A 56630-nucleotide genomic window follows, 5' to 3' on the forward strand; every position below is an offset into this window, starting at 1 on the left:
GGTCAGGCAAGCCGATGTCGAGCACGATAAGATCGGGCTGGAGGGCCTCGGCTTTAGAGAGTGCGCCCTGGCCGTCGGCGGCTTCAAGGATATTGTAGCCAGCCCGCGACAGGATCTGGGCAAGGACTTCGCGGTTTTCGGGCAGGTCTTCTACGAGCAGGAGCGTTTTAGCCATAAGGGACGAGGACGATAAGGCGGTGAGATTTGCTTCGCAAAAGCCCGGCCATTTCCTCTAAAATGGCAAAAAAATGGCTGAAGGCCAAAGGATATATTATCGAGGGTAGAGTAGATAGCGCGCCCGGATGCGGCGGAAGGCATCGACGGCGGGTGTCCAGCCGAGTACAATACGGAAGGGTTTTTCGCCTGCAATGACCTGGCGTTTAAGCTGCGAGGTGCCCGCAAGACGATCGAAGAAAGGCAGGAAAAAACTGCTGCCGCTGCCCTCTTCCTTGTACAGGAAATAGAGGAGATCTACAGCGGAGAGCCAAAGAGCCTCAGAACTGGCGGTGGAGTCGCGAATGATGGCGAGGCCGTAAAGTGGCTTGTCGCGATAGGGCGGGTTGTCGGCCTTGCCAGGCATGGCCACAGGTGTGAAGGTAATGCCGATGCCCGTAAAACCCTCGCCGAACGAGAGGTAGAAAGTGGAGTCCATGGCAGGGAGCACCCGGCCTCCAGGTATGCCTATAATGGTGAACGGGGTTGGGGTACCTCGGCCAACACTGACGGGTGTGCCTTCGTACCAGCAGAGGTAGGGGTAGAGGCGTGCGCTTTCGGGTGTTGGCAGGTTTGGACTTGGGGGAATCCAGGGCAGGCGGGTCTGCTCCCAGGAGGTGCTGTGTGTCCAGTGGGTCATACGCACGACGGTGAGTCGCGCCTGTTTGCCACCAGCCAGCCAACGCTCGCCGTTGAGCAGCTGCGCATACTCGCCGAGCGTCATGCCGTGGAGCACGGGAATGGGATGCAGGCCGACAAAGCTGCGGTGCTGTACAGTGTCGAGAACGGGGCCGCTGACGGCGTTTCCGTTGGGATTGGGGCGGTCGAGCACCCAGAACTCGGGGCCCTGTTCAGCGCAGGCCTCCTGTACATAGGCCAGCGTGCTGAGGTAGGTATAGAAGCGCGTACCGACATCCTGTATATCGAAAAGGACGATGTCGACATCGGCGAGCTGGGCAGCGGTAGGCTTTTTGTTGGCACCGTACAATGAGACGACGGATAAGCCCGTCTGGGTGTCAACGCCATCGCGGATGGTAGCACCTGCTTCTACGCCGCCACGGAAGCCATGTTCGGGGGCGAAGACGCGCTGGATGCGGAAGCCCTTCTGGAGGAGGAGGTCGGCGAGGTGGCGGCCATTGACCTGCGCGGTGTGGTTGGCGACGAGTGCCAGGCGTTTGCCCTTGAGGCGGGCCAACAGACCGGGTTGGGCCAGCAGCACTTCGGCTCCGGTCTGCACGCGCGGCGGCAAACTGTCGGCGGCGGCAACCGTAGTGGTAGGCGCTTGTGCTACCAGCATGAGGGGGGCCACGCAGGCCACCCACAGGGAAAAGATTAGGCTAACTTTGGCCGCTGAACTGACGTAACGCTTCATGATACTCTCCCCCAATATCCGGAATATACTGTTTGACCTGGGCGGTGTTCACTACGCGGTGAACTATCACCTGACGACATCGGCCCTGGAAACACTCGCTGCCAAACATGGTGCCAAGCCGCTGGCTTACACGCAAGCGAAGCAGGACCCGATTTTCGACGAGTATGAGGCGGGCAGAATGGGAACGGCAGATTTCCTGGATGGGGTGCGCCGCCTGATGGGCGTGCCTGCTACAGACGCCGAGATCACCGAAGCATGGAACGCAATGCTGCTGGGCCTGATGCCAGGCCGGCCTGAGTTGCTCGACCGCGTGAAGAACCGGGGCTATCGCATTGCCCTGCTGAGCAACACCAACGCCCTGCACTGGGAGGTAGTGTATCCACAGATCGGGCCGCTGGTGCCGAAGTTCGAGCGGGTGTGGGCCAGTTTTGAGATGGGAGTGCGGAAGCCTGAACGGGCGTCGTTCTTAATGGCTGTTGAGGGTCTGAACTGGAAGCCGGAAGAGACGCTGTTCATCGACGACTCGATTCAGCACGTGGTGGGGGCACGGTCGGCGGGGCTGGATGCGTACCATCTGACAGACGCGGGGCACCTGGAGCGTGCGCTGCTGGGCTGATTCGCAATTCGCGAATTGCGAATTGGGTGAGATAGATTTCTTCGCTACGCTCGTGACGTATGTGGCAGGAAGAGAAAAGGCACTACTGGCTCAGTAGTGCCTTTTGACTTTGTAGCTGCCTGAGGCCACCTACTCAGAGGCGGTCGCGGTGGGGCCAGTCGACGCTGGGCCAGGTGCCCTGGAAGATGATGTCGCGGACGTTGTCGGTGTGGAGGAACTGGTGAGGGAAGCCAAGTTCGATGGCGCTGGCGGCGTCGAGCAGGCGCATGTGGTGGTCGGTGAGGGTGACGTCCAGACTGCCGAGGTTGGCCTTGAGCTGGGCCACGTTGCGGGCACCGAGGATGGGCACAAAGTAGGGCTCCTGCTGGCGCAGCCAGGCGAGGGCCACCTGTGCGGGCTGTGCACCCACCTCCTTGGCAACGGCCTCTACTGCTTCGACGATGGCAAAGTTGCGGTCGGAGAAGCGGAGGCTGCCTTCCTTAAGACGGGCGCCTTCCGCTGGCTTGCCGGGCTTGTGCTTGCCAGTGAGGATGCCGCCGCCTAGGGGGCTCCACGGGGTGACGCCCAGCCCAAAAGCACGCGCCATAGGCAGGAGGTCGCGTTCGGGGGTACGCTGGATGAGGGAGTACTCAACCTGAATGGCGCAGAAGGTGTGCCAGCCGTGGTGTGCGGCCAGGGTGTTGGCCTGGGCGACGATCCAGGCGGGGGTATCGGAGGCGGCGATGTGCAGCACCTTGCCAGAGGCACAGAGGTCGTTAAGGGCGCGCATGACCTCGACGACGGGCGTGGTGAAGTCCCAGGCGTGTACCCATAGGAGGTCGATGTAGTCGGTGCCGAGGCGCTTGAGGCTGGCTTCTACAGCCTGCACGAGGTTTTTGCGGTGGTTGCCGCCGGCGTTGGGGTCGTTGCGGCGCATGCCAAGCGTGTACTTGGTGGCGACGATGAGTTCTTCGCGGGCTGGCGCAATGATGTCGGCGAGGATGCGCTCAGAGTTGCCGGCCTGATAGTAGTTGGCGGTGTCAATGAAGTTACCGCCGGCGGTGCGGTAGGCATCGTAGATGGCGCGGCTTTCGGAGGGTGACGCACCCCAGCCCCAGTCTTCGCCGAAGGTCATGGTGCCGAGTGAGAGTTCGGAGACGCGGAGGCCGCTGGTGCCGAAGAGCTTGTAACGCATGGGTCGGGTGGTCATGGGAGTTGGGGCGTGAAGTCTAGTGTGAAGGTAACACGCAGCGGAATGGAATGGTGCGGGTCAGTGTGGGTGGGAGGCCTGTTGCCGGATGGCCTCGGTTGGCTGCAGGGAAAGGTCATAGAGTGCCTGCCAGGGGTTTCCTGGCAGGTGGAAGTGTGTGGCGAAGGCGGGCTCGGTTTTGAGGCGCTGCTGGCGCAGGCGGCGAATGGCCCGAAAGGTGGCGAGTGGATCGGGGCTGTGGGTCAGCAGGGCCGCTTCAACCCAGAGATGGCGCCAGGCGGCCTGCTGGTCGAGCGGCTGGGGAGCGGCGTATATCTCCACGGGCAGGGCGCCCAGCCTGAAACGGGCGGTGAGCACACCCTCATTGATGCGTGTGCGTGCGTGATAGGCCCGACGAAGAAACCAGGCGAGGACAGAAAGCCGTGTGGCTGGCGTATGCAGGAGCACATCGAGGTCGCTGGTGGGGGTGTGTAGGTTGAGAGGAAAGGTGCCAGTGAGCAGGGGCGGCTCCAGCGCAAAGGGGGCTAGGGCTGCTGTGAGGCCCGATCGCTGCCATGCCTGTAGCACCTGCATCTGTGCTGGGGAAAGCAGATGGGGGTGACGTAACAGGATTTGCGTGAGTGTGGGCTGGTGGGGCCGGGACAGCTGCACCACCTGCTGCGCCCAGAAGGAAAAGTGAACCATAAGACAGGTGGCAACTTCGGGTGAAAGGATGAATGATTCAAGACTGGCACAGGTTATGCAGAGAGAACTGTAGCTTTCGTAACCACTCCATAACCCGCTTGAGATATGACCCGCCGAGAATTCATCGCCGCAAGTGCCGCCACGGGGGCTTTTCTGACGCTGAAGAGTCAGCCGCTGACCGCTGCCCTGCTGCCAGATACGGCCGGATATCCATTTTCGCAGGCCGCGCTTCCCTACGCCTACAATTCGCTGGAGCCGTATGTCGATGCTCTGACGATGCAGATACACTATGAGAAGCACCACGCAGCATATGTAACCAACCTGAACAACGCGCTGAAAGACCATGCGCCCCTTCATGTCAGGACACTGGAGACGCTGCTGGCCGAGCTGAACACGACCGTGCCGGAAGGCATACGCACGGCTGTGCGCAACCACGGTGGGGGCCACTGGAACCACACGTTCTTCTGGGAGAGCCTGACGCCCAAGCCTGCCCGTCCGACGGAGACGCTGATTGGGCAGATCAATCGACACTTCGGTACATGGGGCAGCTTTCGTGAGAAGTTTGAGAAAGCTGCGAAGGACGTGTTTGGCTCGGGCTGGGCATGGCTGGTACAGCAGCCCGATGGTAAATGGGTCATTGCCACCACCCCAAACCAGGACAATCCGCTGATGCCAGTGGCTGCTATGCAAGGGAAGCCGCTGCTGGGCCTGGATGTGTGGGAGCACGCCTATTACCTGAAATACCAGAACAAGCGCGCCGACTACATCACGGCCTTCTGGTCAGTGGCCGACTGGACCAAAGTGGCGGCACGCGCCCGCTGATACCTCCCATTCATCTACACATGCGGCTACTCCTGATACTTACATTGGGGCTGCTGGTGGTGAGCTGCCAGAAGCTGCCTCAGCAACTGAAGAATGAAGTGAATGTACTGGCGCCTCAGTACGGGGTGCTGGGTGAGACGGTTGCCCGGCTGGAGCGTATGAGTCAGCAGGCTACCGAGGTATGCCGAGAGGGCCTTCACCAGCAGGAACTGGACCTGACCGCCCTTCAGGACTCGGCGAAACGGACCGAAGCTCGTGCCGGACTGGACACCCTGAAGCAGGTGTGTCGGGAGGCCGAGCGCCTGGCCGCCCAGGTGAACAGTCTGAAGGAGAACTACGTGCGGCGCCATACACTGTACAATACCTTTCAGACGAAGGTGGCCGATAGCGACCTTGACGAAGCCGCCACCCGCGCTGAGCTGGCGGACCATGCCGCGCTGCACCACCAGCTGACCGAGCGTGCCACTGAACTGGAGCGCCTACTGACCGACATGGGCACCCGCCACGACCGCACAGCCTACCGCATCAGCGAGCTGACGGGGCGTTACAATGCCCTGTTGATGAAGCTGAACCTGCGAAAGTGATGGCGGTAAATGACAGATTCAGAATAAATTACGCAGAAGACCGCCAGTCCTGTCATGTAAACCGCTAACTTGTGGGGTTCTTCCCCTTCCCTGCTTTGGCGAGTTACACTCATGCAAGTTCTGGCACAACCCGCGTGCTGGTAGATCCGGACCGGCCGTGTTCGGTGGTATATGCCATTCAGCTGCACGACCTGTTTGGTGCGGCAGCGGCCGTGACGAGTATCAGTGCGCACGTGGTGCAGCACACCGATGCTGGCAGCCTGAGTCTGGCCCATCAACGCCTGTTGCCTGCAAACGCGGCGCAGTTTGCCCACCTGCTGGACGAGGTGGACCACAAGCTGGTGCAGCTGCTGGGCGACATCACCACCACGGCGTTGGTGCAGAAGTATGCCAAGGGCCTGAGCAAAGCCCAGACCGACAAGATATTCGCTGACGGCGCCAAACGCGACATGGCCATTGCCTTTGTTCGGAAGCAGGTGCTGGCGGCCTTTGAGCTGCTGTCGGGCAAGCGGGTGTTCCGGATGGGGAAAGACAACTACCCGGCCGGGCGCGAGCTGACATTCAGCCGTGACAAGGCATCACTGTCGTTTCTGTTCAAGAAAACCGAAGCGGGCACCGATTACAGCCTTACCGTTACCCACGCAGGCAAAGAGCTGCCGCTGCACAAAACCCCTGGGCAGGTGGTGGTAGACGAACCCGCCTGGCTGCAGAGCGGCGATCTGCTGTTTACCTTCGATGAGCCCGTAGACGGCAAACGGCTGCGGCCCTTCTTTGCCAAGCCAGCCATTCATATAGATACCGCACGCGAGGCCGACTTCTACGAGAAGTTTCTGGCGCGGCTGCTTGAACAACACTCGGTAACGGTAGACGGCATCCCGATGCGGGAGGTAGACGCCGAGCCGACCTTCCGGCTGATAGTGGAGCGGCCAGCCGAAACGCGCTACGACTTCCGGTTGGTGGCGGTGTACGACAGCTTGGAGCTGGCACCCGACCCCACGCGGCAGGCCTATGTACAGACCTTCTCGGACGGCACGAACTTTGGCTTCCGGCGGGTGAAGCGTAACCCGGCGCGGGAGCGGCAGGTGGTGGAGTCGTTGCAGAAGCTGCAATCGGAAGCCAACCTGCTGGGCTTCAGCATGAGCCAGGACAAGGCGGTGGCCTGGGTGGGCCGCAACTATCCGGCGCTGCGCGCTGCGGGCATAGACGTGAAGCAGGCCTTTGTAGGCGCCAAGCTGCCGCTGTATATGCCTGAGCTGACGTTTGATATAGAAGCGATACAGGAAGGCTACCGCGTGGTGCCCTCGCTGCGGCTGGGGCCCGAGGTGCTGGACTTTGCGCTGCTGCGCAAAGCGCTGGTGAACGGCGACAGCTTGATGCGCCTGCCCGACGACACCCACCTGCCCCTGCCCGACGGCTGGGGCGAGCAGCTGCGCCACTTTGCCGAAGTAGCCCAGCCAACCCCCGCCGGGGCCTGGTTGCTTGCGCCTCACCACGCGCTGCTGCTGCCCGCCATTCTGGGCGAGAAAGCAGCCGAACACCCGGTGGCAGGCACGCTGACGCAATTTGACGCCATTGAGAGCCAGCCAGCGCCCACAGGCTTGCAGGCCACCCTACGCGACTATCAGCAGGCCGGCTTCGACTGGCTGTGCTTCCTGAGCGACTATGCCTTTGGCGGCATTCTGGCCGACGACATGGGGCTGGGCAAAACGCTGCAAACACTGGCCCTGCTGCAACGCGAGAAAGAGCGCGCCGAAGCTGCCGGGCAGGAGCGCCCCCGCTCGCTGATCGTGGTGCCCAACTCGCTGGTGTACAACTGGCTGTATGAAGCCGAGAAGTTTACGCCCGGGCTGGTGATACAGGTGTATGCCGGCGACAAGCGCACCCGCAGCGAAACCTCGCTCTTTGGGTACGACGCCCTCATTACCACCTATGGCATGGTGCGGCAAGACCGCGAGACCTTTGCACAACACCGCTGGCACTACATCATTCTGGACGAAAGCCAGTACATCAAGAACCGCGACGCCAAGACAACGCAGGCCGTGCTGACGCTGATCTCGAGCCGCCGGCTGTCGCTGACGGGTACGCCGATCGAGAACTCGACGATGGACCTGTGGACGCAGATGCACTTCCTGAACCGGGGTCTGCTGGGGTCGGAGCGGTTTTTCGAACGGTTCTACGCCGAGCCGATAGAGCGCGACGCCAACGAAAGCCGTGCCGAGCAGCTGCGGAAAATCGTGCGGCCGTTTGTGCTGCGGCGCACCAAGCAGCAGGTGGCTTCGGAACTGCCACCGCTGATTGAGCAGATCATCGGCTGCGACATGCAGGCCGACCAGCACGCCCTGTACGAGGCCAACCGCCTGCATTACCGCAACACCTTTCTGGCGCAGAGTGCCGCTGACTTCGAGGGCAACCGCATGCAGATTCTGAGCTCGCTGCAACGCCTGCGGCAGATTGCCATAGACCCGCGCATGGTGGAAGCTAAAGCCGGACGCGGTGGCAAGTACGACGTGCTGATGGAACAACTGGAAGACCTGTTGGCTCAGGGTAAAAAGGTGCTGGTGTTCTCGCAGTTTGTGAAGCTGCTGCAACTGATCCGCGCCGACCTGAACAAGAAGAAGATAGCCTATGCATATCTGGACGGCTCGATGCCGGACCTGGAGCGGGCGAAGCAGGTGGCGAAGTTTCAGGAAGACGCCGACGTGCCGCTGTTCCTGATGTCCATCCGCGCGGGTGGGGTGGGGCTTAACCTGACCGCCGCCGAATACGTGCTGTTGATGGACCCCTGGTGGAACCCAGCGGTGGAGAAGCAGGCCGTGGCCCGCGCCCACCGTATCGGCCAGACGAACACCGTGGTGGTGCACAAGTTCATCACCGAGGGCACGATAGAGGAGAAGATCCTGCGCCTGCAGGAGCGCAAGGCCCACATCGCCGGCGAGATCATCCGCACGGAAGAACAGTTCTTCAAGGAGCTGAGCCGCGAGGAGCTGCTGTCACTGTTCGACTGATGACGGCCCGCGAAGGCTGATGGAAATCAGGAAACAGACTGAGCGGAAGGGGTTGGAAATCAGGGAGTGTGGGTGCTAACTTGAGGCAACACGTAATCCTCCAACTTCCATGTTAACGCGCAACGTAGGCAAAACAGACCGCACCATCCGCATTGTGGTGGGTGTGGCAATTCTCGCAGTAGGCGGGTATTACCAGAGTTGGTGGGCGCTGGTGGGGCTGCTGCCCCTTGCAACCGGTCTGGCTAGCACCTGTGGCCTTTACTCACTGATGGGCATCAACACCTGCGAGGTAGAACCCGGCGCCAAGCCGTAAGACTTCTGACTGACTGAACGACGAAGGGCAGCCCATGCGGACTGCCCTTTGTGCTTGGATGCTGTGAGGTGCGTTATGCGCGCTCGAGAACGAGAGCGCTGGCACCGCCACCGCCGTTGCAGATGCCCACGCAGCCGTACTTCTTGCCATCCTGTTGGAGCGCATAAGCGAGGGTAACGGCCAGGCGCGAACCGCTGCTGCCGATGGGGTGGCCGATGGATACGGCGCTGCCACGTACGTTCAGCTTGTCCATGCCGATTTCGAGAATCTTGGCGTTGGCCTGGGCTACGACGGAGAAGGCTTCGTTGATCTCAAAGTAGTCCATGTCCTGTACGCCGAGACCTGCGCGCTTGAGGGCCACGGGGATAGCTTGAGCAGGAGCTACGGTGAACCAATCAGGCTCCAGAGAGGCGTCGCCATAGGAGACGATGCGGGCGATGGGCTTCAGGTTGTGCTCCTTCACGGCCTTTTCCGAGGCGAGGATGACGAACGAAGCGCCGTCGTTGAGCTTGGAGGCGTTGGCGGCCGTGATGGCGCCGTCGGTCTTGAAGGCAGGCTTCAGGGTGGCCATCTTGTCGAACTGGGCGCGGAAGGGCTCTTCGTCCTTGTCGATAACGGTGTTGCCTTTCTTGCTGGCGATGGTAACAGGGGCAATTTCGCTGGCGAACTTACCGGCGTTCCAGGCTGCCTGAGCGCGCTCATAGCTCATTTTGGCGTAGGCATCCTGGCTTTCGCGGCCAAAGCCGTACTTCTCGGCGGCGAACTCGCCGGCCATGCCCATCATGTGCTTCTTGAAGGGGTCCTGGAGGCCGTCGCGTACGAGGGCATCGAGCATCTCGATGTTGCCGTACTTGTTGCCGGAGCGGAAGGAGGGCATGAGGCCGGGGGCCATGCTCATGTTTTCCATGCCACCGCAGGCAACGATTTCGTTTTCGCCGAGGCGGATGCTGCTGGCGCCGAGCATGATGGCTTTGGTGCCGGAGGCGCAGGCCTTGTTGAGCATGGTGGCCACGGTGGTGGCGGGGAGGCCAGCGGCAAGGGCTACCTGTGTAGCAGGGGCCTGACCAAGGTTGGCGCTGACGACGTTGCCGACGTAGAGTTCGGTGATGAGCTTGGCATCGATGCCAGCCTGTTCAATGGCAGCCTTGAGGGCGGTGGCGCCGAGGGTAACGGCGGGGACCTCGCTGAGCGAGCCGAGGAAAGCGCCCACAGGAGTACGCTTGGCGGCTACGATATAGACGGTATTGCTCATTTGAAAGGGGAGTGGTTAAATCAGGGCTCTGCGGCTCCATGCCACAGGGCACCCAAATATAACGCATTCACTGCTCGCTAGATTCCGTTCGGTATTTTTAATTGGGGAGGGCTGGTTGTTGCGGAAATGGCAGCGACAGGGTGGCAAGTGGACAGTATGCGGGTGAGACGTGCGGGAATCGTACTTTCGTGACAGTGCCATCGTTTGTAACAGGAGACAGGAGCCCCCGTGAGCAGTCCCGAATTTGAAAATGACCAGCCTACCGTCTGGTACCAGCAGTTTGCCGCTTACTTTGACCGGAACCGGCAGGCCGTACGCTGGGTGCTGATGATAGGATTTGTAGTGGGGGCAGTGTTGCTGCTTCCACAGGCCCAGCCGCGGTTTTTCCGCTATGAGGTGGGGCGTGTGTGGCAGGAGCCCGACGTGTACGCCCCGTTTGAGTTCCCGATCCTGAAAGTGACGGAGGTATACCAGGCCGAACGGCAGCAGGCGCAGACGCGTGTGCCCGAGCCGTTTCTGTTGTCGCCGGAGCCGGTGCTGCGCAGCCAGATGGGGCTACAGGCCTATTATGACACGCTGGGTAGAATAGGCGAGGAGTGGCGGCGAATCAGGCGGAGCAGCGCCCCCGGCGCGCAGGCGTTTCTGACGGAAGCGCTGGTGAAGCTGTCGCCGACACTGGAAGCCCGCGAGGCCGAATTGCTGCTGGCGCCACCCCTGACAGTGCCCGCCTTGCGCAACCGCAGCCTCGACCTGCTCCGCGAGATTCAGCAGGCCGGTTATCTGGACCGTGAGCGGGCAGCTCTGAAACAGCCGATTGTATCGTTGCGGAACACGCCGCAGCACGAGGTAATAACCGACCGCAGCACGGTGTACGACGCGCCACGCGTGGAGGCACGCGCCCGTGAGGTTTCCAAGGTGTTTGAGGCGCCAGCCCGCGAAGTATTCGTGAGGGTGCTGCTGGCGCACACACGCCCCACCCACCTATACAATTCCGAACTGTATGAGCAGGATGTGCAGCAGGCGCTGAACCGCGTGAGCCGCTACTACGGCAAAGTGCGGGCGGGCCAGTTGATAGTGGCGTCGGGGCAGCGGATAACGCCGGAGATAGCAGGCATGCTGGAGTCGCTGAACTCGGAAAAAGAGAAGGCGCGCGGCAACCGCGAGATGTGGGTGGTGCTGCTGGGGCAGGTGCTGATTGTGAGCCTGCTGACGCTGATGACGATGAACTTTCTGCGCCTGAGCCGGCGGGAGGTGTTTGGCCGCAACCGGAAGATTGCGCTGCTGTTCTTCATCATGCTGTTCATCACCACGCTGATAGTGCTGATGCTGCGGCTGACGCCCCACCTGGTGTCGGATGTGGCGGTGAGCTACTTCCTGCTGGTGCCAGTAACGATGGCGCCCATCATGGTAACGGTGTTCTTTGACGACCGTATCGGCTTCTTCAGCAACATCATCATTGCGGTGCTGGCGGGGTTCGTGATCCACAACAACTTCGAATTCTTCTTCATCCAGCTGTGTGCGGGCACGGTGGCGGTGTCGAACCTGCGGGTGCTGCGGCGGCGGGGACAGTTCTTCAGTACGGCGGGCTGGCTGCTGCTGAGCTACTGGGTGTCGTATCTGGCGTACAACCTGTACCTGCGTGGCGACCTGACGGAGATCAACTACGCCAACCTGATTCTGCTGGCGGTGAACGTGCTGCTGACGCTGGCTACTTACCCGCTGATCTACTTCGTGGAGCGGCTGTTCGGCATTACTTCTGACCTGACGTACATCGAGCTGCTGGACACCGACCACCCGCTGCTGAAGGAACTGAGCCTGAAAGCGCCCGGTACCTACCAGCACAGTCTGCAGGTGGCGAACATCGCCGAGAGCGTAGCGACGAAGATTGGCGCCAACGCCCTACAGGTGAAGGTGGCCGCGTTGTTTCACGACATCGGCAAGATCTATCAGCCGGAATACTTCATCGAGAACCAGCACGGGTACAATCCGCACGAGCGGCTGGAGGCCCAGCTGTCGGCCGAAATCATCCTGTCGCACGTGGACTATGGCGTGGAGCTGGCCAAGCAGCACAACCTGCCGCGGGAAATCATCGAGTTCATCAAGACGCACCACGGCACTTCGCGGGTAGAGCACTTCTACCGCACCTACCGGCGCATGCACCCCGACGAAGTGTGTAACGAGACGGACTTCCGGTACAAGGGGCCGCTACCCACGAGCAAGGAAATGGCGATTCTGATGCTGTCTGACAGCGCAGAAGCTGCCTCGCGGAGCATGAAGAACCCGACGGAGGAGGACATCCGCGCACTGATTGACGCCGTTATCGACCACAAGATTACCGACAACCAGCTGTCTGCGGCGCGCATCTCATTCCGCGACGTACACACCCTGAAGAAGGAAATCCTGTATATCCTGACGAACATCCACCACACCCGTAGTGCCTATGCAAAGCCCGTGGAGCCTGATACCGTCCCGGAGGATATGGACTACGTGGAGAACTAGTGATGACACAGGTGGTGACAACACTTACCTTTGATTGCAATCAACAGACATCGAACAGCTCTCCCTCCCGATGCGCAAATGGCTCTTGACCGGAAGTCTGCTGCTGGCGCTGCTGCCGGCACGGGCGCAGTTTCTGGCACACAACCGTACGGTATTTGACCTGGGCGAAGTGGAGACGGGCCGAGTGGTACGTCAGAACCTGACCTTCCGGAACGGAGGGCTGCTGCCGATGCACATTGTGGACGTACTGGCCGATTGCGGTCTGGCAGTAGTGAGTTACCCAAAAGGGCTTATTCAGCCTGCCGAGCGTTTTGTGGTAACCGTAGAGGTGCTGACCGATGGCCGGAGTGGCAAGCTGGTGCGGCAACTGCGTTTGCTTGGCAGCGATGGCCGTAACGGTACCCCCAGCACGGTGGTGGTGGCGCTGGTGCCTCCCAAGCAGAAGCCTGTTGCCTATGCCGATACAATGGGGGCGCTGGCCGCCGAGTGGGTCCGTGAGGTGGCGGGCCCGGTGTCGGAGACAAAGAGCAAAGACCTGACGGTGCGGGTGCAGAACCTATCGAACAAGCCGCTGACGCTGTTGACGCGTGACCTGGCCCAGCAGCCATTCCTGATAGAGCCCGCCAAGTGGATCCTGACCCCAGGTGAACAGACAACATTGACCTTCCGTTACCGCAAGGGAGGCTTAGCCGCACTGCAAACCTATGCTGGCCTTGCCGAGGCGCCATTCGAAGTTCCGCTCTATCTGTACACCGACGAGATGGGTGCCGCTGGCCGCAAACGCTTTGTACTCACTGGTACGTATGTAGCCGCAGCACAGGAAGCTCCCTCGGCCGAACTGTTCATGCAGGACGATGTGTCGCAGAAGGTGGTGGCTGCTGGCCCTGATCTTGTGTATCAGTTTACGCTGCGCAACCGTGGCAAGGAACCCATTCGCGTAAACGAGGTGCTGGCAACCCGTGGCGTGAAAGTGGTGCGTACAATACAGGAAGTGGGCCCGGGCAAGCAGGGCAGCATCACGCTGGCGGTGGCTACGAAAGGCCGAAAGGGCCGCCTGCACCGCACCGTCACTGTGCGGACCTCGGCTGGCGAACAGGTGTTGCACATGCGGGCCCAGATTGGCAGCTGACCCATGCCCATCAGCTATGACGGCCGGGTGTTTGCCGGCGTGGAGAACACCGCCAACGGGCAGGTGAGTGGCGAAACTCGGTTTCATTACCACCAGCAAGGCAATGTGGTATGGGCCGAGTACACTGGCGGCGAAGTGCTGCGGGGCCACCTGATATGCACGGCTGATGCAGAGGGCCGCTTGGACATGCGCTACCACCACGTGACCATAACAGGTGAACTGCGCACAGGCATTTGCCAGAGCGTTCCGGAAGTGTTGCCCGACGGACGCCTGCGGCTGCACGAGCAATGGCGCTGGACCAGCGGAGATGGCAGCGAGGGGTCGTCGGTGGTGGAAGAGCTGCCTCTGTCGTAAAGAACCTCAGGCTCTGAGGGGCCAGGACAGTCGCCAGTCGTTGATGAGGAACTTGTGGGAGTGGTCGAAGGAGACAGGCCCCATTTGCCGGAAGTAGTCCTGATATCGGGCATACAGTGCTGGTTGGGCACTGGCAAAGGCTTCGGCATTCACTTTCTTCAGGAGGAGCCAAGCCTCGAAGGTGTCGGGAAGGGTAGCCATGTGAGGTTTCAGCGGAGGGTGAAGGTGGACTTGGGGTCCAGCGGCTCGGCCGAGATGAAATCGAGTGGGCGGGGCGTGAAACTGAGCAGGAAGATAAGTATGGCCAGCCAGCCGAGCACTTTCTGACGGGAGGTAAGGGGCCGTTCATCGGCAGTGACAGGATGCGCCAGGCCAATGACGCGTACGGCGAGAAAGGCGTAGAAGAGCCACAGCGGATAGGGTTCCTGCGTGCCTGACAGCAGGCTCAACAGCACTTGCAGGCCCATGATACCCAGTCCGGTAAGAAGTATGGGAAGCAGGCGGTAGGTTTGCAGTACGCGGGTAAGAATCCAGAAGAGGAAAGCTGCGTACAGACCTGAAGACATGAGGGCGTAGATGTTGGAGACATTGACCATGCCCAGTCCGCCATAGAAGAGGAGTATCAGCACCGTGAAGCGCGATACCCACCAGGCGCGTTTGGCTCCAAAGAGGCCGTATATAACGTGTCCACCGTCAAGCTGCCCGATGGGCAGGAGGTTCATGGCGGTGAAGAAGAGGGTTAGAAAGCCAGCGAAGAGCCAGGGGTAATGAATGAGCTCAAGGTGGCCGGGCACACGCTCGGGATCGGCTACCCAGTGTTCAAAAGCCCAGAAGAGGGCGTTGTTGCCCACAGTTAGAAAGGCGGTATTGGGTTGGCCAACGCTGTCGCGGCCATAGGTGTCGAGGATTTCCTGCTCGGTGGGGACGTGGCCGAAGTCGGTTTGGTAGCGGGGGTTCATCTGGTAGAGATACTCCCGCGGGGGCAGATGGGTAAAGCCCCAGGTGAGCAGCAGCAGGGAGATGACAAACCCAGCCAGCGGGCCTGCCACGCCAATGTCGAAGAAGATGCGGCGCGAGGGCGGTGTCTGGCGAACCCGGATGACGGCCCCCATGCTGCCAATGTTGAACAGCCCCAGTGATAAACCAGGTATGAGATTGGGGAAAAAGAATGGGATGGCGTAGGGCAGGCTGGCTTTCACTCGGTGAAAGCGTGCAGTGAAATAGTGGCCAAACTCATGTGTGAGTAGAAAGGCCATAAAGGCGCAGGCATACGGGAGGCCCAGGACGATGTCGGCCCATTCGAGCGGCGGCATTCCGTCGGCCGTTGGCTGAAACCAGGAGCGGTTGGTGACGTGCTCTGTGCCAGCAAGACTGGTGGTGAGGAAGGCCAGCAGTGCCAGGAGAATGTGCAGCCAGTAGCGGTCGCGGGCGGGTGGTGTGGAGGCCGCACCGGCAGGCTCTTGATGTGGGTGTGGGTGGGGTTGCAACGGGCTGGGCGTAGGCTCCATCGGGGCAAAATTACTAGCTTTGCAGGTATGCCAAGCCGGGTGCAAAGTACGTGTTGCTGGCTGAGGCACAAGCGATCTTCCTCTCTCTACTTCGATTCTTTTCTATGAACACTGACAGCCGCGACCAGGCGTTGGCCCTGCCCGCCGTGTGGGATGCGCTGTTTCGCCGCCGCGGACCCGAGGCCATTGTGCAATGGGCCAGTGCAGGCGCCGAAGCCCAGACGTTTCGGGAAGTGAATGCCCAAAGCCACTGCTTGGCCGCATATATGCGAAGCAAGGGTCTGCAACTGGGTGATCGCGTGCTGCTGCTGAGTACCAATGGCGGCCTGTACCTGAGTATGGACCTTGCAGTCCAGTTCTGTGGCGCCATTAATGTGACGGTATCTCCCGACTACAGTGCGGCACATCTGGTAGAGATTCTGCGGCAGACGAATCCCCGTTTTGTACTCATTTCGTCTTATGGCCTGTACGAGCAGCACCGCGGCATTTTGGATGCCCATGTAGCCGACTATGGCGTTGAGATGATCTGTCATATCAAACGGGGCGAGGAACTTACCGAGATAGACCGCGTGACCATGCTGCAGAACGCGGTAGACTTTGGCAAAGTGTACTGGCGCGAACAGGCTCAGGACATCAAAGAATCTAAAGAAGCAGTGACACTGGACATTCCCAGCACCATCGTATATGACCGCGATGCTTCGCTGGAGGGCCTGAAAGGTGTTGTGCTAACGCATGGAAATTTTGCTGCGGCCATTGAGGGTATTCGGCAGCGTCTGCCTGAGATTACCGAGAAGGATATTCTGATGAACCCGCTGTCGCCAGCAACGGTGTTGGGGCGGCTGGGGGGCTATTACTTTCCGCTGACTCGCGGCCTTCAGGCGGTACAGGTGCACAACCTGATGGCACTGATGCCGGCCATCAAGCAGTACAAGCCTACATGGGTGGTGGCCGTGCCCAGCATTCTGCGATTCGTAGCCCGACGCGTACAGCAGCGGTTTGTCCAGGGCGGCTTTCTGCGCAGGGGACAGTTTCGCCGTGCATGGGAGCTGGCGCAGCAGGTGGAAGGCACGGGCGCTGTCCCCACCGATTGGCAGAAATTCCGTCGGGGACTCGGTAACCGCTGGGTGTTCAGCCGCATGAAAGCCCAAACGCTGCCTACCCTGAAGGCATTCTTCGCTGACCTGAATGGCTTGGATGCTGACACCGAACTGCTCTTCGATCTGATGGGGGTGCCAGTGATTGCAGGCTTGGGTGCCGCGGAAAGTGCGGGCCCTGCCGCCCTGAATGGCTACGCCGACCGGCAGCGCGGATCGGCCGGCAGCCCCCTCCGTGCAGCAAGAGTACGCATCGCAGCGGTGGAGCATGGGCCTGGGGCTAGCAGCAGCTACGATACCGTAGAGGTGGGTGGCGGCGTAGCCGCCGTGGGGTATTGGGATGCCAATGGCCTGAACGCACGTAAGGGCGACTGGATTCCCACTCCTGTAAAGGCCCGTATGGACAAAGGCATAGTATACCCTGTGCGATAAAGTGAGGAAGACGCCCGCTGGCGCAACTTTCGAGCTTGAGAGGCCGTTTCTGGATACAAGATGAACATTACACGCGAACAGGTAATAGACGCCCTGCGGCAGGTGGAAGAGCCAGATCTGAAGAAGGATCTGGTAACGCTGGGCATGGTGCGCGACCTGGAAATACAGGGCCGACAGGTGAAGTTTACCGTGGTGCTGACTACCCCTGCCTGTCCGCTGAAAGACGCCATCCGCAACGCCTGCATCGTAGCCATTAAGACGCTGGTGAGCCCTGAGGCTGAGGTGGAAGTGAACATGACCGCCAACGTTACGGCCAGCACGGCACCACAGGGCGGTGCACTGCCCGGCGTACGCAACATTGTGGCCGTAGCAAGTGGAAAGGGCGGTGTGGGCAAAAGTACCGTTGCGGCGAACCTGGCAGTAGCATTGGCCCTGAGCGGCAGCCGTGTAGGCCTGCTGGATGCCGACATCTATGGCCCCAGCGTTCCGACCCTCTTTGGCCTGGTGGACGAACAGCCTTACGTGCATGAAGTGAACGGCAAACAGCTGATGGAACCGCTGGTGCGTCATGGCATCAAACTGATGAGCATCGGCTTCATGATAGAGGCTGATAAAAGCATTGTGTGGCGCGGACCTATGGCCAGCAACGCCTTCCGACAACTGGCCGCCGATACCGACTGGGGCGAACTGGACTACCTGATCGTGGACCTGCCACCCGGCACGGGCGACATACACATTACCCTGGCCCAGCAGTTTCCGCTGACGGGCGCTGTGGTGGTGACCACGCCTCAGCAGGTGGCCGTTGCCGATGCCCGCAAAGCCGTAGGCATGTTCCTGGCACCCAATATCAACGTGCCGGTGCTGGGCGTAGTAGAGAACATGGCGTATTTCACGCCGCCCGACCTGCCCGAGCGCAAGTATTACCTGTTTGGACAGGGCGGTGGTCAGCGCATGGCCGAGGAGTTTGGCCTGCCCTTTCTGGGCCAGCTGCCCATAGTGGAAGCCCTGCGCGAAGGCAGCGACTTGGGCGAGCCCGCTGCTATGGACCAGAAAGCCATTCAGGGACAGGCATTTGCAGCGCTGGCGGGTGCAGTCGCACAGCAGGTAAGCATTCTCAACGCTACGCCTAGGCCAGCGCCCCAGGCTTGATTGTACGAAACAGGGAACCCCTGCGTTCTGCAATTGTTTATATTTAGACTATGGATATCACGGTAACCGAAACTACCCGTCTGCACCCGCTTTACCCCCGCGTAGAGGCTGCCTTGGAAACCATCCGAGAGTATCTGCGGACCGACGGTGGCGATGTGCGTGTGCATGGCATCAGCGACAGCAACGTAGTAGAATTGGAGCTGCTGGGCGCCTGCTCCAGTTGTTCCATGAGCGTGATGACCATGAAGGCGGGCATTGAGCAGGCCATACTGAAGTCGGTGCCGGAAGTACAGGAAGTGCGCACGGTGAAGTAACTCTTGCCGCGTTTGATATAACAGCACAGGTAGCCTGAATGAGGCTGCCTGTTTTCGTTTACGGGAAACTGACCATCAGGAGGCGACCCAGGGCGCGAGGGCGTCGGCGGTGGAGCGGTCGTTCTTGAGGCGGGGGAACTTGTTCTGGCCGCCAAGCTTGCCAATGCTCTCCATGTAGGCCCGTGATGCACCTGGCTTCAGCACGGTGATGCAGGCAGGCAGGAGCATGCCGCCGGCACGGAGGTCGTCGTAGTAGGCGTTTTTGAGGCACATCTCGGCGTCGAGGTAGTGGGCGAAACCAGGCAGGTCGGTGGGTGGGGTGTCAAACTCGATGAACCACTCGTGGTAACCAGCCTGTCCGGGCTCGGTGGGAATGAAAGGAGCCACAGTGCACTCGGCCGCCTGAGCGTCGTAGGCCGCGCAGGTGCGGTTGAGCACGGCGTTGACCTCTTCTTCAATCACGTGTTCGCCAAAGGCAGAAAGAAAGTGCTTGGCGCGGCCAGTGACCTTGAGGCGGTGGGGGTTGGTGGAGACGAAACGGACGGTGTCGCCTATGTCGTAGGCCCAGAGGCCGGCATTGCTGCTGAGCACGAGCACATACTGCTGGTTCAGCTGTACCTCCCACAGGGGCAGGCGGCGGGCATTGGGCCGGCCGTATTCTTCCAGCGGGATGAACTCGAAGAAGATGCCATAGTCCAGGCCCACGAGCAGGCCCTCTCCAAATGCGCCATCCTGTACTGCGATAAAGCCCTCGCTGGCGGGGAAGACCTCCACTATCTCAGGCTTGCGGCCCATTGCCTGTTCCATAGCGGTGCGGTAAGGGCCATAGTCTACGCCGCCTTCGACGTATACCTTGAGGTTGGGCCAGAGCTGGGCCGGGGTTTTGCCAGTGGCGGCGGTAGCGGCCTCGAAGAACATGCGCACCCACGGCGGTATGCCGGAGATGAGGCGGAGATCCTGGGTGGCGGTTTCCTGTACGATTGCCTGCACCTTCTGCTCCCAGTCTTCGATGCAGTTGGTGGCATAGGTAGGCACGCGGTTGCGCTGGAGGTAGGCTGGGACGAAGTGCTGCGAGATGCCCGAGAGGCGCCCGACGGCCATGCCAGCCTCGTTGGTTTCGAGGGCGGGGCTGCCGGAAAGGAACATCATCTTGCCGTCAAGGAAGGAGGCATCGCCGGTGCGATGGATGTAGAGGAGCAGGGCATCCTTAGCACCCTTTACCTGACACTGCATGGAAGGCCGTGTGAGGGGGATGTACTTCTTGCCGCTGGTGGTGCCGCTGGTCATGGCGAGGTAGAGGGGTTTGCCCGGCCAGAGAACATCGGGGTTGCCAGCGGCGGCCCGTTCGGCCCAGGGGCGCAGGGCCTCGTAGTCGCGGACGGGGACGGCCTGCTGCCATGCCGCAAGGAGGTCAGGGGCAGTGAGGACATCTGCGAAGCGGTGCTCGGTGCCAAAAGCTGTACTGCGGGCGGTGGAGAGAAGCTGTCGCAGCAGTGCCATCTGGTGGGTGCGCGGGTCGGCGGCCAGGCGGTGAATATGACGGTGGCGGCGCGCGGCGAGCCAGCGGGCGATGGCGGCTTTGAGGGACATAGTGCAAGATGCGAAAAGGGCTGCCAGAAACGCCAGCGCCCCGCTGGTGGGCGGGGCGCTGGGCGTATGGGGGTGGTGGCTGTTACTGGAGGGTATATTTAAACAGGGTAGTGTTTTGTGAACTGGCGACGTAAAGCGTGCGGCCATCTGGGCTGCTAGCCACTCCAATTGGGCCATCGAGGCCGGTAGTGGGGATGGTATACACATACCCGAAGGGATACAGAATCCGCAGGGTGTTGTTCGCCTGATCAACGAGGTATACCAAGCGATTGGCATCGACCGCCAGCTGAGATGGGGAGCCAAAACTTGCCTCCTGGAATTTGCCATCGGTGCTGCCGTAGGTGCCAGTGCCCGCTAGCAGCCGTACGTTATTGCCTTCGATGATACGGATCTGATGTCGGCCCCGGTCGCTGATCAGCAGGGTGTCGCCTCCCAGGTTGAGCATCCCCCAGATTTTGGGGAAGCGCACGTTGTCTTTGCTGCCTGCGCCTGCGATGTCGTTGGTGCCTGCAAACACCGACACCTCACCAGTAGGTGTGACGCGACGAATGATGCCAGAGGTGTATTCGCCTACAAGGTAATCGCCATTGGATGCTATGGCCACAGCCGAAGGGGTGTTAACGCCGGTTAACCCAGTAACCGTTGTTGCCCCCATGCTGAGCCGCACAAGCCGTGCACCCCCTGAACTGGATGCGATGAGATTGCCGCTGGCATCGGCTGTGAGGAAGTAGGAATCGTTGAGGCAGGCTTCTGACACGGTGTTGCTGGTGCCTCTGGTGCCATTACCGGCCACTGTATAGACAGTGCCAGCATTGAGGTCGATGCGGCGTATGGCGTGATTGGCAGCTTCGATTACGAAAAGGTTACTGCCCGACAGTACAAGGCCGGAAGGGGTGTTGTACTTGGCAAGGTGAAGGGGGCCATTGGTAAAGCCTCTACACTCAGCGCCGCCAGAAATAGGCATGCTGCTCCAGGTTTTCACTGCAAACATTCCCATAATGGTGGTTTTGCCATTTGCGGTGAGTTTTACTTGAAGGTTGGTTTTGGGAATATCGGCTGGCAACTGGAATATGAGGGTATCGTTGCGCTTTTCGAGTTCCGTGACGTCGTAGGGGCCAAGTTGTATGATGTTGTCGGCAAGGGCCGATGCAAGACTGCTGCTCTTCAGCATGGCGTAGCTACCCGCAGCGCCTTCCGTGGGGAAAACTTTGTTGTTCGAAGGCGCAGGCGCCTCCTCTGGCTTGGAACAGGAGATGCTACTTGCAATAGCCAAGAACAGTATCAAGTAGTATGGCCTTTTCATGTTGGTAGTTGATGTGGAAACACAAAGAAGAAAAAAAATCTGATTTAGTAAATTAAAATCTTCGTGCTTGTACTTATAGTTGGTTAAACGAGATGCCCAGTTGGTGCAACCAACCGGGATTCTCAGGCTGCTGGACGAGGTAAACCGGATATCCGGTTTGTACTATCTGTAGGACTTGTCAAGTGGGCCAGGTGAGGGTATTGTGGCGTCCGCATGCGAAATGATGCTCGGTGCCAAAAGCTGTACTGCGGGCGGTGGAGAGGAGCTGTCGCAGCAGTGCCATCTGGTGGGTGCGCGGGTCGGCGGCCAGGCGGTGAATATGACGGTGGCGGCGCGCGGCGAGCCAGCGGGCGATGGCGGCTTTGAGGGACATAGTGCAAGATGCGAAAAGGGCTGCCAGAAACGCCAGCGCCCCGCTGGTGGGCGAGGCGCTGTGAAAATTCATGAAGCTGGGAGGGTTATTCCAGGGTGTACTTCAGGATGGTGTGCGCCTGGGTATTCGCAACATAGAGGGTGCGGCCATCGGATGAGGCTGCTACACCAATGGGGCCATCGAGGCCAGTGGTGGGCACAGTATATACGTATCCGAAAGGATAGAGAATGCGCAGGGTGTTGTTGCCTTGGTCTACCAGATACACCAGGCGATTGGCATCGGCTACAAGCTGGCCAGGTTCGGAGAAAGTTGCATCCTGGAATTTGCCGTCAATGCTGCCCGACGAGCCGGTACCCGCCACGAGCCGAACATTGCTGCCTTCGATGACGCGGATTTGACGACGGCCCCGGTCGCTGATGAGCAGGGTATCGCCACCCAGGTTGAGCATTCCCCAGATATCAGGGAAGCGGACATCTGCCTTGGGGCCACTGTTAGCGGTGTTGGTGGTGCCTGCGTAAGTGCTTACTGAGCCCGCAGGGGTGATGCGATGGATGATGCCTGAGCCGTATTCACCCACAAAGTAATCGCCGTTTCCAGCTACTGCTACGGGTGTTGGATTGGTAACCGTGGCGACCTGCGTTGCCGTAGTGGCTCCCGGAGCAAGGCGCAGAATGCGGCCCGTATCATAGCTGGTACCGATGAGGTTGCCTGCACCGTCCATTGCAAGGAAGAAGGGGGTATCGAAACAGGCGCCAGAGGTAGTGGTGCCGGTGCCAGGGTTGCCATTGCCTGCGATGGTGGAAACAGTATTGGCATTGAGGTCGATACGACGTATGGCGTGGTTGTCTGCCTCAATTATGTAAAGATTGGAGCCAGAGAGCACCATGGCTGAGGGCTGTGCGAAAGTAGCGGTAGCGGTAGCGCCATTGTTAAAGCCGCTGGTGTTGACCGTGCCAGACAGCCGGACGCCAACCCATTCTTTAACGTTGTATGTGCCAATGGTATAGTTCTGACCATTGGCCGTAAGCACCACATTGTAAGAGCCTTTGGCAATGCTTGGCGGTAGGCGGAAAATGAGCGTGTCGTTACGCTTTTCCAAAACGGTTGCAGAAGCACTGCCGATTTGCACGGTGTTGCCCGCAAGTGTCGCCGCCAGGTTGGCGCTCTTCAGCATTGCATAGCTGTTGGCGGTACCTTCTGAGGGAACAATGTTTTTATTGGCAACAGGCGCTGGGGTGTCTTCTGTTTTGGAACAGGAAACGATAATGGCAAAAGCCAACAGGATCAGTAAAGAATATGGTTTTTTCATGATAGGATGAAAACAGAGTGCGAACATAAAGTCTGGATTCTTTTCTGCAAAATTTATGGTTGAGGCGGATGGTCATCATTTGGTTAATCAGGTGTAAGTGTTGATACACATTGTGTTGGACTGTTTATGTTCGGCGGCGAACAGACGCTGTACGGATGCGGACAGTATGCCGGAGTGGAGAGTATCTCAGCGGTAGCAAGAAGGTAGAAATTGGACATTGGCAGGGTCTTTGGGGAAGGCGCTCCAACTCACTCTAAGCACGAAACCCCGATGTGGAAGAATTACCTTTTGGTTGGGCTGCGCAGCATGTGGCGCAATCGGCTGTATACGGCCATCAATGCAACTGGCCTGGCGCTGGGTATGGCGTGTTGTCTGCTGCTGTGCCTGTATGTGCAGCACGAGTACAGCTACGAGAACTTTCAGCAGTATGGTGATCGGTTGTATCGAATAGACGGGCGGGTGTTTTTCTACGACGACATCAACAGCAAAGCCAATGGTATAGAAGTGCCAGCAGGGGGCAGCATATCGCGGCGGTCGGCGTACCAGCCGATGCCACTCGGGCCAGAACTGGGGCGTAGTGCGCCCGCCGTAGAGCGGTTTGCGCGCGTGAGCAGTTCCAGCGCTACAGTGAGGAGGAATGGAGATGCATTCAAGAGCCGTGTGACGTACACGGACTCAAGCTTCTTTCAGATGTTCAGCTTCCGTATGCTGGCTGGGCAACCCGAGCAGATGCTGCGGGCACAGTATGATGCTGTTTTGACAGAAGCCGCAGCCGAGAAGTACTTCGGTACGGTGCAAGGGGCGATGGGCCAGACGCTGGTACTGGATCTATTTGGCGTTCGGAAGGAGTTTGTGGTGGCGGGCGTGGTGGAAAACCGGCCAGCCAACACCGATATGCGCTACAACGACATCATCATCAGGATAGACAATACTTCGTCGTATGCAGAGGGGGAAGACCAATGGAGCTGGTCATCTACGCCCTGTTTTGTGATGCTGCACAAAGGGGCAACGCTTGAGCAGTTGAATACCCAACTGGCGCAGATAGTGCAGGAGAAAATCGTAAAACCAGAACAGGAGAGGGCCAAAGCGGAAGGGAAACCCATTGATACCAAGAAGCGGTTTCAGTATGAAGGTACATCGTTGAAAGCCATGCACCTGGACGGTGAAGTGCAATGGGGCAATTCGGGCGATCCGCTATATGTAAAAGTGCTGGCTGGCATAGCCGTTCTGGTGCTGCTGCTGGCAAGCATCAACTACGTGGTGCTGGCGCTGAGCCGTATGCTGTCGCGGGGCAAGGAAGTGGGGATCCGCGTAGCAGTAGGCGCCGGACGTGGCCAGGTTTTCTGGCAGTTTCTCTCGGAAACCTTTGTGCTGACAGGCAGTGCACTTCTGCTGTCGCTGGTGCTGGTATCGGTTGCGCTGCCATACTTCAACGAACTTGCAGGGCGGCAACTGTCGTTCCGGCCGTTTGAGCACCTGTGGCTGCTGGGGGCCATTCTGGGGCTGCTGGTAGTGGTTTCGGTGCTGGCGGGCGGTTACCCTGCGTGGTATGTGTCGCGCTTCAAGACTGGCAATATTCTGAAAGGGCGGGCCACCAGCCGTGTCCAGCCGGGCAGCATCCGTGCGCTGGTGCTGGTGCAGTTGTCGCTGTCGGTGTTTCTGATTTCCTGCGCCGTCATTCTCTTCGAGCAGATGGACTACGTGCTGAACAAAGACCTGGGTTATAATGCGGATCAGGTGGTAGTGGTAGAGCTACAGTCATTCAAGCCCAAGTTCACGATGACGGTAGATGAGAACAAAGCGGCTTACGAACACCCCACTCTGGCCCGTATGCGTGCCATGATGGACCGCTATCCGGCAGTGGAGGCGGTTGCGGGCACAAGCATTTCCTTTGGGCAGGGCTGGAGTCGTTACGCCACCGAGGTGGACTCGCTGCCAGGGCGGCAGATCAGTCACGTGGTCTACAGAGTAGACCCCCACTATGTGCCAACGCTGGGCCTGAAAGTGATAGCTGGCCGCAACTTCCATCCGACTGCGCAGGCCGACCAGCAGGGCGTCATCCTGAACGAGGCAGCGGTAAAGGCGCTGGGCTGGACCCCCGAAGAGGCAGTAGGCCGCCCGCTGAACTGGATAGGCAACAAAGACCGCCTGTCGCCCATTGTTGGGGTAGTGGCCGATTACCATTTTCAGTCGCTGACGGCGAAAATAGAACCGATGCTGCTGCACCAGGAAACCGGGCTGGACCAACTGAACACGGCACTGGTGCGGCTGAAAGCAGGCCAAACGGCCGCTGGCCTGGAGCAGGTGCAGGCGATGTACAAAGCTGCCGCTCCGGGCGAGCCGCTGGACATCCGTTTCCTGAACCAGGACCTGCAGAACCAGTACGAAGAGCAGTTGCGGTGGCGTGCGCTGCTGGGTAGCGCTACCCTGTTGGCTACCCTGATAGCCGTGCTGGGTGTGTTTGGGTTGGCCAGCGTGAACGCCGCCAATCGGGTGCGCGAGATAGGCATACGCAAAGTGCTGGGCGCCAGTGTGCGGCAGATTGTGCTGCTGCTGAACCGCGAACTGGTGATGATTGTGCTGGTGGCGCTGGTGCTGGCCGTGCCGCTGTCGTATTACCTGATGCAGAGCTGGCTGGAGACGTTCCAGTACCGGATAGAGCCGGGCTGGCGGCAGGCGCTGGAGATAGCTGGCGTGGCGCTGCTGGTGGCAGTGGTGGGCGTGGGCTACCAGTCGGTGCGGGCGGGGATGAGCAACCCGGCCGACAGCATCCGGGCCGAGTAAGACAGAACAGTTGGAAGCCTGTTAAGGAGAACAGGCACCCGCGGGGGTGCCTGTTTGTGTTTTGGGGGCGGGGCTGCGGCTCAGAGATGGTTGAGCACGCGGGCTGAGCCCTCGACGCGGAGGAGGTGCACCAGGTGCTTGAGGGCGTCTTCGGGGATGGTGTGGCCGCCGGTGTAGCGGAGGACTTCGTGGGGGATGCCCGCTTTGTCGAGGCGGTCTTTCTGCTCGGCGAAGCGCTCGGGCGTGACGTACTCGTCTTCGCTGCCGACACAGAGGAAAAGGCCACGGTCTCGGAACCGCTCGGGGTGGTCGTACTCGATGGGAATGGCGCCGCCCCAGAGGATGAGGTTGTCGAAGGGGATGTCGTGTGCCATGGCCCAGCGCCAGGCGGTGGCGGTTCCCTGCGAGAAACCCAGGACCTGCACGCGGGGGCGGAGGTCTGCCAGTTCCAACATCACGCGTTGATAGACGGCGTTGAGGTAGGTCGCTTGGTCAGCGATTTCAAGGTGGCGGTCTTCGCGGGTCATCCAGCTGGCGCCTACGCGCTCATAGCGGCCATCAAGGTAGAAGCGCGAAAGCCCCTCGGGGGCGACGATGAGACGCTTGCCCGACTCGACGATGGGCTGGAAGTGGCGGATGAAATACTGCGCCAGCTGGCCATAGCCATGCAGGACGAACCAGATTTCCTCCAGCTCCTCGGAAACACGGCCGAGGGTATAGTAGCGTGCGGTGCGTTCTACCGGGATGTGCTGTACGTTCAGGGTGTCCATGCGGCCTCCGTAGATGTGCTGATATGCTGGAAGTTAGACATTATTTGTTGGAGCCCGAATCGTCGCGGAAGCGAACGTAGGTGGAAGAGGGGTCGGGCCGCAGACCACTGGGGTTCACCTTGAAGGAGAAAACGGTGGGTGTGCGGGTGATCAGGCGGCGGAAGCGGTCTTCGCCGATGAGGAGGTCAATGTTGAGCTCGAAGTCGGGCTCAGGCGTGTCCCAGTGAAGGGTTGCTTCATAGGTGCCAGGGCCCGTGTTGCGGACATTGGAGAGTACAAGTGCAGGAGGCAGGCTGTAGTTGAGGTAGGTGTTGAAGAAGGGGCGGAGGTTTTGGCCGAAGTGCTGGCTGATGAAGTCTACCACCTCGGTGGTGTTGGTCTGTCGAAGGCCAAAGCGTTTGTTCATTTCGAGGAAGAGAGTGCTCCAACGGGCTTCGTCCTTCAGGTGGTTGCGAAGGGTGTGTAGCATCCAGGCGCCTTTGTAGTACATGTCAGCACCTTCCCAATTGTTGAAATTGACGTTGCTGGGACCCTGTATGGCATCGTCGTTGAGAATCATTCGGCGGCGGCGCAGCAGGTATTTAACGGAGGAGTCGTAGCCATTGAGGCACTCCTCATACAGCATTTCGAGGTAAGTGGTAAAGGATTCGTGGATCCACATGTCGCCGTGATCCGCCATGGAGATGTTGTTTCCGAACCACTCATGGCCGGTTTCATGGACGATGATGAAATCCCAGCCATTGTCGTAGTTCTGGGGGTCAGTGCCATATCCGTTTCCATAGGCCACGGCTCCCTGGTGTTCCATACCCCAGTAGGGGGTTTCTACGAGGGTATAGCCATCGCGGAAGAAGGGATATTTACCTACCCACTTCTCATAGCAGGCCATCATGGGTGGCACTTCTTTGTGGAAGTGGGCACGGGCACGGGCTTCGTTGACCTTGAGGGGGAAGTAACGGACGGGCAATACAGAGCCATCGGAATAGACGACTGAGTCGGAGAGAAAGGCGTAGTTGCCAATGTTGACCGTGACGTTGTAGGAATTGATGGGATAGGTGACGGCCCAGTGCCAGGTGGTGGTGCCATCGGCATTGGTGGTTTTACCCCGCGGCTGACCGTTGCCAATGGCCGAGAGGGATGCCGGTATGGTGTAGTGTAGGCTGACGCTGTCGGGTTCGTCGGAGAGGTGGTCTTTAAGAGGCCACCATGCACTGGCACCAAGGCCTTCGCAGGCTACGCCTACCCAAGGGGTGCCGTCTGGGCTTTTCTTCCAAACAAAGCCGCCATCCCAGGGGGCGTTACGGGCCACTTGGGGAATGCCGCGGTAGGCAATGCGGATACGTTCGGTTTTGCCGGGGTGGGGCTTCAGAGTAATGAAGAGGGCATTGCCAAAGCGGCGCCATTTGAGTGGTTTGCCTTTGGCATCGGTGATGGCGTCGACGGTGTAGCGAGCGAAGAGGTCGATCTGGATTTCAGGGTTGGTGCCTGTCCAGCGGAAGGTGATGTCATTGTGGCCGCTGATGCTCTGCTGGGCGAGGTTGAAAGTGAGGTGAAGATCGTAGTGGAGAACGTCGAAGGTGGTGCGTGCATGGCTGAGGGCGCCCCGCAGTGTGTCGGCTGCGGTGAAAGGCCCGCGCCCGCGCATGATGTCGTTGGAGGGCGTCTGTGCCAGAAGGGCCAGCGGCAGGACGGCTGCGAACAGGAGAGCAGAGAAGCGCTTCATGGAGTGAAGAAAGCAAGAAAGCGGGCACGCTGTTCAGAGGGATTTGCAGAAAGTGTTAAAGTATGGAGGTCTGGCTGAAACTGCGTCCAGCGCATGGCGGGGAAGTCGCTAATATTGGGGATGTCCAAGTCAAGAAACGCCAGCATGGCGTTCATCTTCATCACGATATTGCTGGAGGCCATGGGGGTAGGCCTCATTATTCCGGTTCTGCCGAAGCTGGTGGCACAGTTTACCTCGGGTTTGGGTGGCGAGGAAGCCAGCCGGATGTACGGGTATCTGATAGCGCTGTACGCGCTGATGATTTTTCTGTTCTCGCCGCTGCTGGGTGCGCTGTCTGACCGCTATGGGCGGCGACCGGTGCTGCTGGTGAGTCTGTTGGGCCAGGGGTTGGACTACCTGCTGCTGGCCGTTGCGCCCGACCTGTGGTGGTTTGCGGTGGGGCGTATCATCGCGGGCATCTGTGGGGCCAGCTTCACGACGGCCCAGGCATATGTGGCCGATGTGAGCACTCCCGAGAACCGGGCGGCCTCTTTCGGACTGGTGAGTGCGGCGTTTGGGGTGGGATTCATCCTGGGTCCTGCGCTGGGGGGGCTGCTGGGCCAACTTGGGCTGCGGGCACCGTTCTATGCAGCGGCCTGTCTGGCGCTGGTGAACACACTATATGGCCTGCTGGTGCTGCCAGAATCACTGGCAAAAGAAAAGCGGCGGCCCATTGACCTGCGCGAGTGTAATCCGCTCGGGGCTTTTCTGAAATTGAGCCGTTTTCCAGCCATTCTTGGACTGGTGGGGGTGTTTGCACTCATCAACCTGTCGGGGCAGGTGATGCCCAGTACGTGGGTGCTGTTTACAGAAAAGCGGTTTCAATGGTCTGAGTTGGACAACGGCCTGTCGCTGGCGTGTATCGGGCTGCTGATAGGTCTGGTGCAGGGTTTTCTCACACGCAGAATCATTGGAATGTTCGGCGAGCGGCGGGCGCTGCTCTGGGGTCTGGTGCTGATGATGCTGACACTGGTGGCCAATGCCGTGGTGCCTTATGGCTGGCTGCTGTTGATCTTTATGGCTCCTTATGCGCTGGGAGGCGTTGCCACACCCGCATTGCAGGCCATGATGACGACCCGCGTAGATGAGCGCGAGCAGGGGCTGCTGCAGGGGGCGCTGACGGGCGTGCTGAGCATCGCCGCGTTTGTGGGACCATTGATGTATACCCAGACTTTCGCCTGGTATACGGCGGGGAACGGGCGGCCCGTAGTACCGGGGGCTGCGTTTCTGCTGGCCGCCGTGGTAATGTTTTGCGCACTGGCGCTGGGAGTACGGGTGCTGGGGCGCGGTTTTACAGGTGCACAACCGACAGAATAGCGATTAACCTTTTTTATATGCAATCGCTGTAGATTGAGGTACTTAATTCGCCCTCGCATGAAGGTCTGTCTGTTGCTGCTGGTGGTGGGAATGCTGGCCGGGTGCCAGCAGGTGCCCCGTCCCCCAGCGCGTTCCTATTCTCCGGTTTCTTCTTCCCCTTCTGCCATGCCTGCCGAACTCCAGGACCGTCTCGCCATTGTGGACGTTGTGACTCAAATGGCCAACCGTGCTGACAGCCGCGATTGGGCTGCCTGCGAAGCGCTGTTTGCTCCCGAAGTGCGGGTAGACTACGCGAGCCTGAACGGCAATCCAGCGGCTACTGTGAAGGCCGCCGACCTGATGGCCGGCTGGAAGCAGGTGTTGCCTGGTTTTCAGGCCACACAACACATGGTGACAAACCTTGAAGTGACGCTCACCGGGGCAGATGCCGCCGTCTGTACCAGCTATGTACAGGCAGTACATTTACTGCCCAATGAGTTTGGCGCACCGGTATGGACGGTAATGGGCCGCTATCGGCATGAGCTGGTGCGGGAGAAAGGACAATGGCGTATAGTGGGGCTGACCTTTGTGCTTCTGCACCAGACGGGCAATTTACAACTGCCTGCGCTGGCGCGCGAACGCGTAGCCAAAGGTTAGTTTATCATACATGTCGCCTTACTCTCTTCTACTTTTTTTTCTGTTGCTGAGCCCTGCAACGGACAGTCTGGGCCAGACCACCACGGTTGCAGAACTCATCGCCAGCGAACGGGCGTTTGCCCGCATGGCCACTACTGCCACTACCAAACGGGCATTTCAGGAGTGGTTGGCCGAGCGCAGTGTGGTGTTTCGGCCAGGACCAGTAAATGGGCAGCAGGCTGTAGGAGGCGATCCGGATTCTACCCCTGTGCGGCTGGAATGGTACCCGGCGTGGGTGGGGATGTCTTCGGGTGGCGACATGGGTTTCTCAACAGGGCCGTGGCGCAGTGTGCGCAAGCGCGACAACCTGCCTCTCGGCGACGGTGTTTTTTTCTCCATCTGGCAGCGGCAGGCAGGGGGCCAACTGAAAGTAGTAGTCGACCATGGTTGGCTGCGGAATGTAAAGCCAGAATGGACACCTGATGCGGCTCCGGCAGTAGAGCAGGTGCCTGCGTCTATTCGGGGAGGAACGCTGGCTGAACTGATGCAGGCCGACTCGCTGCTGAATCTTGCAGTGCGCGAAAAAGGGCTGCCCGCCTATGGCAGAGACATGGAAGTGCCGGCCGCTGTGGCTGGGACCTGGCACGCAGATACGGCCAACCTTAAGCCGGTAGCGGCCTTCCACTGCCAGGGCGGTGGCGTTTCAATCGCTGGCGACCTAGGCTATACCTATGGTGAACAGATGTACACCGAGGGGCAGCAGCCCGGTATCTTGGTGATGAAAGGGAAACGGGCAAAAAAAGTACAATACCTGCGAGTGTGGCTGCGGAGCAATGACCAGTGGGTGCTGCGTTACGACGTCAGTGTGCCGGAGGCGGAGTAGGGTCGTCGCTGTAACGGCGGCGCCAGTACAGGCGCTTCTTCTCGCGCTCAAGGAAAAGCGATGCAAGTTCTTGAACAACCGCCTCTTTTGAGGGCAGACGCAGCGCAGCATGAAAGGCAGGCTCGGGTATGTCCAGCCTGTAGCAGAGCTGAGCCAGCCGCTCGGGGGTTTCGCTGAGAAACCGATGGAGTGCCTGTTCCAGTTGCGCAAGCACTTCCCGTGAGCCAGCAACTGGCAGTTCCAGTTGGGTGAGCAGGCTGGCTGCCGCCTCTTGGGAATCAGTTTCAGGGGAGGCCATGAGCCGTGTCAGTTCTGGAGGAACTCGATAATTGCTTTGTCGCGGGCGGGGGCGGTGTCGAAGATGCAGCCGTAGTGGTCCAGATCAGGCAGGCGAAGGAGTTGCGAGTAGGGCAGTTCGGCCTGCATACGTGCCAGTGAGGGCTCTGGCAGAATCTGGTCGCCCGGCTGAAGATTGTCGGCTTCGGCGCGAATGATGAGAGTAGGAGCTTTGACAGCGGCGTAGGGAACGGAACTGGTGAGGGCCGCCCGGGTAGAGCGGCGGCCAAACCAGTCGAAAATCAGGCGCTGTGGGCTGAGGGAGCCCCCCATGCCCTGCAGTTCTTCTTCTACCACGCGTACCGGGATGTTGCAGCGGACACCGCCACGGGGTGCGGCCTCTATTTCATACCGGTAGTAGGCCTCCAGCGGAGCGCCCCATCGGCTGGTTGGGTTTGCGGCCTGTCGGGCGGCAAGGTAGTCGTCGGTGCTGCGGTAGACCTGGCCCAGGCGGGAGAGTGCAGGTTGTAGGGCGCCGAAAATCTTGCTGGTGTGGTATAGGTCGGGAATGCCCCCGCCGTCTACCAGAACGATTTTCTGCACAGCTGGGGCAAAGCCCGCCGCGAGGAAAAGTGATACGAGCGCGCCGAGGGAATGGCCGATGACATGCGCGGGTTTGAGTTGCAGGCGGCTCCAGATTTCGAAAACATCGGCGGCATGTACCTCTAGTCCATAGCCGGAGGTAGGCTTGTCGGAGCGGCCGCGGCCACGGAGGTCCAGCCCCCAGACATCGAAGCCCGCAGCCTGCAACTGTGGGGCGATGACACCCCATGCCAGATGATTGGAGGTAAGGCCATGCAGGAGTAGCACGGGTGGGCCGTCGCCGGGCCAGTGGCCCAGCCCAAACCGGAGGCCACGGGCCTGTAGGTCGGTCTGGCGATAGGGTGCCAGTTTGGGTGCGGCGGGTGCCAGCAGTTCGCTCATTGCTGAATGTTTGTTTGCACAACAAGATAAAAACATTGCGCGAATGGGGATGTTAAAACCGCAACGGTGTTGCAAGAGAGGAGATGCTGCGTATATTTGCAATCGTGTTGCAAAAGCTAGTCGTCGCCTCATGTGCCCTTCTGCTTGTCTTTCCCATGCGTGGTGTATGGGCACAGGGTAATGTGGCTTGTACTGGGGTATTTCAGGGCACAGTAGAAGACAGTCTGTCGGGCGAAGTGCTGGAGAATGTCTCGGTTATGCTGATGCAGAATGGGAAAGCAGTAACAGGCGGCTATTCGCAGGCCAACGGCTTCCGGCTCGAAGGTATCTGCCCCGGCAACTATATCGTCCAAGTCTCGTTTCCGGGTATGGAGCCACGAAAAGTGGAAATACGGGTGCGTGCAGGCGGCACTGTACAAATGGCGTTTCGCCTGAAGCCAGGCAGTTTGGGCACCGACGTAGACATCATCGGTTACAGGCCCGACCAGCGGGTGCTTGCGTCGCAGAGCATCAGCAGGCTATCGAGTGTAGAGATTGCGCGGTCGCGGGGTCTTACACTGGGAGATGCCTTGCGTCAGATGCCCGGGGTCTATGCCTTGCAAACCGGCCCCACCATTTTCAAACCGGTAGTTCGAGGGCTTACGGGCAATCGTGTGCTGGTGATGGCCAACGGTGTGCGGCTGGAAGGGCAACAGTGGGGTAACGAACATGCTCCGGAAGTGGACCCTTCACTGGCAACCGACATACAGGTAGTGAAAGGTGCCAGCAGCGTGCTATACGGCTCGGATGCCATAGGTGGCGTAGTGCTGCTGGACCCGCCGTCGCTGCTGGATGTACAGAAACTGGGCGGTGAGGTGCAATTGGGCACTTACACCAATGGAGGAGGTGCTACGGCGCACCTGAGGTTGGAAAATGCCGCGGGTGAACATTGGCGCTGGCGGGTGGCTGGCAGTGGCAAATATGCAGGTACGGTGGGTGCTCCCAACTATTTTCTCACCAACACCGGCTACAGGGAGTACAACTATCATGCAGGCTTAGGCTATCGCCGCGATAAGTGGAATCTGGAGCTAAGCTGGAACGAGTTTAGGGCACGGGTAGGTATCTACACGGGCGCCTCGGTGGGCAATCTGGCCGACCTGGCGGCCGCTACCCAGCGGGCCGCGCCCCTTTCACAGGGCAGTTTCTCCTACGATATAGGCAGGCCCTATCAGGACGTACTGCACCGGACTGGCCGCCTGAAGTATTTCCAGCAACTGGGCGAGAATACTGAGCTGACCGTCAGCTACGCTTACCAGCAGAACGAACGCAGCGAGTACGACTTTCTTTCCATAACGCGAGGAGACCGCCCCGAGCTGTTTCTTTCGCTTCAGACACATGGAGTGGATGCCCGGATGACTCAAACACTCAAAGCGCTGCGCTATGATGCGGGGGTGTCTCTTCAGACGCAGGGGAACATCCGCGAGGAGCTCTTCATCATCCCGAATTTTCGCAGCTACTCGGCAGGTGCGTTTGTTATTGGGTATACCTCTCTGAGCGAACGCTGGAATTTAGAAGCGGGGTTTCGGTACGACTGGAAGTGGTTGCAGGCTTATATCCGCGACCCGTTGACACAGGCCGTACTGGATCCGCTGGATACCTGGAGCAACGTAACCGGGACTGTGGGTGTGCGTGGCGAACTGGGCAACCACTGGCAGGTAAAGCTGAACCTGGGCAAAGCCTGGAGGGCGCCGAATGTATCGGAGCTCTATGCGCGCGGTACGCATCAGGGTGCGGCGTCGTTTGAACGAGGCTTGCGGGTGCAAAAGGCAGACTTCTACAGGCTGGATGAAAGCCGGCGGGTGCGCACCGAAGATGCCTACAGCGCTACGGCCACCATCAGCTATGTGGGGCATGGAATAAGCCTGACGGTAGAGCCCTACATCAATTATATCACTGGCTTTGTGTACCAACAGGCCGACAGCCTGGTACAGAACCTGCGCGGGGCCCAACTGGCCTTCAACTATAACCAGACGGATGCTTTGCTGTTGGGCGTAGAGATGCAGGTAGATGCCAGCCTCACGCCTGCACTTTCGGCACAGGCCAAAGGCAGCTGGATTCAGGCCCGCGATGTGCAGAGTAACGAGGCCCTGCCCTTTCTGCCGCCTGCACGATTGCAGACGGAAGTGCGATACAGTTTCAAGCCCGCAGGGCGCTGGAGTGGGCTGTCGCTAGCCCTGACCCATCTGGCTGTGGCACGGCAGCAGGATGTGCCACAGCGCTTTGATTTCGCAAATCCCCCAGCAGGATATGGCCTCCTGGGTATGGAAGCCGGCGGGACCGTCAGGATTGGCCGCCAACCAGTGGAGCTGCTGCTGACACTGACCAACGGCTTGAACCACACTTATCGCGAATACCTGGACCGCTTCCGGTATTTCGCCGACGCGCCAGGCCGCAACCTGATGTTCAGGGTACGGCTGCCGTTAACGCTTTGATTATTCCTATCCACACTTCGTTACTTACTATGTTTACCAAGAAGCTATTCCTGTGGGGCCTGGTAGCCCTTTCGGTTGGACTCACCAGCTGCAAAGAGAACGACCCAGAACCTACAATCGAAGAAGAAACCATCACACGTGTGGTGGTAAGGCTGACTCCCCAGGGTGGTGGCACCACGCAGACTGTGACCTGGTCGGAAGTTGCGATAGCGCCATTGGCCAGTGCGGGTTCCAGTGTCGGCGCGGCAGCCATTACAGGCAGCTTCAACCTGACGGCTGGGGTTACCTACAATGGTACCATCGAGTTCTGGAACGATGAGGAGAGCCCTGCCGAGAACGTGACCGAAGAGATCGAAGAACTGGCACAGGCGCACTTGATTTTCTACCAGCCGCTCCCCTGCAACGGTACGCCAGTAATCCCCGGCGTGAACTGCTCCAGTGGTACTCCGCTGAACCTGACGATCAACGTGACGGATACCGACGGCGGCTCGCCTGCACGTCCATTGGGCTTGCAGTTTACAGCTACCGCAGGTGCGGCATCCACCGGCTCTATCCGTGTTGTGCTGCGTCACCAGCCTGATGGCAAGGATGGGACCTTCGCACCCGGCTCAACTGACTTCGACAGCGACGAGACGAGCTTCCCGGTGACCATCAGTGCGCCTGCGCCCACTGCTGTAGCAGGCAATTAACCGCTCAGGCTGTTAAAATTTTTTAATAAGCTGAAACAAACCAAGCAGCTCACCCGTATAAAGATTGATTCATGAACTGACCCTGCCCCTGGACAAGGCTGGGATCGAATCAGTAGTGAATTTTCTCATTGGACGGCCCTGGGAGTGGACACCCAGGGCTATTTTTTGCCCGTAACTTGCCGCACACACAATAGTATATGCAGGTTATCACGCGGACGTACAATCCTTTCTCAGAGAATACCTATCTGATTGGCGATGACGCAGGACAGTGTGCCATAGTCGACCCAGGGTGCTGCACTCCCGCCGAGCAATCGGATCTGAAGCGAACAATGGAGGAGCTGGGCTGGACGCCAGTGCGCCTGTTGCTGACGCACGCACATATAGACCATGTGATGGGCTGCGCTTTTGTGCACCGCACGTGGGGTCTGTTGCCCGAGCTGCACCGCGATGAACTGCCGTTGCTGCGCAATCTGCCCAACCAAAGCATGATGTTTGGGATACCAGCCGAGGCCAGCCCCGAGCCTGTGGCGTTTCTGCAACCCGGCACGACAATACAGGTGGGCGCGCTGGAACTTGAGATTCTTTACACCCCCGGCCATTCGCCAGCCAGCGTGTGCTTTTATCACCGGGCCTCGCAGCAGGTAATCGCAGGCGACGTGCTGTTTGCTGGCTCCATCGGCCGCACCGACTTGCCGGGTGGAAGCCTGGAGGTGCTGATGCGCAGCATCTACACTGAACTATTGCCATTGGGCGATGACGTGCGGGTGTACCCTGGCCACGGCCCCAGCACCACGATAGGGCAGGAGAAGCGGCAGAACCCCTTCCTGCGCTGAGGCCACCGGAGCATCTTGGGCTGCAATGGGGTTTCCCTATCTTTGCAGCGCATGTGGTACAACAACATCATTGAACTGGTGGGCAACACGCCCCTGGTGAAGCTGAACCAGGTGGCCAGCCACCTGAAGGGCACTGTGCTGGCCAAAGTGGAGTATTTTAACCCCGGTAACAGCATCAAGGACCGTATTGCCATCAAGATGGTGGAAGATGCCGAGCGCAGTGGCCTGCTCAAGCCCGGTGGCACCATCATCGAAGGCACAAGCGGCAACACGGGCATGGGCCTGGCGCTGGTAGCGGCCGTGAAGGGCTACCGGTGCATTTTCACCATGCCCGACAAGCAGAGCAAGGAGAAGATGGATATCCTGCGGGCGGTGGGTGCCGAAGTGGTGGTGACGCCCACCAACGTGGCCCCTGAAGACCCACAGAGCTATTACAGCGTGGCACGCCGCCTCAGCCAGGAGATTCCGAACAGCTTCTATCCAAATCAGTACGACAACCTCTCGAATAACGAAGCGCACTATCTGGCGACAGGGCCTGAAATCTGGGAACAGACCGAAGGTAAGATTACGCACTTCGTAGCAGGTATGGGGACCTGCGGCACCATTACCGGTACGGCCCGCTACCTGAAGGAGAAGAATCCGAATATCAAGGTAATCGGTATCGATACCTATGGCTCGCTGTTCCAGAAGCTGCACGAGACAGGCCAGGTAGATTACAACGAAGTATATCCCTACCTGACCGAAGGCATTGGCGAGGATATTCTGCCGGCCAACATGGACATGTCGGTGATTGACAAGATCATCAAGGTGCACGACAAGGATGCCGCCCTGATGGCCCGCAAGTTGTCTCGCCTGGAAGGCCTTTTCGTGGGCTGGAGCTGCGGCTCGGCTGCTCACGGTGCACTGGATTATGCCCAAACCTTTGGCCTGGGCCCCAACGACGTGATGGTAGTGATACTGCCCGACCACGGCACCCGCTACTTGGGCAAGATTTACAACGATGCCTGGATGCGCGACCGCAATTTCCTGGAGGACGGCACCCAGCTGACGGCCGAGGAGATACTGCGCCGCAAGCAAGGCGGCGCACTGGAAGCCGTGAAGCCCGAGCACACGCTGGCCGAGGTGATTCAGGTGATGCGCCGACTGAACGTAAGCCAAATGCCCGTGCTGGAGAATGGCAACGTGGTAGGCGCCGTCACAGAAGGCCGTGTACTCAGCGCGCTCATCGACGACCCCGCCCTGAAGGATAAGCCAGTGCGTATTGCCATGAGCGACCCCTTCCCCTTTGTGCTGCCTACCACCCGCATCGACATCATCAGCAAGATGATTACCCGCGAAAATCCGGCAGTGATGGTACAGTGGGAAAAGGGCCTGGACATCATCACGAAGCAGGACCTGATTTCAGTGCTCTCAGGCGCCATGTAAGCCCAGGCACTGCCAAGCAAAAGGCCCGCTGAAAAGCGGGCCTTTTTTGTTTTGGGCTACCTGGATGGAGAGACCGTGGGGTCGTGAAACGGGATGGGGGCAGGGGGCTGCACAAACTCCATGTACTGCTGAACCTGCCAACGGGGAATCTCGCCTAGCAGTCGCTCTAGTAAGTGCAAGGCCGCCACAATACCTGCCGAGATACCGGCTGCCGTAATGATTCTGCCATTGTCAACGAAGAATACATTTCGGCGCAGCTGAACTTCGGGGAAGGACTGCGCGAACTCGCCCCAGCACTCATGGTGGGTAGTGGCCGACAGGCCCTTGAGCAGACCCGCATGGCCTAGAATGAACGCCCCGGTACAGACAGACAACAGTACCTCCACTTTGGGCGCCTGCACCTGCACCCACTCCAGCACCGTGGGGTGTTGCATCATCTGCTGGCGACCGTTTCCGCCAGGAATGACGAGTATGTCAAGGTTGGGGTGAGTGTCGAGGGTATAGTCGGGCTGAACCTGCAGGCCCCCAATGGCGCGGATGGGGCTGGCGTCGAGGCCGATGGTAAATACGTTGAACTCACGGCGGCCGAGGGCATCGGCGCTGCACCCGAAGACCTCGAAGGGGCCGGCGAAGTCCAGAACCTCCACTTCATGGAAGAGGAAGACACCTACGTTGCGCATGGGGCGGGGGCTTAATCGGTGATGACGGCGTCGGCCTCTACTTCCACCAGCATGTCGGGGTCAATGAGCTTGGCTATTTCCACCATGGTGGTGGCGGGGCGGATGTCGGCAAAGACCTCGGCATGCGCGCGGCCGTATTCCTCCCAGCGCGAGATGTCGGTCACGAAGATGCGCGTGCGTACCACATGCTGTGGGCCTGCGCCAGCCTGCTTCAGGGCGTCGAGGATGATTTCGAGGGCGCGTTTGGTTTGTGCATAAGCGTCGCCTACGTGTACCACTTTGCCATCACGGACGGAGGTGGTGCCAGTCACGAACACCATGTTGCCCACCTTAACGGCCCTGCTGTAGCCTACACGTGCCTCCCAAGGGGCACCGGAAGAAATGTTCTGTCGCTGCATGGGGCCAAAGTAATCAGGATTGGCGGGCCATCAAGCAGCGGATGTCTTAAGAAGCGTTAGGGGCGGTCAGGAAATTTGCGACACAGCGAGGGTGGCCTCGAACTGCACCAGCAGGTGTCGCAGCAGCTTGTCCTGCACTTCTTTCATGGGCACTTCGCGGCCCAGCTCCTGTTGCAGGGAAGTAACGCCCTTGTCTTCGTCAGCGATGCCACAGGGAACGATGCGGCCAAAGAAGCCGAGGTCGGTGTTGACGTTGAGCGCCAGGCCGTGCATGGTAACCCAGCGGGAGCACTTGATGCCCATTGCGCAGATTTTGCGCGGATTGGGGGTGTCTTCGCCCAGCCACACACCGGTCAGGCCCTTGATGCGGCCGGCGGTGAGGCCGTATTCGGCCAGCGTGAGGATGACGGCTTCTTCCAACGCCCGTAGGTAGCGGTTGAGGTCGGTGAAGAAGTTCTCGAGGTCAAAAATCGGGTAAGCTACCAACTGGCCGGGGCCGTGAAAGGTGATGTCGCCACCACGCTCAATGTGGTAATAGGTAGCGCCCATATCGGCCAGTTCTTCCTCAGTGGCCAGCAGGTGCTCTGCCTTGCCCGACTTGCCCAGCGTGTAGACGGGAGGGTGCTGCACGAAGTAGAGCACGTTGTCGGTAGGAAGGGGCGCATCGGGGCGCTCGCGGTTGGCGAGCTTGCGGTCTACCATACGCTGGAGCTGTTCTTTCTGGAGGTCCCAGATTTCGGCATAGGGCCGGAAGCCGAGGTCTACTACCTGAATGGAGCGGTTCATCGGGGATATAACTGACGGGGACGGGGGTTTCGTCTATGTAGTGGACTGTTTGGTCGATTTCTGGAGCGAAAGGCGTGGCGGTTGCGTAGCTTAAGCAGCCAAAGGGCCGCGTGCGCGTCCTTTCTCTACACTCTATCCCAAACACAGTACCATGCGCATTCTTACCCGACTGGGCCGGTCGTTGCTGCTGGGGGGCGCTCTGCTGACAGCAGGGGCTCCACTGATGGCACAACAGGCTCTGGACGTCGACAAGATCGACATTCCCTACAAGAAGTTTGTATTGCCCAACGGCCTGACCCTCATTGTACACGAAGACCACCAGACGCCCATCGTAGGGGTGAACCTGTGGTACCACGTGGGGTCGAAGAACGAGCGGCGCGGTAAAACCGGCTTCGCACACCTGTTCGAGCACCTGATGTTCAACGGCAGCGAGCACTATCCGTACTCGTTCCGCGAGGCGATGGACAACCTGGGTGCCAACAACCGCAACGGCACCACCAACACCGACCGCACCAATTTCTTCCAGACCGTACCGACCTCGGGGCTGGAACGCACGCTGTACCTGGAAGCCGACCGCATGGGCTGGCTGCTGGCGCGCGTGAACGAGCAGGTGCTGGAACAGGAACGCGGTGTGGTGAAAAACGAAAAGCGCCAGGGCGAAAACCAGCCTTATGCACTGGCGTTCGACCGCATGGTAAAGGCCATGTATCCTTACCACCACCCATACTCCTGGACGACCATCGGCGAGATGGAAGACCTGAACGCGGCGTCGCTGGCCGACGTGCGAGAGTGGTTCCAGACGTACTACGGCCCGGCCAACTGTGTGCTGTCGCTGGCTGGTGACATTACCCCGGAGAAAGCCTACGAGATGGTGATGAAGTACTTCGGCGCCATCCCCAGCGGCCCACCGCTGACGCGCTTCACACAGTGGATACCGACGCTGGACACCGACATCCGAGAGCAGATGTATGACCGTGTGCCTCAGGCGCGCATCAGCAAGGCGTATCACATTCCCGGATGGGGCACACGCGAACTGGCGCTGCTGAATCTGGCTGCCTCGGCGCTTTCGGGCAGCAAGACCGCACGGCTGGACCGCCGGCTCGTGTATGAAAAGCAGCTGTGTACGGCGGTTAGTGTTGGTACGTGGGAACGCGAAATTGCCAGCACCTTCATTCTCTCGGCCACTGCCAAGCCTGGCGTGAACCTGGCCGATGTAGAGCGGGAAATGGATGCCGTGGTAGCTGAGTTCCTGACGCAGGGGCCCACGGAAGATGAGCTGGCGACAGCCCGAACCCAGATTTTTGCTGAGTTTCTGCGCGGTATGGAGACGCTGGGTGGTTTTGGCGGCCGGTCGGATGTGCTGGCCGAAAGCCAGACCTATGGCGGCACGCCGGATGCCTATAAAACAATCCTGAAAATGTACGCTTCGGCCACAGCGGCTGAGGTGAAGGCGGCAGCCAACAGCTGGCTTACCCGCCGGAATTATACGATAGAGATTCTGCCCTTCCCGGCCTACAAGACTGGCCCCGATGTGGCCGACCGCACGCAGGTGCCGGTGTTGGGCGAGGCGCCGGCACTGAAGTTCCCGGCTGTGCAGAAGGGCCAGCTGAAGAACGGCCTGAAGGTGCAGCTGGTTGAGCGCAAGGGCGCGCCCATTGTGCTGGCAAGCCTGATGGTGGACGCTGGCTATGCCGCCGACCCGCAGACTGCCCCTGGTACGGTAGCTTTTACGCTGGACATGCTGGACGAAGGCACCGCCACCCGCACGGCGTTCCAGATTACCGAACAGGCCGAGCGGCTGGGTGCGCAACTGGGTACCGGCAACTCGCTGGACCAGTCGTTTGTGCGGCTGAATGCACTGAAGGCCAATTTGGCGCCCTCGCTGGAGCTGATGGCCGACCTGGTGCTGAACCCAGCTTTCCGGAGTGAAGATGTGGAACTTGCCCGCAAGCGTCGTCTGGCAGGCATAGCACAGGAAAAGGCGCAGCCCAACGGTGCTGCCTTGCGTGCCATGCCGCGGCTGCTCTATGGGGCCGACCACCCCTACAGCCGCCCCTTCACGGGCAGTGGCACCGAAGCCGCCGTGCAGGCGCTGAAGCGCGAAGACCTCGTGAAGTGGCACCAGACATGGTTCACGCCGGGCAACGCCACACTGGTAGTCTCGGGCGATATTTCACTGGCCGAACTGATGCCGTTGCTTGAAAAGTATCTGGGCAGCTGGAAGGGCGGCAAAGCTCCTGCCAAGGCAGTGAGCAAGGCCCCCGCTACGGCCAAGCCGGGTATTTACCTGATAGACAAGCCCGGTGCCGTACAGAGCTACATCGTGGCAGGCATCCTGACCCCATCGGCAAACCAGCCGGAAGACCTGGCGATGGAGACCGTGATGCGTCAGTTTGGGGGTATGGCTACTGCCCGCCTCAACCTGAACCTGCGCATGGACAAGCACTGGAGCTATGGCTACAATGCCCAGTGGATGATGGCCCGCGGCATGCGCCCGCTGATGAGCCTGGGCGGTGTGCAGACAGACAAGACCAAAGAGTCAATGGTGGAGATTCTGCGCGAGTGGCGGAACATTGCAGGTGAGAAGCCCATTCAGGGCGAGGAGTTTGCAAACATCCTGCGTGGCCAGACGCTGCGCCTGCCCGGCAGTTATGAAACCATCACGGCGCTGAACAGTGCAGTGGGCAATATGGTGGCATATGGCTACAGCGAAGCCTACTATGCCAATTACGCCGCCAATGTTCAGAAGCTGACCGAAGCCAGCCTGGCTGCGGCTGCCAAGAAGTATATCGACCCCAGCCGGATTGTGTGGGTGGTGGTAGGCGACCGCGCCAAGATTGAAGCGGGCCTGCGTGAACTCAACTATGGCCCGGTAGTGCTGTTGGATGCCGATGGCAACGAAGTGAAGTAATCTTAAGCGCCAACGCTTCAAACAAACTGGCAGCGCCTTTCCCTAGCGGAGGGGCGCTGTTGGTTTCTGGAAGAGTGCAAACGAATGCTAATGACATTTATTTACCTGTGTAAATAGGAAATGGAGGGTGGATCTTGCGCCGAAGATCACCGAACCATGAAATTGACTTTGAAATGGCGCTTGCCGGCACTGCTGGCCATATGTATTGGCTTTGCTGCATGTGTGAATGAGAAGACCCCTGAGCCAGCAGATGAATCGCTTGTTGCGGGCTGCAATGCTGTCAGCCGCACTGGCGACGCGACGTTCTCGCGGATAGATTCTGACACCATCCAGAATCTGAGGCTGATTAGCGTAACCGGATTGGTGGCGCTTTCGGGTAATGGCCAACTGGCAGCCATGGCCGAGCCAGGGTATGACACCACAGGGCGCATTCATATTTACAAGCGCATGAATGGCGACTGGCAGTTGATAACCTATCTGATTGGCACAGGCGGGAAAGCTACCAACAACGGCGGAGTAGTTGGTGTGGCACAGGGGCTCAATGGCCTTGCCATTTCCGGAGATGGCCGAACAGTGGCTTTTGGTACCGTGCAGAATGACAATTTCAAAGGCGCCATATGGATATTTGAGAGCAACAGCGACGGGACTGTATGGACACAGAAAGCCCTTCTGAAGCAGCCCGATTACGCGGCGTCGCGCCTGTTTGGTACCCTGAGACTGAGTGCTGATGGCAACGTGCTGTTAGCTGGGCAGATAGACAATGGGGCCGATGTGTTCGTGTATGAGCGGACTGCACTGGGCTGGCAGCATGTGAAGACCATATCGAATGCAACTGCCAACACGGCTTACCCCACCGCCATCAGCTGCGACGGCAGCGTGCTTGCAGTGGGGCTGTCGGGGGCCGATGGGTTCTGGAGTGTACAGGTGTATAAGCGTGCGGGCGCAAACTGGGCAACCGTAGGGGCGCCATTACAGCCAGCCAACAGTACCCGCTATAACCTCTTCGGTTTTTCTGGTTCCATGTCGGCAGATGGCAAGCGGTTGGCCATAGGAGCTTTCAGAGAAGATGTTGGCGGCAATACCGATGTCGGTGCCGCGTGGGTGTACGAGTTCAATGGCACTGCTTACACCCAGATGGGCAATATGCTGAGACAGCGCAATACTTACCCACGCGAACTGGGCCGGACGGTGGAGATGAGCGCGGATGGGAACGTAATAGCACTGGGTGGCCCCAACTTTTCGGGGCAAATCGGGATTTTTCAAGAGCAGGCAGGAGAATGGACAGAACGGGAAACCTTGGGAGGCGCAGACTCCTGGGATTACCTGGGGTCGAGTATCGGTCTGTCAAAGGATGGGGAATATATAGTTGCGGTAGCCAATGCGGGCTCCCAACGTCAGGCCCTGCTGTATTTCAGGCGAAACTGACCTGCTCCTGAAGCATCACTCGCCAGACGCCTCTCCCACCCGGAGGGGCGCTGTTGTTTTCGGACGACTTTATGCGCCAATGCAAGAAGGTCGGTTCTGTACAAGGCTTGGGGGGATGGGGTTGGGCAATTTGCCGCAAAGATTCTGAACCATGAAACTGACAATGAAATGGGGCCTGCTGACCCTGCTGGCCGTGAGCGCTGGCATTGCGGCTTGTTCCAATAAAGGAGAAGAACAGCCTGCACCGGATGACAAGGAGCAGCCTATTGTAGCTTCCTGCAATGCCACAACCGCCAGTGGCGAACTGAGCTACACCAAGGTGGATTCGAGCGCGGTGACTGGGGTTACGTTTGGAAGCGGAAGCGCTTTCGTATCGGTCATCTCGGGCGATGGGCAGATACTGGCGATTGCAGAACCATATTATGATACCACAGGCCGCATTCACCTGTACAAGCGGGTGGACAAGAAATGGCAGTTTGTGTCACACCTGATTGGTACCGGAGGCAAAGCTGGGTTGAACGGAACTGAATGGGACATTTTACAGGGGTCTTCACTAGCGGTTTCAATGGACGGCAGTACGATTGCTTTTGGCGGTTGGCAGAATGACAACTTCGCCGGTGCAGTATGGATTTTCGAGAGCAATGCAGATAAGTCGGCCTGGACACAGAAGGCGCTGATCAAGTCGCCGGGTGTCAGGTTCTTTGACAAGATTGCTCTCAGTGACGACGGCAAACACCTGCTTGCCTCCGGAAGCGATCGGGGTACGAAGGCTTTTGTGTTCTCGAAAAGTGCCAACTGGGGACAGACCTACTTCTTCAACTTTGACGGTGCAGAGTATGTGCGCGCGTCGGCCATCAGCTGCGATGGTACGTTTGCTGCTATTCAGGTAATAATGGCGGCGTCGCCCAATGAACATAAAGTGCATGTGTACCGGAAAACAGGAGATGCCTGGACTTCAGTGGCCTCGGGCTTGATGCCCGCGGATGCTTCAAGTCGTAGTTTCTTCGGTTACTCGGGCAGTTTTTCAGGAGATGGCCAGCGGCTGTTGTTAGGAGCCTTTGCCCAAAGTGGAAGTGGAGATAGGGAAGGCGCAGCTTGGGTATATCAGTTCAACGGTACTACGTTTACCCAACTTGGGGGAAGGATGACGGACACTAAATATCAATTCTCAGAGATGGGCCGTGTTGTTCAGCTTTCTAAAGATGGCAAAGTGGCAATTGTGTGTGGCCCAAGCAGTAGCAGAGGGTCTGTTGCCGTTTATCAGGAGCGGGGCGGTCAGTGGTATGAAGAAGAATCGCTGAGTGGCAATAGCAACACTTCCGATTATGTAGGATTGGGGGCGATGACGGTGGAGGGGAGCCGCCTGTTTATTCTGAAAACAAAGGATGGCTCAATCTCCAGCTACACCTACAAGCGCAACTAAGTGCCGCAACACTCGGTTGGCAGACGCCTCTCCCACCCGGAGGGGCGCTGTTGTTTTCGGACGACTTTATGCGCCAGTGCAAGAAGGTCGGTTCTGTACAAGGCTTGGGGGGATGGGGTTGGGCAATTTGCCGCAAAGATTCTGAACCATGAAACTGACAATGAAATGGGGCCTCCTGACCCTGCTGGCCGTGAGCGCTGGCATTGCGGCTTGTTCAAGTGAGGATGCGCCCGCACCGGGCGAGAAGGAGCCGATAGCCGAATGTAAGGTGACCAGCCGCACAGGTGCGGTGGCTTACAGCCGCATTGACGCCGATACTTTTTCCAGCCTTGCACTGGGAAGTGTTACCGGAAAGATAGCCCTGTCAGGCGACGGCCAGCTGATGGCAATAGCCGAAGCCTATTACGATACAACTGGTCGAATTCATCTGTACAAGCGGGTTGGAGGCGCGTGGCAACTGGTGACCTATCTGGTTGGTACGGGCGGCAAAGCAACCCAGAATAGCACGGCCTGGGATGTTGCACAGGGGAGCAGCCTGGCCATGTCGGCCGACGGCCGGACCATTGCATTTGGCGGCTGGCAGCACGACAACTTTAAAGGTGCCATCTGGGTGTTCGAAAGTAACAGCGACCGAAGTGTGTGGACACAGAAAGCCATGCTGAAACACCCCAACTACGCCGCTTCCAAGTATTTTGGTTCGCTGAAACTGAGTAGCGACGGTTCGGTGCTGCTGGCCGTACAGGACGAAAAGAGCCCAGATGCTTTTGTGTACGAACGCACCACGACTGGCTGGCAACATGTACAGACACTGTCTAACCCTGGGGTAGATTACGTTTACGCGACAGCTATCAACTGCAACGGAAATTTTCTGGCCGTCGGACTGGAAACCCCGGATGGCTTCCCGAGCGTGCAGGTATACAAGCGGGACAACGGCACGTGGATAAAGGCAGGCGCCCCTGTAAAACCTTCAGGCGGATCACAATACAACTCGTTTGGGTATGCTGGAGCAATGTCGGCCGATGGTAAGCGTTTGCTGGTGGGTGCTTACCGCGAAGACGTTGCCGGAAACAATAATGCCGGTGCCGGATGGGTGTTTGAATACAATGGCACTGCTTACGCCCAGATGGGTACCATGCTGAGCCGTGAAAACCCCTATGGGGGGCAGGAAATAGGCCGCGCGGTCAGTATGAGTGCAGATGGCAAGATTGTCATGCTTGGTGGGTCCAATATATACGGGGTTCTTGCACCATTTAAGGAAAATGGAGGAGTCTGGACCGAGCAGACGGAGCTTTACTCGAACGATAACTGGGATTACTTCGGTTCGAGTATCGGGGTATCGGCTGACTGCGAATACATAATTGCCGAAACCGACGCTGATTACGGCAAACATGCGCTGCTGTACTTCAAGCGCAACTAAACGGCCTACTATTGCTTTCATAGCCAGACGCCTCTCCCACCCGGAGGGGCGCTGGAGTTTGGGGGGAGTGTGTACCTTTCGGCATGGCTACGTTTCTACTGCCGGGGCTGGGTGCCGACAAGCGTATTTTTCAGAACATAGAGGTGCCGGGCGGTGCACTGTATGCGGGTTTCCTGCCTGTGCGGGGCAATGAACGGCTGGAAGATTATGCACAGCGCATGGCCCAGCACTACGGCTTTCAGGATGGCGATTCGCTGATTGGCCTGTCGCTTGGCGGCATCCTCACAGCCGAGCTGGCCCGCCACCTGAAGCTGAAGCACGCCATACTGATTTCCAGCATACCGGGCCGCGACCAACTGCCGCCGTGGCTGCGCGGGGCGCCCACCGTGCTGACAGGTATTCTGACGCCGCCTACGGTGCGTGCAGGCTATAACGTGCTGTTCCGTCTGCGCGACTACACGCCCCAGCGGCAGGCGCTGCTGCTGGATATGCTGGCGAAGTCAGACCCGAACTTCATCCAGTGGGCGAGCCGCTCGGTACTGAAGTGGACGGCCAAAGGCAAACCTACAGGTGTGGTGCAGATACACGGCGACGCCGATATGTTGTTCCCGTTACGCTTTGTGCAGGCCGACTACGTGATACCTGGGGGCACCCATCTGATGATACTCGACCGCGCCGAAGCCGTAAACAAAGCGCTGGCCAGTGCACTGGCCTGACGCAGCCCGTGCAACCCTGCGCTAAAGGGTGTGTCACTAGAAGGCTTAGGCCAATTGCTACAATAAGTTAACTTGCATTCAATGGACACCACCTGCCCCTCCTGCGGAGCGCCGCTGAAGTTTCGTGCCTCGCACACGGTGTCGCAGGTATGCACCTTCTGCAAGTCGCTCGTGGTGCGGCGCGATGTAAACCTGGAGGCGTTGGGTAAAGTGGCCGATGTTCCACAGGACATGAGCCCCCTGCAACTGGGAAGCCAGGGCAAAAACCTGAAGGGCAAGTCCTTTGAAGTAGTGGGGCGCCTGAAGCGCGGCTGGAGCGAAGGATACTGGAATGAATGGTATGTGTTGTATGCCAATGGAGACGCTGGCTGGCTGGCTGAAGCCCAAGGCTATTGGATGCTGTTTGAGCAGGTGGAGCTGAAGCATCCCTTTCCACGCCGCGACCAACTGAGCCTGTTCATGCGCATAGAGATGGACCGCATAGCCCCGGATGTTGACTACAGCGGCGGCAGTACGTTTCAGGTGGTGGATATCAAACGGGCCAAAGTGCTGGCCATGGAAGGCGAGCTGCCCCGTTTTGTGGAACAGGGTGCCCAGAGCTATTGTGTAGACCTGAACGCAGCCGAAGGCGGCACCGCGACTTTTGAATACCCCGATAATGGACAACCCATGCTGTTTTTGGGTCGCTACCTCACTGCCGAGCAACTGAACTTTACCTATCTGCGCGAACTGGATGGCTGGAAGCTCTGATACCCCCAAAGTAGCAGGGCCTGTTACGCTGGCCTGCCCCAACTGTGGTGCTCCTGTGCCGCACAAGGCTGTTGGCGCTACCGTCACGCTGACGTGCTCCAGCTGCCTGAGCCTTATTGACACCTCCAACGAGGCACTGCGGATATTGCAGAAGGCCAATCAGAAAGTGGGGAAGGGGCCTAGCATACCCTTGTATACCCGGCTGAAGTTGAGAGACGTGGAATGGGAGGTAATTGGCTTCATTTCACGGGTAGAGCCCAACTGGAATGTGTACTGGCGCGAGTATCTGCTGTATAACCCGCTGGCGGGCTTCCGTTGGCTGGTGGAGAGCGATGGCCATTGGAATTTTGTAACGCCGCAGACGAACTCACTGGTAGACGTCAGCAAGAACGAGCCGAAGTATAACGGCGAGCGGTTCAAGGTATATAACCGGGGCAAGGCCAAAGTAGCGTTTGTGCTTGGGGAATTTTACTGGCGCGTCATGACGGGCGACACAGTAGAGACGGCCGACTTCATTCGCCCGCCGCAGATGTTGAGCTACGAGTGGAATGCGGAGGAGCTGTCGGTGGGCTTGGCAGACTATGTGCCTCAGGCCGAACTGGAAACCGCGCTGGGCAACCCCGACATAAAGTTGCCCTCGGCACAAGGCGTAGCGCCTAACCAGCCATCGGCTACGGCTCCGCTGGTGCGCCTGTCGATGTGGGTGACCATTCTCTGTACATTTCTGCTGATGGGCGGCTGCATTGTTTTTGCGCCAGGGCATGCCCCCGATGAGAAACAGATTGAGTATCTGTATACACTCACGCCTCAGGATACCGCACGAACTTTCACGGTAGGGCCATTCAAGTATGAGAGTGGGACCGAGAACCTGGAAGTCATCACCACGGCGGGGCTGAACAATAACTGGGTAAGCATCCAATATACCCTCGCAAATCTGACCACTGGCGAAGTTTCGTACTTCACGCGCGACCTGGAATACTACAGCGGCACGTGGAGTGAAGGCGGGGAATCGGGCACCTGGAGCGAAGGCGAGAACCGCGACGAATCTGTTTTCGACAATATGAGCGACGGAGAGTATGTGCTAACCGCCGAGTTGGAAGGGCAAGGCATGGAGCCCGGTAAGGTAGACCCTTCGGCTGCGCCCATTGACGTTCGTGTATACATCTCGCGCAATACGCCTGTATTCGGCCCGGTATTTCTGGCACTGATGGCACTATGGACAGTGCATCTTATCGTCTGGTTTATACACAAAAGCTTCGAAGTACGACGCTGGTCCAACAGTGACTATTCACCCTACAGTTCTTCCGACGAATAATGAAAGCAAGTACCCGTATCCTGTATCTGGTGACAGTGCTGCTGCTTTCGGGCTGGGCGCTGTACAATACTGCCAAGGGGCGTTCGCCCTTCAACAGCAGCCGCGAGACCGAGAAGGTAGCCCGTGGCGCGCGCGCTCTTTATCACAAATAATTATTCTGTTGAAACCTGCCCTCCAACCCCCTGATACCCTTATGGAAATCCTGCTACAGAATCTGACCTCGGTGCTGGTGTTTTCGCTGGCTGGTCTGGCCATACTGGCGGTAGCCTTCTACGTGTTCGACAAACTGTCTCCCGGCGAATTGTGGGAGGAGATCGTGCATAAGCAGAACCTGCCGCTGGCGCTCACTGCGTCGGCGTTCATCATTGCAATGGCTATCATTATTTCGGCGGCGATCCACGGCTAGGCCAGTGGCTGAGGTATGGTATACGCCCTGCTGCTGTCTGTGTTTGTGGTGGCCACGTGTGGCCTGGTGTACGAACTGATTGCCGGAACCTTGGCCAGCTACTTGCTGGGAGATTCGGTGTTGCAGTTTTCTACCATTATCGGGGTGTATCTTTTCGCGATGGGCGTGGGCTCCTTTCTGTCGAAGTATCTGACGCGAAACCTGCCCGCCCGGTTCGTGCAGATTGAAATGCTGGTGGGGGTAATCGGCGGCTGCTCGGCCGCAATGCTGTTTCTCCTGTTCGAGCAGGTTGAGTCGTTTGGGGTGTTGCTGTACAGTCTGGTGTTCCTGACAGGCATGCTGGTGGGCGTAGAAATCCCACTTATGATGCGCATACTCCAGGGGAGGTTTGAGTTCAAAGACCTGGTGGCGCAGGTGTTTACGTTCGATTACATCGGGGCGCTGATTGCCTCACTGCTGTTCCCACTGGTGTTGGTGCCATATCTGGGGCTCATCCGCTCGGCGTTCCTCTTCGGGATGCTGAATGTGGGCGTGTCCCTATGGACTCTCCATCTGTTCCGCCGCGAGATAGGCCAGTACCGCACCTTGCAGACGCTGGGCTTTCTGATACTGATAGGCTTGGGGGCGGGCTTTGCCTATAGCAACCGCATCATGGACGCCGCTGAGGCCGAGGCGTATTCCGAAGACATTATCTACAGCAAAAGTACTCCCTATCAACGTATTGTGCTGACGGCCAGCAATGGCGACCTGAAGCTGTACCTCAACGGGAATCTTCAATTTGCCAGTCGTGATGAATACCGCTATCACGAGGCATTGGTGCACCCCGGGCTGGCGGCGCTACCCAGTGCCAGGCGTGTGCTGGTGTTGGGCGGGGGCGATGGGCTGGCAGTACGTGAGGTACTGAAGTACCCACAGGTGGACAGTATCGTACTGGTAGACCTCGACGGCCAAATGACTGCACTTTTTGCCACGCATCCGGTACTGAAAGAGCAGAACAAAGGAGCCCTTACGGATCCCCGCGTGCGGGTGGTGAACGACGACGCCTTCCAGTGGCTGCGCCGCGAGAAACACCGCTACGACTTCATCATCGTAGACTTTCCCGATCCCGGGAATTATTCAGTAGGCAAGCTGTATACAACCACGTTCTATCATGCACTGAAGCAGGTAGTGGCCCCGGGTGGTGCCATCGTGGTTCAGAGTACTTCGCCGTGGGCCGCGCGCCAGGCCTTCTGGTGTGTGGATGCCACCTTGCGGGCTGTAGGCTTTCAAACACAGCCGTATCATGCGCATGTGCCTTCGTTTGGCGAGTGGGGTTATGTATTGGCAAGTGAAGCGCCATTGCAATTGGCGGCACACTATCCCCAGGGGCTTCGTTTTGTAACGCCCACCAGTGTTGCAGCGATGTTTGAATTTCCGACCGATTTGGCCCGGATGCCTGCCGAGGTGAATCGCCTGAACAATCAGGTGCTGGTGCAGTATTTCACCGAAGGGTGGAAGCAGTATGAATGAGCGGGCGGGGCATGGTATGAACCGCCGCCGCTGGCTGCAATGGGCGGGACTGCTGGGACTGGCGGGGGGGCTGGTCGGTGGCAGCTGGTGGAAGTGGGGCCGCACGCCCGAACGGAAATGGAAAGTGGTGGATGCCGGACTGTCGTGGAAGGCTGGGCACCGCTATGTGCGCGAGCATGTGCCCGCGCTGATGGACGGAGAAGCGGCCCACTACGACGTGGTGATAGTAGGTGGGGGTATGACAGGCCTGAGCGCAGGCTGGTGGCTTCAGCGGCAGGGCATCGAGAACTTCACGGTGTTGGAGCTGGAGCCCGCGCCCGGCGGCAATTCGGGCTGGGGGCGGAACGGGGTATCGGCCTATCCGTGGGGCGCACACTACGTGCCCATCCTGAACGAGGAGGCCACCTATGCCCGGCAGCTGTTTGAAGAGTTGGGCATCATTACAGGCGTAGAAAACGGCCTGCCGGTGTACAATGAGCTGATGCTGTGCCACGACCCCGAGGAGCGGCTGTTCCGCTTTGGGCAGTGGCAGGAAGGGTTGGTGCCCAAGGTGGGGGTGAGCGGGGAAGAGCTGGCCCAGATGGGCAGGTTTTTCGCTGAGATGGAAACGTGGAAGCAGCGCAAAGGTCAAGATGGCAAGCCTGCCTTCGCCATTCCGCTGGGCCACAGCAGCACCGATCCCGACCTGCGCGCGCTGGACACTCTTACCTTCCGCGACTGGCTGACACAGCAGGGCTACACCGCCGAGCCACTGCTGTGGTACCTGAACTATGCCTGCCGCGACGACTTTGGCCTGACACTGGACACGACCTCGGCCTGGGCGGGGCTGCACTACTTCGCCGCCCGCAGGGGTCAGGCCGCCAACGCCGACTCCGGCACCGTACTCACTTGGGCCAATGGCAACGGCTGGCTGGTGCAGCAGTTGGCAGGCAAGCTGGGTCAGCGGGTAGCGACGGGCCAGCTGGTGCGCGAACTGAAGCAGGAGACCGACCGTGTGCGGCTACAGGTGGTGGCCACCGACGGGCGTTCGGCGCGGGAGATTACCGCGCGGGCAGTGGTGATGGCGGTGCCCGTGTACATAGCGCAGCGTCTGCTGCCCGATGTGAAGCTGCCCGTGAAGGCCTACACCCACACGCCCTGGGTGGTAGTGAACCTGACGCTGAGCCACCCGCCTGCCGGGCAGGGCGCAGCACTGGCCTGGGACAACGTAAGCGCCCACAGCGAATCGCTGGGCTACATTGTGGCGCAACATCAGCAGATAGGCCGCCGGGAACTGCCGACCGTGATTACATGGTACTTGCCGCTGACGCATACCGATGCCACTGCTGCCCGCAAAGAAGCCTTCGAGACTTCTGTGGAAACGTGGGCCGAGCGCGCCATAGCCGATCTGGAGCGTGTGCACCCTGGTATTGGCGGCGACGTGCAGGAAGTGGCCGTGCGCGTATGGGGGCATGGCATGGTGGGGCCTACCCCCGGCCTGCTGTGGAGTGGGGTGCGCCAGCAGACAGCCGAGGCTGTGAAAGGCCGTGTGGTGCTGGCACATACCGATCTGGCCGGGATGTCTATTTTCGAGGAAGCCCAGGAGCAGGGCGTATTGGCTGCGCAGGCCGTGCTGCGCATGTTGCATGGCTGAGGCGCTTCCTACCCGTAGTTACTGGCTGCACCGCCCCTGGTGGGATGGCGTGTTCATTCTGCTGCCACCGTTTCTGGCTGTGCTGATAACCATACTGCTGCCAGCCGCCTGGAAGCAGACCGACGGCATACCGCTGGCCGCCTGGGTGGCGCTGGTGTTGTGCATAGACGTAGCCCATGTGTACAGCACGCTGTACCGCACCTACTTTGTGCCGCAGGCGCTGGAGCGACACCGTACCCTGCTGCTGCTGACCCCGCTGGTGGCGTGGCTGGGTGGGGTAGTGCTGTATGCACTGGGCAGCGAGGTATTCTGGCGGGCGATGGCCTATCTGGCGGTGTTTCACTTTGTGCGGCAGCAGTATGGCCTGCTGAAGCTGTACACGCGGTATGAGCCGCTGTCGGCACTGCGCAGGCGCTGGGAGCAGGCCACGGTGTATCTGGCCACGGGCTTCCCGCTGGTGTACTGGCACACGCACCCGCGGCGGTTTGTGTGGTTTGTTGCAGGCGATTTCTTTCAGCTGTCGGCACAGTGGCTGGTGTGGGTTACGGGCCTGCTGTATGGGGTTGCCGTTGCAGGCTATGTGGCGTTTGCGCTGGCCGATGTACGCAAGGGCAGCCAGCCCAACTGGCCCAAGCATCTGCTGGTGCTGGGTACGGCGCTGTCGTGGTATCTGGGCATAGTGGTGTACAACGGCGATATGACCTTTACGCTCACCAACGTGGTGACACACGGGGTGCCGTATCTGGCGCTGGTGTGGGTGTTTGCCCGCAAAGACCAGCAGCGCCTGCACGGAGCCGAGGCCAAGCCGTTTTCCCTGCCGCTGTGGCTGCGCAGCGGCGTACTGTTTCTGGGCATTCTGCTGCTGCTGGCCTTTGTGGAAGAGGGCCTGTGGGATGGGTTCGTCTGGCGCGACCACACGCAGTTCTTTGCCGCCTTTGCCCAGCTGCCCGAACTGGTAGACCCCGACCTGCTGACGCTGGCCGTGCCAACGCTGTCGCTGCCGCAGGTGACCCACTACCTGCTGGATGGCTTCATCTGGCGGCGCACCTATCTTTCTGACGCTACCCCTTTTTCTGCCGCATGACCAAGCCTCTGGGCCACCACTTTCTGCTGGACCTGCACGACTGCAACCGCGATCTGCTGGACGACCTGGACCAGCTGCGCGACCTGCTGGTCGCCGAGGCCACCCGCGCCGGAGCTACCGTGGTGACGCAGGTGTTTCACCGGTACAGTCCGCAGGGGGTGAGTGGCGTGGTAGTGATAGCCGAAAGCCACCTGGCGCTGCACACCTGGCCCGAGCATGGTTTTGCAGCGATTGATCTCTTCAGTTGCTCGGATACCGTGGACGGCCCCGGCCTGTGCCAGCGGCTGGCCATGCTGTTCGGTGCCCAGCGCATGGAACTGCGCGACCAGCCCCGTGGCAGTGGCTACTGAGTATGCGCGACTAGCGCAATTCGGCGTTAACTTGGCACCATGCCCGTCATTCACGTCAAACACATGGTATGCGCGCGCTGCGAGCGTGCCGTGCGCACCGTGTTTGAGGATGTGGGGCTGCAACCGCTGGCTGTAAGGCTGGGCGAGGTGGAGGTGCAGACCGCACTTACCGAGGCACAGGAACGCGACCTGCGAACACGACTGGCCGAGCAGGGCTTTGAGCTGATTACCGACCGCCGGGGCCGTATCGTAGAGCAGGTGAAGACGCTCGTTATCGAGGCCATTCACCACGGACAGGGCAAGCCCGTGCACCAGAACTTCAGCGACTGGCTGTCGGAGGCCGTAGGGCTGGACTACCCCTACCTGTCGTCGCTCTTCTCCAGCCACGAGAGCCTCACCATCGAGCGATACATCATCCTGCAGAAGATTGAGCGGGTGAAGGAGCTGCTGGTGTATGAAGAACTGACGCTGAGCGAGATAGCCGACCAGTTGGGCTACAGCAGTACCCAGCACCTGTCTACGCAGTTCAAGGCGGTAACAGGCCTCACGCCGACTGCTTTCCGGAAGGAGCACGGCACCCGTCGGGGGCTGGATCAGGTGGCAGGGCACCCGCACTGAAAATCCTGTACAACTATCTGAAAGTTGTGTAACACACGGCCGGCGCGCAGGCTGTTGTTTTGCAGTGTACTCTCACACACGCACTTCTCTCCTCACACTCTTATTGATTATGGACACGCATCAACATCACGCCGGTGGACACACGGCAACAGCCGTTCCGCCCGCGCCAGGTGGCAGCACGGCTCCCCGACAGTTCACGTTCCCGGTAGTGGGTATGACGTGCGCCTCCTGCGCCATCAGCGTGGAAAGCATTCTCAAGGGCACCACCGGGGTAGTGGATGCCCAGGTAAACTTCCCGGCAGCGCAGGTGCGCGTTACCTGGGAACCCGCCAAGGTACAGGCGGCTGGCCTGCAGAAGGCCGTACAGGCCATTGGCTACGACCTGGTGGTAACCGACGACGCCGACACCACCGACGCCGATTCCAGCCACAGCGCCCACGACCATGCCGCCATGCTGAGCCATCAGGCTTACGAGCGCCTGAAGCGCAACACCCTGTGGGCAGGCATCTTCACGCTGCCGGTGTTCATCATCGGCATGTTCTTTCACCACTGGGCGCCCGGCCCGTGGGTGATGCTGGTGTTCACCACACCGGTGGTGTTCTGGTTTGGCCGCATGTTCTTCGTCAACGGCTTCAAGCGGGCGCGGTATCTGGAGGCCAACATGGACACGCTGGTGGCACTCAGCACCGGTATAGCCTATGTGTTCAGTGTGGTAAACACGCTGTTCCCGGAGGTATTGCTGCGGGCTGGTTTGCAGCCGCACGTGTACTATGAGGCCGCCTCGGTGATTCTCTTCTTCATCCTGCTGGGCAAGCTGCTGGAAGAGCGGGCCAAGGTGCGGGCGGGCTCGGCCATACAGGCGCTGATGGGCCTGCAACCTGACACCGTGCAGGCCTGGCGTGGCGGCGGCTGGCAGAGTCTGCCGCTGGCACAGGTAGTAGCCGGCGACCGCATTCTGGTGCGGCCCGGCGAGCGCCTGCCGGTAGACGGCAAGGTGCTGGCTGGCAGCAGCCTGGTAGACGAAAGCATGCTGACTGGAGAACCTATTCCGGTAGAAAAAACCGAAGGCTCGGTAGTGACGGCTGGCACGCTGAACCAGAAGGGTAGCCTGGAAATGCTGGCCGAGAAGGTAGGTGCACAAACCGTTCTGGCCCGCATCATCCGTACGGTGGAAATGGCGCAGGGCACCAAGCCGCCCGTGCAGAAGCTGGTAGACAAAATCGCTGGCATCTTTGTGCCGGTGGTGCTGGCACTGGCCGTGCTGACGGGGCTGATATGGGCACTGTCGGGCGTGGAGCA

52 protein-coding genes (2 of these 52 only partly in view) are annotated in these 56630 nt (G+C 59.3%); 34 read left to right on the top strand and 18 right to left on the bottom strand.

Translation table 11 applies throughout. From position 1 onward, the window contains the following. A protein-coding gene (locus AC2D8O_RS04870; protein WP_484677670.1) for a response regulator crosses the window boundary here: on the bottom strand, positions 1-175 show its 5' end (the start). It extends 242 nt beyond the left edge of the window; the window shows 175 of its 417 coding nt (coding positions 1-175); it begins with the start codon at positions 173-175; its stop codon lies off the left edge, out of view. Positions 176-271: 96 nt separating this feature from the next. Further along, a complete protein-coding gene (locus AC2D8O_RS04875; RefSeq protein WP_484677671.1) occupies positions 272-1510 on the bottom strand; it encodes an exo-beta-N-acetylmuramidase NamZ family protein in 1239 nt (412 codons plus the stop codon). A gap of 73 nt (positions 1511-1583) precedes the next feature. Between AC2D8O_RS04875 and AC2D8O_RS04880 the strand changes: the two genes are divergently transcribed. Continuing rightward, complete coding sequence (locus AC2D8O_RS04880) at positions 1584-2201, top strand: HAD family hydrolase (RefSeq protein ID WP_484677672.1); 618 nt, start codon at positions 1584-1586, stop codon at positions 2199-2201. Between the two features lie 133 nt (positions 2202-2334). Here AC2D8O_RS04880 and AC2D8O_RS04885 read toward each other — a convergent pair whose 3' ends face one another. Both AC2D8O_RS04885 and AC2D8O_RS04890 read right to left on the bottom strand, forming a co-directional pair. Beyond that, a complete protein-coding gene (locus tag AC2D8O_RS04885; protein WP_484677673.1) occupies positions 2335-3390 on the bottom strand; it encodes an aldo/keto reductase in 1056 nt (351 codons plus the stop codon). A gap of 60 nt (positions 3391-3450) precedes the next feature. Next, positions 3451-4074 (bottom strand): DUF4269 domain-containing protein, encoded by a 624-nt coding sequence (locus AC2D8O_RS04890; RefSeq protein WP_484677674.1) that lies wholly within the window; start codon positions 4072-4074, stop codon positions 3451-3453. Between the two features lie 105 nt (positions 4075-4179). Here AC2D8O_RS04890 and AC2D8O_RS04895 point away from each other — a divergent pair, with 105 nt between their 5' ends. From AC2D8O_RS04895 to AC2D8O_RS04910, 4 genes are all read left to right on the top strand, one after another. Beyond that, entirely contained in the window at positions 4180-4896 is a 717-nt protein-coding gene (locus AC2D8O_RS04895; RefSeq protein WP_484677675.1) for a superoxide dismutase, read from the top strand. Positions 4897-4916: 20 nt separating this feature from the next. Continuing rightward, positions 4917-5480: a hypothetical protein gene (locus tag AC2D8O_RS04900; RefSeq protein ID WP_484677676.1), complete on the top strand. Its 564-nt coding sequence runs from the start codon at positions 4917-4919 to the stop codon at positions 5478-5480. A gap of 134 nt (positions 5481-5614) precedes the next feature. Further along, positions 5615-8485, top strand: a complete 2871-nt coding sequence (locus AC2D8O_RS04905) for a DEAD/DEAH box helicase (protein WP_484677677.1) — start codon at positions 5615-5617, stop codon at positions 8483-8485. Positions 8486-8594: 109 nt separating this feature from the next. Beyond that, a complete protein-coding gene (locus tag AC2D8O_RS04910; RefSeq protein WP_484677678.1) occupies positions 8595-8798 on the top strand; it encodes a YgaP family membrane protein in 204 nt (67 codons plus the stop codon). Positions 8799-8871: 73 nt separating this feature from the next. Here AC2D8O_RS04910 and AC2D8O_RS04915 read toward each other — a convergent pair whose 3' ends face one another. Further along, the gene (locus AC2D8O_RS04915; protein ID WP_484677679.1) at positions 8872-10050 is read right to left on the bottom strand and encodes a thiolase family protein; all 1179 of its coding nucleotides are present in this window, start codon (positions 10048-10050) and stop codon (positions 8872-8874) included. Positions 10051-10278: 228 nt separating this feature from the next. Here AC2D8O_RS04915 and AC2D8O_RS04920 point away from each other — a divergent pair, with 228 nt between their 5' ends. The 3 genes from AC2D8O_RS04920 (at position 10279) to AC2D8O_RS04930 (ending at position 14032) form a co-directional block, all read left to right on the top strand. Continuing rightward, the gene (locus AC2D8O_RS04920) at positions 10279-12549 is read left to right on the top strand and encodes an HD family phosphohydrolase (protein ID WP_484677680.1); all 2271 of its coding nucleotides are present in this window, start codon (positions 10279-10281) and stop codon (positions 12547-12549) included. A 70-nt stretch (positions 12550-12619) separates the two neighbouring features. After that, positions 12620-13678 carry a DUF1573 domain-containing protein gene (locus tag AC2D8O_RS04925; RefSeq protein WP_484677681.1) on the top strand — a complete coding sequence of 353 codons (1059 nt, stop codon included), beginning with the start codon at positions 12620-12622 and terminating at the stop codon, positions 13676-13678. 3 nt (positions 13679-13681) lie between these two features. Beyond that, entirely contained in the window at positions 13682-14032 is a 351-nt protein-coding gene (locus tag AC2D8O_RS04930; protein WP_484677682.1) for an avidin-fold protein, read from the top strand. Between the two features lie 6 nt (positions 14033-14038). Here AC2D8O_RS04930 and AC2D8O_RS04935 read toward each other — a convergent pair whose 3' ends face one another. Both AC2D8O_RS04935 and AC2D8O_RS04940 read right to left on the bottom strand, forming a co-directional pair. After that, entirely contained in the window at positions 14039-14233 is a 195-nt protein-coding gene (locus tag AC2D8O_RS04935; protein WP_484677683.1) for a hypothetical protein, read from the bottom strand. A gap of 8 nt (positions 14234-14241) precedes the next feature. Then, on the bottom strand, positions 14242-15540 hold the full coding sequence (locus AC2D8O_RS04940) for a site-2 protease family protein (RefSeq protein WP_484677684.1): 1299 nt from the start codon (positions 15538-15540) through the stop codon (positions 14242-14244). Positions 15541-15644: 104 nt separating this feature from the next. On the opposite strand from AC2D8O_RS04940, the gene AC2D8O_RS04945 reads away from it, so the two are divergent. From AC2D8O_RS04945 to AC2D8O_RS04955, 3 genes are read left to right on the top strand one after another with little or no spacing between them, the layout of a single operon-like run. Then, positions 15645-17066 carry an AMP-binding protein gene (locus AC2D8O_RS04945; RefSeq protein ID WP_484677685.1) on the top strand — a complete coding sequence of 474 codons (1422 nt, stop codon included), beginning with the start codon at positions 15645-15647 and terminating at the stop codon, positions 17064-17066. Positions 17067-17126: 60 nt separating this feature from the next. Next, on the top strand, positions 17127-18215 hold the full coding sequence (locus tag AC2D8O_RS04950; protein ID WP_484677686.1) for an Mrp/NBP35 family ATP-binding protein: 1089 nt from the start codon (positions 17127-17129) through the stop codon (positions 18213-18215). A gap of 50 nt (positions 18216-18265) precedes the next feature. Further along, complete coding sequence (locus AC2D8O_RS04955; RefSeq protein ID WP_484677687.1) at positions 18266-18529, top strand: NifU family protein; 264 nt, start codon at positions 18266-18268, stop codon at positions 18527-18529. Positions 18530-18604: 75 nt separating this feature from the next. Here AC2D8O_RS04955 and AC2D8O_RS04960 read toward each other — a convergent pair whose 3' ends face one another. The 4 genes from AC2D8O_RS04960 to AC2D8O_RS04975 all read right to left on the bottom strand — a co-directional run bounded on the left by AC2D8O_RS04960 (position 18605) and on the right by AC2D8O_RS04975 (position 23104). Continuing rightward, positions 18605-20119 carry a GH3 family acyl-acid amido synthetase gene (locus AC2D8O_RS04960; protein ID WP_484677688.1) on the bottom strand — a complete coding sequence of 505 codons (1515 nt, stop codon included), beginning with the start codon at positions 20117-20119 and terminating at the stop codon, positions 18605-18607. Positions 20120-20201: 82 nt separating this feature from the next. Then, positions 20202-21392 (bottom strand): NHL repeat-containing protein, encoded by a 1191-nt coding sequence (locus AC2D8O_RS04965; protein WP_484677689.1) that lies wholly within the window; start codon positions 21390-21392, stop codon positions 20202-20204. 208 nt (positions 21393-21600) lie between these two features. Next, the gene (locus AC2D8O_RS04970; protein WP_484677690.1) at positions 21601-21795 is read right to left on the bottom strand and encodes a hypothetical protein; all 195 of its coding nucleotides are present in this window, start codon (positions 21793-21795) and stop codon (positions 21601-21603) included. Positions 21796-21880: 85 nt separating this feature from the next. Continuing rightward, entirely contained in the window at positions 21881-23104 is a 1224-nt protein-coding gene (locus tag AC2D8O_RS04975) for an IPT/TIG domain-containing protein (RefSeq protein ID WP_484677691.1), read from the bottom strand. Between the two features lie 270 nt (positions 23105-23374). Here AC2D8O_RS04975 and AC2D8O_RS04980 point away from each other — a divergent pair, with 270 nt between their 5' ends. Next, positions 23375-25888 carry an ABC transporter permease gene (locus AC2D8O_RS04980; RefSeq protein WP_484677692.1) on the top strand — a complete coding sequence of 838 codons (2514 nt, stop codon included), beginning with the start codon at positions 23375-23377 and terminating at the stop codon, positions 25886-25888. 80 nt (positions 25889-25968) lie between these two features. Here AC2D8O_RS04980 and AC2D8O_RS04985 read toward each other — a convergent pair whose 3' ends face one another. Together AC2D8O_RS04985 and AC2D8O_RS04990 are read right to left on the bottom strand one after the other, a co-directional pair. Then, complete coding sequence (locus AC2D8O_RS04985; protein ID WP_484677693.1) at positions 25969-26658, bottom strand: alpha/beta hydrolase; 690 nt, start codon at positions 26656-26658, stop codon at positions 25969-25971. 40 nt (positions 26659-26698) lie between these two features. Continuing rightward, positions 26699-28378, bottom strand: coding sequence for a M1 family metallopeptidase (locus AC2D8O_RS04990; protein WP_484677694.1), 1680 nt, complete (start codon positions 28376-28378; stop codon positions 26699-26701). 120 nt (positions 28379-28498) lie between these two features. Between AC2D8O_RS04990 and AC2D8O_RS04995 the strand changes: the two genes are divergently transcribed. From AC2D8O_RS04995 to AC2D8O_RS05005, 3 genes are read left to right on the top strand one after another with little or no spacing between them, the layout of a single operon-like run. Next, complete coding sequence (locus AC2D8O_RS04995) at positions 28499-29734, top strand: TCR/Tet family MFS transporter (protein ID WP_484677695.1); 1236 nt, start codon at positions 28499-28501, stop codon at positions 29732-29734. A 57-nt stretch (positions 29735-29791) separates the two neighbouring features. After that, positions 29792-30370, top strand: a complete 579-nt coding sequence (locus AC2D8O_RS05000) for a nuclear transport factor 2 family protein (RefSeq protein ID WP_484677696.1) — start codon at positions 29792-29794, stop codon at positions 30368-30370. Between the two features lie 10 nt (positions 30371-30380). Continuing rightward, positions 30381-31232, top strand: coding sequence for a hypothetical protein (locus AC2D8O_RS05005; RefSeq protein ID WP_484677697.1), 852 nt, complete (start codon positions 30381-30383; stop codon positions 31230-31232). On the opposite strand, the gene AC2D8O_RS05010 is transcribed toward AC2D8O_RS05005, so the two are convergent. Together AC2D8O_RS05010 and AC2D8O_RS05015 are read right to left on the bottom strand one after the other, a co-directional pair. Next, the gene (locus AC2D8O_RS05010) at positions 31210-31530 is read right to left on the bottom strand and encodes a hypothetical protein (RefSeq protein ID WP_484677698.1); all 321 of its coding nucleotides are present in this window, start codon (positions 31528-31530) and stop codon (positions 31210-31212) included. The genes AC2D8O_RS05005 and AC2D8O_RS05010 overlap by 23 nt on opposite strands. 8 nt (positions 31531-31538) lie before the next feature. Next, positions 31539-32492: an alpha/beta fold hydrolase gene (locus AC2D8O_RS05015; RefSeq protein ID WP_484677699.1), complete on the bottom strand. Its 954-nt coding sequence runs from the start codon at positions 32490-32492 to the stop codon at positions 31539-31541. 155 nt (positions 32493-32647) lie between these two features. On the opposite strand from AC2D8O_RS05015, the gene AC2D8O_RS05020 reads away from it, so the two are divergent. The 4 genes from AC2D8O_RS05020 (at position 32648) to AC2D8O_RS05035 (ending at position 37910) form a co-directional block, all read left to right on the top strand. Next, on the top strand, positions 32648-34963 hold the full coding sequence (locus AC2D8O_RS05020) for a TonB-dependent receptor (RefSeq protein WP_484677700.1): 2316 nt from the start codon (positions 32648-32650) through the stop codon (positions 34961-34963). A gap of 29 nt (positions 34964-34992) precedes the next feature. Continuing rightward, positions 34993-35652 carry a hypothetical protein gene (locus tag AC2D8O_RS05025; RefSeq protein WP_484677701.1) on the top strand — a complete coding sequence of 220 codons (660 nt, stop codon included), beginning with the start codon at positions 34993-34995 and terminating at the stop codon, positions 35650-35652. A 197-nt stretch (positions 35653-35849) separates the two neighbouring features. Continuing rightward, positions 35850-36485 carry an MBL fold metallo-hydrolase gene (locus AC2D8O_RS05030; RefSeq protein WP_484677702.1) on the top strand — a complete coding sequence of 212 codons (636 nt, stop codon included), beginning with the start codon at positions 35850-35852 and terminating at the stop codon, positions 36483-36485. Between the two features lie 51 nt (positions 36486-36536). Beyond that, positions 36537-37910, top strand: a complete 1374-nt coding sequence (locus AC2D8O_RS05035) for a cystathionine beta-synthase (protein ID WP_484677703.1) — start codon at positions 36537-36539, stop codon at positions 37908-37910. A 56-nt stretch (positions 37911-37966) separates the two neighbouring features. Here AC2D8O_RS05035 and AC2D8O_RS05040 read toward each other — a convergent pair whose 3' ends face one another. From AC2D8O_RS05040 to lipB, 3 genes are all read right to left on the bottom strand, one after another. Then, positions 37967-38590: a DJ-1/PfpI family protein gene (locus AC2D8O_RS05040; RefSeq protein WP_484677704.1), complete on the bottom strand. Its 624-nt coding sequence runs from the start codon at positions 38588-38590 to the stop codon at positions 37967-37969. 11 nt (positions 38591-38601) lie between these two features. Then, a complete protein-coding gene (locus AC2D8O_RS05045) occupies positions 38602-38988 on the bottom strand; it encodes a RidA family protein (RefSeq protein WP_484677705.1) in 387 nt (128 codons plus the stop codon). Between the two features lie 66 nt (positions 38989-39054). Next, entirely contained in the window at positions 39055-39774 is a 720-nt protein-coding gene (lipB, locus tag AC2D8O_RS05050) for a lipoyl(octanoyl) transferase LipB (RefSeq protein ID WP_484677706.1), read from the bottom strand. 151 nt (positions 39775-39925) lie between these two features. Between lipB and AC2D8O_RS05055 the strand changes: the two genes are divergently transcribed. The 15 genes from AC2D8O_RS05055 to AC2D8O_RS05125 all read left to right on the top strand — a co-directional run. Further along, complete coding sequence (locus tag AC2D8O_RS05055) at positions 39926-42685, top strand: M16 family metallopeptidase (protein WP_484677707.1); 2760 nt, start codon at positions 39926-39928, stop codon at positions 42683-42685. A gap of 156 nt (positions 42686-42841) precedes the next feature. Continuing rightward, positions 42842-44110: a Kelch repeat-containing protein gene (locus tag AC2D8O_RS05060; protein ID WP_484677708.1), complete on the top strand. Its 1269-nt coding sequence runs from the start codon at positions 42842-42844 to the stop codon at positions 44108-44110. Between the two features lie 151 nt (positions 44111-44261). Then, positions 44262-45533 (top strand): WD40 repeat domain-containing protein, encoded by a 1272-nt coding sequence (locus AC2D8O_RS05065; protein ID WP_484677709.1) that lies wholly within the window; start codon positions 44262-44264, stop codon positions 45531-45533. A 148-nt stretch (positions 45534-45681) separates the two neighbouring features. Next, positions 45682-46950, top strand: a complete 1269-nt coding sequence (locus tag AC2D8O_RS05070) for a WD40 repeat domain-containing protein (protein WP_484677710.1) — start codon at positions 45682-45684, stop codon at positions 46948-46950. An 83-nt stretch (positions 46951-47033) separates the two neighbouring features. Beyond that, a complete protein-coding gene (locus AC2D8O_RS05075; RefSeq protein ID WP_484677711.1) occupies positions 47034-47666 on the top strand; it encodes an alpha/beta hydrolase in 633 nt (210 codons plus the stop codon). Positions 47667-47747: 81 nt separating this feature from the next. After that, positions 47748-48416, top strand: a complete 669-nt coding sequence (locus AC2D8O_RS05080; RefSeq protein WP_484677712.1) for a DUF4178 domain-containing protein — start codon at positions 47748-47750, stop codon at positions 48414-48416. Then, on the top strand, positions 48400-49731 hold the full coding sequence (locus tag AC2D8O_RS05085) for a DUF4178 domain-containing protein (protein ID WP_484677713.1): 1332 nt from the start codon (positions 48400-48402) through the stop codon (positions 49729-49731). The genes AC2D8O_RS05080 and AC2D8O_RS05085 overlap by 17 nt, the downstream gene beginning before the upstream one ends. Further along, the gene (locus AC2D8O_RS05090) at positions 49731-49883 is read left to right on the top strand and encodes a hypothetical protein (RefSeq protein ID WP_484677714.1); all 153 of its coding nucleotides are present in this window, start codon (positions 49731-49733) and stop codon (positions 49881-49883) included. Before AC2D8O_RS05085 ends, AC2D8O_RS05090 begins: the two co-directional genes overlap by 1 nt. Positions 49884-49924: 41 nt before the next feature. Next, the gene (locus tag AC2D8O_RS05095) at positions 49925-50137 is read left to right on the top strand and encodes a DUF350 domain-containing protein (RefSeq protein ID WP_484677715.1); all 213 of its coding nucleotides are present in this window, start codon (positions 49925-49927) and stop codon (positions 50135-50137) included. 15 nt (positions 50138-50152) lie between these two features. Next, positions 50153-51646, top strand: a complete 1494-nt coding sequence (locus AC2D8O_RS05100; protein ID WP_484677716.1) for a polyamine aminopropyltransferase — start codon at positions 50153-50155, stop codon at positions 51644-51646. Positions 51647-51662: 16 nt separating this feature from the next. Next, positions 51663-53279: an FAD-dependent oxidoreductase gene (locus AC2D8O_RS05105; RefSeq protein WP_484677717.1), complete on the top strand. Its 1617-nt coding sequence runs from the start codon at positions 51663-51665 to the stop codon at positions 53277-53279. Continuing rightward, entirely contained in the window at positions 53272-54363 is a 1092-nt protein-coding gene (locus AC2D8O_RS05110; RefSeq protein WP_484677718.1) for a hypothetical protein, read from the top strand. The genes AC2D8O_RS05105 and AC2D8O_RS05110 overlap by 8 nt, the downstream gene beginning before the upstream one ends. Next, positions 54360-54713 carry an adenosylmethionine decarboxylase gene (gene speD / locus AC2D8O_RS05115; RefSeq protein WP_484677719.1) on the top strand — a complete coding sequence of 118 codons (354 nt, stop codon included), beginning with the start codon at positions 54360-54362 and terminating at the stop codon, positions 54711-54713. Before AC2D8O_RS05110 ends, speD begins: the two co-directional genes overlap by 4 nt. A gap of 39 nt (positions 54714-54752) precedes the next feature. Then, the gene (locus AC2D8O_RS05120; protein WP_484677720.1) at positions 54753-55331 is read left to right on the top strand and encodes a helix-turn-helix domain-containing protein; all 579 of its coding nucleotides are present in this window, start codon (positions 54753-54755) and stop codon (positions 55329-55331) included. Positions 55332-55440: 109 nt separating this feature from the next. After that, a protein-coding gene (locus AC2D8O_RS05125) for a heavy metal translocating P-type ATPase (RefSeq protein WP_484677721.1) crosses the window boundary here: on the top strand, positions 55441-56630 show its 5' portion. 1132 nt of this gene lie beyond the right edge of the window; 1190 of the gene's 2322 nt are visible here — the first part of the coding sequence; the start codon lies at positions 55441-55443; its stop codon lies off the right edge, out of view.

The sequence above is a fragment of the Pontibacter sp. T17 genome (assembly GCF_057219875.1).

Excerpts from the sequence above, each read along its gene's own strand:
- AC2D8O_RS04890 (WP_484677674.1), bottom strand. The coding sequence starts at position 4,074 with ATGGTTCACTTTTCCTTCTGGGCGCAGCAGGTGGTGCAGCTGTCCCGG.
- AC2D8O_RS04925 (WP_484677681.1), top strand. The coding sequence starts at position 12,620 with ATGCGCAAATGGCTCTTGACCGGAAGTCTGCTGCTGGCGCTGCTGCCG.
- AC2D8O_RS05105 (WP_484677717.1), top strand. The coding sequence starts at position 51,663 with ATGAACCGCCGCCGCTGGCTGCAATGGGCGGGACTGCTGGGACTGGCG.
- AC2D8O_RS04930 (WP_484677682.1), top strand. The coding sequence starts at position 13,682 with ATGCCCATCAGCTATGACGGCCGGGTGTTTGCCGGCGTGGAGAACACC.
- AC2D8O_RS05035 (WP_484677703.1), top strand. The coding sequence starts at position 36,537 with ATGTGGTACAACAACATCATTGAACTGGTGGGCAACACGCCCCTGGTG.
- AC2D8O_RS04910 (WP_484677678.1), top strand. The coding sequence starts at position 8,595 with ATGTTAACGCGCAACGTAGGCAAAACAGACCGCACCATCCGCATTGTG.
- lipB (WP_484677706.1), bottom strand. The coding sequence starts at position 39,774 with ATGAACCGCTCCATTCAGGTAGTAGACCTCGGCTTCCGGCCCTATGCC.
- AC2D8O_RS04880 (WP_484677672.1), top strand. The coding sequence starts at position 1,584 with ATGATACTCTCCCCCAATATCCGGAATATACTGTTTGACCTGGGCGGT.
- AC2D8O_RS04955 (WP_484677687.1), top strand. The coding sequence starts at position 18,266 with ATGGATATCACGGTAACCGAAACTACCCGTCTGCACCCGCTTTACCCC.
- AC2D8O_RS05000 (WP_484677696.1), top strand. The coding sequence starts at position 29,792 with ATGAAGGTCTGTCTGTTGCTGCTGGTGGTGGGAATGCTGGCCGGGTGC.
- AC2D8O_RS05095 (WP_484677715.1), top strand. The coding sequence starts at position 49,925 with ATGGAAATCCTGCTACAGAATCTGACCTCGGTGCTGGTGTTTTCGCTG.
- AC2D8O_RS05020 (WP_484677700.1), top strand. The coding sequence starts at position 32,648 with ATGCGTGGTGTATGGGCACAGGGTAATGTGGCTTGTACTGGGGTATTT.
- AC2D8O_RS04990 (WP_484677694.1), bottom strand. The coding sequence starts at position 28,378 with ATGAAGCGCTTCTCTGCTCTCCTGTTCGCAGCCGTCCTGCCGCTGGCC.
- AC2D8O_RS05090 (WP_484677714.1), top strand. The coding sequence starts at position 49,731 with ATGAAAGCAAGTACCCGTATCCTGTATCTGGTGACAGTGCTGCTGCTT.
- AC2D8O_RS05110 (WP_484677718.1), top strand. The coding sequence starts at position 53,272 with ATGGCTGAGGCGCTTCCTACCCGTAGTTACTGGCTGCACCGCCCCTGG.
- AC2D8O_RS04940 (WP_484677684.1), bottom strand. The coding sequence starts at position 15,540 with ATGGAGCCTACGCCCAGCCCGTTGCAACCCCACCCACACCCACATCAA.
- AC2D8O_RS05085 (WP_484677713.1), top strand. The coding sequence starts at position 48,400 with ATGGCTGGAAGCTCTGATACCCCCAAAGTAGCAGGGCCTGTTACGCTG.
- AC2D8O_RS04985 (WP_484677693.1), bottom strand. The coding sequence starts at position 26,658 with ATGGACACCCTGAACGTACAGCACATCCCGGTAGAACGCACCGCACGC.
- AC2D8O_RS04885 (WP_484677673.1), bottom strand. The coding sequence starts at position 3,390 with ATGACCACCCGACCCATGCGTTACAAGCTCTTCGGCACCAGCGGCCTC.
- AC2D8O_RS04915 (WP_484677679.1), bottom strand. The coding sequence starts at position 10,050 with ATGAGCAATACCGTCTATATCGTAGCCGCCAAGCGTACTCCTGTGGGC.
- AC2D8O_RS04895 (WP_484677675.1), top strand. The coding sequence starts at position 4,180 with ATGACCCGCCGAGAATTCATCGCCGCAAGTGCCGCCACGGGGGCTTTT.
- AC2D8O_RS05075 (WP_484677711.1), top strand. The coding sequence starts at position 47,034 with ATGGCTACGTTTCTACTGCCGGGGCTGGGTGCCGACAAGCGTATTTTT.
- AC2D8O_RS05120 (WP_484677720.1), top strand. The coding sequence starts at position 54,753 with ATGCCCGTCATTCACGTCAAACACATGGTATGCGCGCGCTGCGAGCGT.
- AC2D8O_RS04945 (WP_484677685.1), top strand. The coding sequence starts at position 15,645 with ATGAACACTGACAGCCGCGACCAGGCGTTGGCCCTGCCCGCCGTGTGG.
- AC2D8O_RS05080 (WP_484677712.1), top strand. The coding sequence starts at position 47,748 with ATGGACACCACCTGCCCCTCCTGCGGAGCGCCGCTGAAGTTTCGTGCC.
- AC2D8O_RS04935 (WP_484677683.1), bottom strand. The coding sequence starts at position 14,233 with ATGGCTACCCTTCCCGACACCTTCGAGGCTTGGCTCCTCCTGAAGAAA.
- AC2D8O_RS05045 (WP_484677705.1), bottom strand. The coding sequence starts at position 38,988 with ATGCAGCGACAGAACATTTCTTCCGGTGCCCCTTGGGAGGCACGTGTA.
- AC2D8O_RS05010 (WP_484677698.1), bottom strand. The coding sequence starts at position 31,530 with ATGGCCTCCCCTGAAACTGATTCCCAAGAGGCGGCAGCCAGCCTGCTC.
- AC2D8O_RS04970 (WP_484677690.1), bottom strand. The coding sequence starts at position 21,795 with ATGTCCCTCAAAGCCGCCATCGCCCGCTGGCTCGCCGCGCGCCGCCAC.
- AC2D8O_RS05015 (WP_484677699.1), bottom strand. The coding sequence starts at position 32,492 with ATGAGCGAACTGCTGGCACCCGCCGCACCCAAACTGGCACCCTATCGC.
- AC2D8O_RS04980 (WP_484677692.1), top strand. The coding sequence starts at position 23,375 with ATGTGGAAGAATTACCTTTTGGTTGGGCTGCGCAGCATGTGGCGCAAT.
- AC2D8O_RS05055 (WP_484677707.1), top strand. The coding sequence starts at position 39,926 with ATGCGCATTCTTACCCGACTGGGCCGGTCGTTGCTGCTGGGGGGCGCT.
- AC2D8O_RS05040 (WP_484677704.1), bottom strand. The coding sequence starts at position 38,590 with ATGCGCAACGTAGGTGTCTTCCTCTTCCATGAAGTGGAGGTTCTGGAC.
- AC2D8O_RS04875 (WP_484677671.1), bottom strand. The coding sequence starts at position 1,510 with ATGCTGGTAGCACAAGCGCCTACCACTACGGTTGCCGCCGCCGACAGT.
- AC2D8O_RS04960 (WP_484677688.1), bottom strand. The coding sequence starts at position 20,119 with ATGTCCCTCAAAGCCGCCATCGCCCGCTGGCTCGCCGCGCGCCGCCAC.
- AC2D8O_RS04975 (WP_484677691.1), bottom strand. The coding sequence starts at position 23,104 with ATGAAAAAACCATATTCTTTACTGATCCTGTTGGCTTTTGCCATTATC.
- AC2D8O_RS05065 (WP_484677709.1), top strand. The coding sequence starts at position 44,262 with ATGAAACTGACAATGAAATGGGGCCTGCTGACCCTGCTGGCCGTGAGC.
- AC2D8O_RS05030 (WP_484677702.1), top strand. The coding sequence starts at position 35,850 with ATGCAGGTTATCACGCGGACGTACAATCCTTTCTCAGAGAATACCTAT.
- AC2D8O_RS05070 (WP_484677710.1), top strand. The coding sequence starts at position 45,682 with ATGAAACTGACAATGAAATGGGGCCTCCTGACCCTGCTGGCCGTGAGC.
- speD (WP_484677719.1), top strand. The coding sequence starts at position 54,360 with ATGACCAAGCCTCTGGGCCACCACTTTCTGCTGGACCTGCACGACTGC.
- AC2D8O_RS05005 (WP_484677697.1), top strand. The coding sequence starts at position 30,381 with ATGTCGCCTTACTCTCTTCTACTTTTTTTTCTGTTGCTGAGCCCTGCA.
- AC2D8O_RS04900 (WP_484677676.1), top strand. The coding sequence starts at position 4,917 with ATGCGGCTACTCCTGATACTTACATTGGGGCTGCTGGTGGTGAGCTGC.
- AC2D8O_RS04995 (WP_484677695.1), top strand. The coding sequence starts at position 28,499 with ATGTCCAAGTCAAGAAACGCCAGCATGGCGTTCATCTTCATCACGATA.
- AC2D8O_RS05025 (WP_484677701.1), top strand. The coding sequence starts at position 34,993 with ATGTTTACCAAGAAGCTATTCCTGTGGGGCCTGGTAGCCCTTTCGGTT.
- AC2D8O_RS05100 (WP_484677716.1), top strand. The coding sequence starts at position 50,153 with ATGGTATACGCCCTGCTGCTGTCTGTGTTTGTGGTGGCCACGTGTGGC.
- AC2D8O_RS05060 (WP_484677708.1), top strand. The coding sequence starts at position 42,842 with ATGAAATTGACTTTGAAATGGCGCTTGCCGGCACTGCTGGCCATATGT.
- AC2D8O_RS04950 (WP_484677686.1), top strand. The coding sequence starts at position 17,127 with ATGAACATTACACGCGAACAGGTAATAGACGCCCTGCGGCAGGTGGAA.